Annotated in this window: 54 protein-coding genes and 2 riboswitches; of the genes, 33 read left to right on the plus strand and 21 right to left on the minus strand. The window is 71.1% G+C overall.

What is annotated here, in order from left to right:
* Positions 1-125: 125 nt before the first annotated feature.
* A complete protein-coding gene (locus IE246_RS18090) occupies positions 126-629 on the minus strand; it encodes a DUF2165 family protein (protein ID WP_189992263.1) in 504 nt (167 codons plus the stop codon).
* Between the two features lie 8 nt (positions 630-637).
* Positions 638-1,483, minus strand: a complete 846-nt coding sequence (locus tag IE246_RS18095) for a cytochrome c (RefSeq protein WP_189992265.1) — start codon at positions 1,481-1,483, stop codon at positions 638-640.
* Between the two features lie 476 nt (positions 1,484-1,959).
* On the opposite strand from IE246_RS18095, the gene IE246_RS18100 reads away from it, so the two are divergent.
* The 3 genes from IE246_RS18100 to IE246_RS18110 all read left to right on the plus strand — a co-directional run bounded on the left by IE246_RS18100 (position 1,960) and on the right by IE246_RS18110 (position 5,628).
* The gene (locus IE246_RS18100; RefSeq protein ID WP_189992267.1) at positions 1,960-2,373 is read left to right on the plus strand and encodes a universal stress protein; all 414 of its coding nucleotides are present in this window, start codon (positions 1,960-1,962) and stop codon (positions 2,371-2,373) included.
* Positions 2,374-2,464: 91 nt separating this feature from the next.
* Positions 2,465-4,078, plus strand: a complete 1,614-nt coding sequence (locus IE246_RS18105; protein WP_189992270.1) for a BCCT family transporter — start codon at positions 2,465-2,467, stop codon at positions 4,076-4,078.
* A 122-nt stretch (positions 4,079-4,200) separates the two neighbouring features.
* Entirely contained in the window at positions 4,201-5,628 is a 1,428-nt protein-coding gene (locus IE246_RS18110; RefSeq protein WP_189992271.1) for an amidase, read from the plus strand.
* Positions 5,629-5,641: 13 nt separating this feature from the next.
* Here IE246_RS18110 and IE246_RS18115 read toward each other — a convergent pair whose 3' ends face one another.
* The 3 genes from IE246_RS18115 to IE246_RS18125 are packed head-to-tail and all read right to left on the minus strand — an operon-like array spanning position 5,642 to position 8,066.
* The gene (locus tag IE246_RS18115; protein WP_189992273.1) at positions 5,642-6,442 is read right to left on the minus strand and encodes a sulfotransferase family protein; all 801 of its coding nucleotides are present in this window, start codon (positions 6,440-6,442) and stop codon (positions 5,642-5,644) included.
* Positions 6,443-6,497: 55 nt separating this feature from the next.
* On the minus strand, positions 6,498-7,229 hold the full coding sequence (locus IE246_RS18120; RefSeq protein WP_189992275.1) for a 2OG-Fe(II) oxygenase: 732 nt from the start codon (positions 7,227-7,229) through the stop codon (positions 6,498-6,500).
* Positions 7,230-7,265: 36 nt separating this feature from the next.
* On the minus strand, positions 7,266-8,066 hold the full coding sequence (locus IE246_RS18125; protein WP_189992277.1) for a 2-keto-4-pentenoate hydratase: 801 nt from the start codon (positions 8,064-8,066) through the stop codon (positions 7,266-7,268).
* Between the two features lie 170 nt (positions 8,067-8,236).
* Between IE246_RS18125 and IE246_RS18130 the strand changes: the two genes are divergently transcribed.
* The 13 genes from IE246_RS18130 (at position 8,237) to IE246_RS18190 (ending at position 22,989) form a co-directional block, all read left to right on the plus strand.
* Positions 8,237-8,767 carry a hypothetical protein gene (locus IE246_RS18130; protein WP_189992279.1) on the plus strand — a complete coding sequence of 177 codons (531 nt, stop codon included), beginning with the start codon at positions 8,237-8,239 and terminating at the stop codon, positions 8,765-8,767.
* Between the two features lie 97 nt (positions 8,768-8,864).
* Positions 8,865-9,308 carry a MaoC family dehydratase gene (locus IE246_RS18135; protein WP_189992281.1) on the plus strand — a complete coding sequence of 148 codons (444 nt, stop codon included), beginning with the start codon at positions 8,865-8,867 and terminating at the stop codon, positions 9,306-9,308.
* Positions 9,309-9,318: 10 nt separating this feature from the next.
* Positions 9,319-10,263, plus strand: coding sequence for a bifunctional riboflavin kinase/FAD synthetase (locus IE246_RS18140; RefSeq protein WP_189992283.1), 945 nt, complete (start codon positions 9,319-9,321; stop codon positions 10,261-10,263).
* Positions 10,264-10,562: 299 nt separating this feature from the next.
* The gene (gene ileS / locus IE246_RS18145; RefSeq protein WP_189992285.1) at positions 10,563-13,373 is read left to right on the plus strand and encodes an isoleucine--tRNA ligase; all 2,811 of its coding nucleotides are present in this window, start codon (positions 10,563-10,565) and stop codon (positions 13,371-13,373) included.
* A 10-nt stretch (positions 13,374-13,383) separates the two neighbouring features.
* Complete coding sequence (gene lspA, locus IE246_RS18150) at positions 13,384-13,893, plus strand: signal peptidase II (protein WP_189992287.1); 510 nt, start codon at positions 13,384-13,386, stop codon at positions 13,891-13,893.
* Complete coding sequence (locus tag IE246_RS18155; RefSeq protein WP_189992289.1) at positions 13,886-14,512, plus strand: DUF3035 domain-containing protein; 627 nt, start codon at positions 13,886-13,888, stop codon at positions 14,510-14,512. Before lspA ends, IE246_RS18155 begins: the two co-directional genes overlap by 8 nt.
* Before the next feature lie 105 nt (positions 14,513-14,617).
* Positions 14,618-15,979, plus strand: coding sequence for a M16 family metallopeptidase (locus tag IE246_RS18160; protein ID WP_229837369.1), 1,362 nt, complete (start codon positions 14,618-14,620; stop codon positions 15,977-15,979).
* 10 nt (positions 15,980-15,989) lie between these two features.
* Positions 15,990-17,348 (plus strand): M16 family metallopeptidase, encoded by a 1,359-nt coding sequence (locus tag IE246_RS18165; protein WP_189992291.1) that lies wholly within the window; start codon positions 15,990-15,992, stop codon positions 17,346-17,348.
* 45 nt (positions 17,349-17,393) lie between these two features.
* A complete protein-coding gene (locus IE246_RS18170; protein WP_189992293.1) occupies positions 17,394-18,716 on the plus strand; it encodes a phosphoglucose isomerase-related protein in 1,323 nt (440 codons plus the stop codon).
* Positions 18,713-20,593, plus strand: coding sequence for a DNA mismatch repair endonuclease MutL (mutL, locus tag IE246_RS18175; RefSeq protein WP_189992296.1), 1,881 nt, complete (start codon positions 18,713-18,715; stop codon positions 20,591-20,593). Before IE246_RS18170 ends, mutL begins: the two co-directional genes overlap by 4 nt.
* A gap of 206 nt (positions 20,594-20,799) precedes the next feature.
* Positions 20,800-21,708, plus strand: coding sequence for a 4-hydroxybenzoate octaprenyltransferase (ubiA, locus tag IE246_RS18180; protein ID WP_189992298.1), 909 nt, complete (start codon positions 20,800-20,802; stop codon positions 21,706-21,708).
* Entirely contained in the window at positions 21,708-22,406 is a 699-nt protein-coding gene (locus tag IE246_RS18185; RefSeq protein ID WP_189992301.1) for a class I SAM-dependent methyltransferase, read from the plus strand. The genes ubiA and IE246_RS18185 overlap by 1 nt, the downstream gene beginning before the upstream one ends.
* 82 nt (positions 22,407-22,488) lie before the next feature.
* Positions 22,489-22,989, plus strand: coding sequence for a cyclic nucleotide-binding domain-containing protein (locus tag IE246_RS18190; RefSeq protein WP_189992303.1), 501 nt, complete (start codon positions 22,489-22,491; stop codon positions 22,987-22,989).
* 628 nt (positions 22,990-23,617) lie between these two features.
* Here IE246_RS18190 and IE246_RS18195 read toward each other — a convergent pair.
* Positions 23,618-24,382 carry an SDR family NAD(P)-dependent oxidoreductase gene (locus IE246_RS18195; protein ID WP_229837370.1) on the minus strand — a complete coding sequence of 255 codons (765 nt, stop codon included), beginning with the start codon at positions 24,380-24,382 and terminating at the stop codon, positions 23,618-23,620.
* Positions 24,383-24,616: 234 nt separating this feature from the next.
* Between IE246_RS18195 and IE246_RS18200 the strand changes: the two genes are divergently transcribed.
* The 5 genes from IE246_RS18200 to IE246_RS18220 all read left to right on the plus strand — a co-directional run bounded on the left by IE246_RS18200 (position 24,617) and on the right by IE246_RS18220 (position 28,056).
* The gene (locus IE246_RS18200) at positions 24,617-25,120 is read left to right on the plus strand and encodes a PAS domain-containing protein (RefSeq protein ID WP_189992305.1); all 504 of its coding nucleotides are present in this window, start codon (positions 24,617-24,619) and stop codon (positions 25,118-25,120) included.
* 62 nt (positions 25,121-25,182) lie between these two features.
* On the plus strand, positions 25,183-26,061 hold the full coding sequence (locus tag IE246_RS18205) for an alpha/beta hydrolase (RefSeq protein WP_189992307.1): 879 nt from the start codon (positions 25,183-25,185) through the stop codon (positions 26,059-26,061).
* Positions 26,061-26,750 (plus strand): RraA family protein, encoded by a 690-nt coding sequence (locus tag IE246_RS18210; protein ID WP_189992308.1) that lies wholly within the window; start codon positions 26,061-26,063, stop codon positions 26,748-26,750. Before IE246_RS18205 ends, IE246_RS18210 begins: the two co-directional genes overlap by 1 nt.
* Positions 26,751-26,777: 27 nt before the next feature.
* Positions 26,778-27,431: a c-type cytochrome gene (locus tag IE246_RS18215; protein ID WP_189992310.1), complete on the plus strand. Its 654-nt coding sequence runs from the start codon at positions 26,778-26,780 to the stop codon at positions 27,429-27,431.
* A 133-nt stretch (positions 27,432-27,564) separates the two neighbouring features.
* Positions 27,565-28,056, plus strand: a complete 492-nt coding sequence (locus IE246_RS18220) for a DsrE family protein (RefSeq protein WP_229837371.1) — start codon at positions 27,565-27,567, stop codon at positions 28,054-28,056.
* A 190-nt stretch (positions 28,057-28,246) separates the two neighbouring features.
* On the opposite strand, the gene gcvP is transcribed toward IE246_RS18220, so the two are convergent.
* The 3 genes from gcvP to gcvT form a co-directional block, all read right to left on the minus strand.
* A complete protein-coding gene (gene gcvP / locus IE246_RS18225; RefSeq protein ID WP_189992312.1) occupies positions 28,247-31,126 on the minus strand; it encodes an aminomethyl-transferring glycine dehydrogenase in 2,880 nt (959 codons plus the stop codon).
* A gap of 140 nt (positions 31,127-31,266) precedes the next feature.
* On the minus strand, positions 31,267-31,635 hold the full coding sequence (gene gcvH / locus IE246_RS18230) for a glycine cleavage system protein GcvH (protein WP_189992314.1): 369 nt from the start codon (positions 31,633-31,635) through the stop codon (positions 31,267-31,269).
* 43 nt (positions 31,636-31,678) lie between these two features.
* A complete protein-coding gene (gene gcvT, locus IE246_RS18235; RefSeq protein ID WP_189992316.1) occupies positions 31,679-32,779 on the minus strand; it encodes a glycine cleavage system aminomethyltransferase GcvT in 1,101 nt (366 codons plus the stop codon).
* Between the two features lie 48 nt (positions 32,780-32,827).
* Positions 32,828-32,930, minus strand: a riboswitch (glycine riboswitch).
* Between the two features lie 3 nt (positions 32,931-32,933).
* Positions 32,934-33,046: riboswitch (glycine riboswitch) on the minus strand.
* A 202-nt stretch (positions 33,047-33,248) separates the two neighbouring features.
* Here gcvT and IE246_RS18240 point away from each other — a divergent pair.
* Complete coding sequence (locus IE246_RS18240) at positions 33,249-34,196, plus strand: homocysteine S-methyltransferase family protein (protein ID WP_189992318.1); 948 nt, start codon at positions 33,249-33,251, stop codon at positions 34,194-34,196.
* A gap of 65 nt (positions 34,197-34,261) precedes the next feature.
* Here the strand turns inward: IE246_RS18240 and IE246_RS18245 are convergent, their stop codons facing one another.
* Both IE246_RS18245 and IE246_RS18250 read right to left on the minus strand, forming a co-directional pair.
* Positions 34,262-34,807: a hypothetical protein gene (locus IE246_RS18245; RefSeq protein ID WP_189992320.1), complete on the minus strand. Its 546-nt coding sequence runs from the start codon at positions 34,805-34,807 to the stop codon at positions 34,262-34,264.
* An 18-nt stretch (positions 34,808-34,825) separates the two neighbouring features.
* Positions 34,826-35,065, minus strand: coding sequence for a CDGSH iron-sulfur domain-containing protein (locus IE246_RS18250; RefSeq protein WP_189992322.1), 240 nt, complete (start codon positions 35,063-35,065; stop codon positions 34,826-34,828).
* Between the two features lie 99 nt (positions 35,066-35,164).
* On the opposite strand from IE246_RS18250, the gene ispH reads away from it, so the two are divergent.
* Together ispH and IE246_RS18260 are read left to right on the plus strand one after the other, a co-directional pair.
* Positions 35,165-36,109, plus strand: a complete 945-nt coding sequence (ispH, locus tag IE246_RS18255; RefSeq protein WP_189992324.1) for a 4-hydroxy-3-methylbut-2-enyl diphosphate reductase — start codon at positions 35,165-35,167, stop codon at positions 36,107-36,109.
* 20 nt (positions 36,110-36,129) lie between these two features.
* Entirely contained in the window at positions 36,130-37,089 is a 960-nt protein-coding gene (locus IE246_RS18260; RefSeq protein WP_189992326.1) for a homoserine kinase, read from the plus strand.
* Here the strand turns inward: IE246_RS18260 and IE246_RS18265 are convergent.
* The 3 genes from IE246_RS18265 to IE246_RS18275 form a co-directional block, all read right to left on the minus strand.
* On the minus strand, positions 37,077-38,222 hold the full coding sequence (locus IE246_RS18265; protein WP_189992328.1) for a hybrid sensor histidine kinase/response regulator: 1,146 nt from the start codon (positions 38,220-38,222) through the stop codon (positions 37,077-37,079). The genes IE246_RS18260 and IE246_RS18265 overlap by 13 nt on opposite strands.
* Before the next feature lie 287 nt (positions 38,223-38,509).
* Positions 38,510-38,971, minus strand: coding sequence for a response regulator (locus IE246_RS18270; RefSeq protein WP_308434497.1), 462 nt, complete (start codon positions 38,969-38,971; stop codon positions 38,510-38,512).
* Complete coding sequence (locus IE246_RS18275) at positions 38,964-40,514, minus strand: sensor histidine kinase (protein WP_189992330.1); 1,551 nt, start codon at positions 40,512-40,514, stop codon at positions 38,964-38,966. The genes IE246_RS18270 and IE246_RS18275 overlap by 8 nt, the downstream gene beginning before the upstream one ends.
* Before the next feature lie 209 nt (positions 40,515-40,723).
* Here IE246_RS18275 and rnhA point away from each other — a divergent pair, with 209 nt between their 5' ends.
* Positions 40,724-41,173 (plus strand): ribonuclease HI, encoded by a 450-nt coding sequence (gene rnhA / locus IE246_RS18280; protein WP_189992332.1) that lies wholly within the window; start codon positions 40,724-40,726, stop codon positions 41,171-41,173.
* 52 nt (positions 41,174-41,225) lie between these two features.
* On the opposite strand, the gene IE246_RS18285 is transcribed toward rnhA, so the two are convergent.
* Together IE246_RS18285 and IE246_RS18290 are read right to left on the minus strand one after the other, a co-directional pair.
* Positions 41,226-41,708, minus strand: coding sequence for a peroxiredoxin (locus tag IE246_RS18285; RefSeq protein WP_189992334.1), 483 nt, complete (start codon positions 41,706-41,708; stop codon positions 41,226-41,228).
* 124 nt (positions 41,709-41,832) lie between these two features.
* A complete protein-coding gene (locus IE246_RS18290) occupies positions 41,833-43,995 on the minus strand; it encodes a protein-disulfide reductase DsbD family protein (protein WP_189992336.1) in 2,163 nt (720 codons plus the stop codon).
* A gap of 176 nt (positions 43,996-44,171) precedes the next feature.
* Between IE246_RS18290 and IE246_RS18295 the strand changes: the two genes are divergently transcribed.
* Complete coding sequence (locus tag IE246_RS18295) at positions 44,172-44,765, plus strand: YqgE/AlgH family protein (RefSeq protein ID WP_189992338.1); 594 nt, start codon at positions 44,172-44,174, stop codon at positions 44,763-44,765.
* A gap of 159 nt (positions 44,766-44,924) precedes the next feature.
* Here the strand turns inward: IE246_RS18295 and IE246_RS18300 are convergent, their stop codons facing one another.
* Entirely contained in the window at positions 44,925-45,713 is a 789-nt protein-coding gene (locus IE246_RS18300; protein ID WP_189992340.1) for a class II aldolase/adducin family protein, read from the minus strand.
* A 52-nt stretch (positions 45,714-45,765) separates the two neighbouring features.
* Entirely contained in the window at positions 45,766-46,200 is a 435-nt protein-coding gene (gene mscL, locus IE246_RS18305; RefSeq protein WP_189992343.1) for a large conductance mechanosensitive channel protein MscL, read from the minus strand.
* A gap of 147 nt (positions 46,201-46,347) precedes the next feature.
* Here mscL and IE246_RS18310 point away from each other — a divergent pair, with 147 nt between their 5' ends.
* Both IE246_RS18310 and IE246_RS18315 read left to right on the plus strand, forming a co-directional pair.
* Positions 46,348-47,100, plus strand: a complete 753-nt coding sequence (locus IE246_RS18310; RefSeq protein WP_189992344.1) for an SDR family NAD(P)-dependent oxidoreductase — start codon at positions 46,348-46,350, stop codon at positions 47,098-47,100.
* Between the two features lie 74 nt (positions 47,101-47,174).
* Positions 47,175-47,426 (plus strand): hypothetical protein, encoded by a 252-nt coding sequence (locus IE246_RS18315; protein ID WP_189992346.1) that lies wholly within the window; start codon positions 47,175-47,177, stop codon positions 47,424-47,426.
* Between the two features lie 20 nt (positions 47,427-47,446).
* On the opposite strand, the gene IE246_RS18320 is transcribed toward IE246_RS18315, so the two are convergent.
* Complete coding sequence (locus tag IE246_RS18320; RefSeq protein ID WP_189992348.1) at positions 47,447-47,719, minus strand: hypothetical protein; 273 nt, start codon at positions 47,717-47,719, stop codon at positions 47,447-47,449.
* A gap of 57 nt (positions 47,720-47,776) precedes the next feature.
* Complete coding sequence (locus IE246_RS18325; protein ID WP_189992350.1) at positions 47,777-48,961, minus strand: DNA recombination protein RmuC; 1,185 nt, start codon at positions 48,959-48,961, stop codon at positions 47,777-47,779.
* 131 nt (positions 48,962-49,092) lie between these two features.
* Here IE246_RS18325 and def point away from each other — a divergent pair, with 131 nt between their 5' ends.
* Genes def through truA form a run of 3 tightly spaced genes read left to right on the plus strand, consistent with a single transcriptional unit; the run spans position 49,093 to position 51,322 of the window.
* The gene (def, locus tag IE246_RS18330; protein ID WP_189992352.1) at positions 49,093-49,620 is read left to right on the plus strand and encodes a peptide deformylase; all 528 of its coding nucleotides are present in this window, start codon (positions 49,093-49,095) and stop codon (positions 49,618-49,620) included.
* On the plus strand, positions 49,617-50,564 hold the full coding sequence (fmt, locus tag IE246_RS18335) for a methionyl-tRNA formyltransferase (RefSeq protein ID WP_189992354.1): 948 nt from the start codon (positions 49,617-49,619) through the stop codon (positions 50,562-50,564). Before def ends, fmt begins: the two co-directional genes overlap by 4 nt.
* A gap of 11 nt (positions 50,565-50,575) precedes the next feature.
* Entirely contained in the window at positions 50,576-51,322 is a 747-nt protein-coding gene (gene truA, locus IE246_RS18340) for a tRNA pseudouridine(38-40) synthase TruA (protein ID WP_189992356.1), read from the plus strand.
* 28 nt (positions 51,323-51,350) lie between these two features.
* Here the strand turns inward: truA and IE246_RS18345 are convergent, their stop codons facing one another.
* Complete coding sequence (locus IE246_RS18345) at positions 51,351-52,796, minus strand: helix-turn-helix domain-containing protein (protein ID WP_189992358.1); 1,446 nt, start codon at positions 52,794-52,796, stop codon at positions 51,351-51,353.
* Positions 52,797-53,034: 238 nt separating this feature from the next.
* On the opposite strand from IE246_RS18345, the gene aceA reads away from it, so the two are divergent.
* Together aceA and IE246_RS18355 are read left to right on the plus strand one after the other, a co-directional pair.
* Positions 53,035-54,333, plus strand: coding sequence for an isocitrate lyase (gene aceA / locus IE246_RS18350; RefSeq protein ID WP_189992360.1), 1,299 nt, complete (start codon positions 53,035-53,037; stop codon positions 54,331-54,333).
* A gap of 42 nt (positions 54,334-54,375) precedes the next feature.
* Positions 54,376-54,576, plus strand: coding sequence for a DUF4170 domain-containing protein (locus IE246_RS18355; protein WP_189992362.1), 201 nt, complete (start codon positions 54,376-54,378; stop codon positions 54,574-54,576).
* The last annotated feature ends 200 nt before the right edge of the window (positions 54,577-54,776 follow it).

Below are 54,776 nucleotides of genomic sequence, written 5' to 3' on the forward strand. Positions count from 1 at the left end.
CATGGTCAAGGAACAAAGGCCATTCAGACCCGCAGACGCTTGACAACAACGCGTACAGTTGCTGGACGGACGCGCCGATGCGCGGACGAGCCGGAACCCAGCAACCGACCGACGCCTGTCGCCGGCTACTCCCGCATCGCCAGGAAGATCATCACGATGCCGGTCACCGTCGCGAACCGGGTGGCCGCCGCCTGACCGTTCCAGGTCGCCGACTGCCACATGGCGAACCACTCGCCGCCGACCGCGATGAAGCCGACCACCCAGATCGCGAAGCACCACATGAGCGCGAACAGGGCGAGGTCCTTGGCGGCGTGGAAACCGGCGGTATCGGCGGTGCGGGCCTGCCACAGCTTGGCCAGGCCCGCCCACAGCAGCCCCGCCCCGGCGGTCTCGGCGGCGATGATCGCCAGGTAGGCGAGGGTCTGCAGCGTCGGATCGGTCACCGCCCGCCACATCAGCGCCGGGCTCTGGAACGTCGTGTCCATCGCCAGCACGTGCTGCACGAACGTCCAGTTGGTACCGTAGTCGGTGATGTTGCCGAACGCCGCCAGCGACATGTGCAGGGCGATGCCGGCGACGCCGATCAGCTTCGCCCAGCGCACCGGCGCGACCTTGCCCGGCTTGCCCATCGGTGCCGCTACCGCCGCCCGGTCATGTGCCCGAGATAGCCGATCAGCGCATCCAGGTCGGCGTCGCCGATCGTCCCCGGCCCGAAGCCCGGCATCGCCTGGCCATCCCAGTCCCGCACCGCCTTCGGGTCGCGGATATACGTCCGCAGCGCCGCCGCCTGGAAGTACTCGGTCGGGTTCATCGGCAGGTTGAGGTCGGGGCCGATCGAGGCCTCGCCGCCGCCGTTCATGCGGTGGCACACGAAGCAGTTGTCGACGAACACCTCCTGGCCGCGGCGTGCCGGATGGTCGGCCGCCAGCGCCGGGTCGACCAGGATCTCGGGATAGCGGCTGGCGACCGAGCTCGTCAGCTCCAGCCGCGCGGTCTGGTACGGCCAGGCCTCCGGCCCGATGCCGGACCGCTTCGGGTGGGCCCAGACCACGTAGAACGGGCCGGCCGACACGTCCTTGCCCGGCAGCTTCGGCCACGGCCGGTCCGGGTCCTCGATCGCCAGGTAGGCGACCGCGCCGGCCGGGTCGGCGTTCAGTGCCTTGCCGGCCGGCAGCTGGGCCACGAAGCCGTCGAGCGCCACCGCCTTCAGGACGTCGGCGCCCGCGACCGGCAGGCCGGCCATGACCTTCGCCAGCGGAATCGCCCGATAGGCGGGCGAGGCGGCGCCGTAGGCCGGGTCGTCCGGCGCCCGAAGGGTCTCGACGTCGGGACGGGCCAGCAGCGCCGCTGCCGCGAAGCTGTGGGAGGTGCCGTCGGCGGCGACGACCGTCAGCGTGCCCGGGTCGGCGTTCGCCGCCGGGACGGACAGCGCCAGGGCCGCCAGGACGGTCAAGAGGCGGGTGGCGAGACGGAGGGCGGGCATGCGGTGCTCCCGACGATTGAGCGGCGATCGAAAGGCTACATCCTAGACGGTTGCCGGTCGGCGTCGACTGTCCGTTTGGGCAGGCTCGCCCGCCTGTTCGGGTTGGTGGGCGGGCGTTCGGCCGTCACGGTGCAGCATAGGCGGCCGGTCGCAATGATTAGGCCGATTCGAAATTTCAGATTCTGCTTAATGCTTCTGTATAGGCGCGCGAGTCTCGTGAATGCCAGGTGGGTTCGGCAAATGAACCGGCGACGGTTTCCGGCCGCTATGTTTTCCGCTAACATCCTCAAATCCCTGTGGAGGGGATGGGGGCGCGCGTATACTAGAATGCGCCGTGGCCGGACCGACGGACGGGGCCGCGATACTGATCCGGCAGCCGGGGTCCGGCGGCAATGCGGCGGAAGCCGCCTCCGGTGCGCGTCGTCGTCCGGCCGAACGGCGGCGGCGCACACGAACCGATCAAGAGGAGGCGCCTCGTGTACAAGAGCATCCTTGTCCCGGTCGACCTGGAGCACGCCGACCGGCTGGAAAAGGCTCTCGCCACCGCCGCGGACCTGTCGAAGCACTATCGGATTCCGGTGTGCTATGTCGGCGTCACGGCATCGACCCCGGGGCGGGTGGCGCACACGCCCCAGGAATACGCCGGCAAGCTCGAGGCGTTCGGCCAGGCGCAGGCCGACAAGCACGGGATCGCGGCGACCACCAAGACCTGCGTCAGCCACGACCCGGCGGTGGATCTCGACACCACCCTTATGCAGGCGATCGAGGATGTGGGGGCCGATCTGGTGGTCATGGCCTCGCACGTGCCCGGCCTGCCCGAGCACATCTTCGCGACCAATGCGGGCTACCTGGCGAACCACGCGAGCGTGTCGGTGTTCGTGATCCGCTAGCGCACGCCCCGCGCGGCCGTGCCGTACGGCCGTTTCGATCCGACGTTCCAATCACGCGGCACCAGACCGCGGCAGCAATCCGGGAGACGTCATGACTGATGCAGCGAACCCGATGCCCGAGGGCCCCGCCGACCTGATCGAGACCGAATACGAGATCGGTCAGGACAACATCCAGACCCGGATCGGCCCGTTCGGCGTGGACATCCACAATCCGGTGTTCATGGTCTCGGGCCTGACGATCATCGCCTTCGTCGTGTTCACGCTGGCCCTGCAGAGCGAGGCCGAGGCGATCTTCGGCTGGCTGCGGCCGGCGATCACCTCGACCTTCGACTGGTTCTTCCTGGGGGCGGCCAACCTGTTCGTCCTGCTCTGCCTGGTGCTGATCGTCACGCCGCTCGGCAGCGTCCGGCTCGGCGGGCGCGACGCCACGCCCGACTACTCGTACTCCGGCTGGTTCGCGATGCTGTTCGCCGCCGGCATGGGCATCGGGCTGATGTTCTTCGGGGTGTCGGAACCGATCTCGCACTACTCCTCGTCGGTCGCCGAGGGGGCCGGGTCGCCGGACAGCTGGGCGCCGCTCGCCGGCGCTCCCGGCGATCCGGCGGAAGCCCGGCGCCTCGGCATGGCCGCGACGATCTTCCACTGGGGCCTGCACCCGTGGGCGATCTACGCCGTGGTCGCGCTGGCGCTGGCGCTGTTCTCGTACAACAAGGGCCTGCCGCTCAGCTTCCGGTCGATCTTCTATCCGGTGTTCGGCGAGCGGGTGTGGGGCTGGACCGGCCACGTCATCGACGTGCTGGCGGTGTTCGCCACCCTGTTCGGCCTCGCCACCTCGCTCGGCTTCGGGGCCGAGCAGGCGAACGCCGGTCTGAACCATCTGTTCGGGCTGCCGGTCACCGACGCCTCGAAGGTGCTGCTGATCACCGGGATCACGGCGATCGCCCTGATATCCGTGGTGGCCGGCCTCGACGCCGGGGTCAAGCGGCTGTCCGAGATCAACATGATCCTGGCGGCCCTGCTGCTGCTGTTCATCGTCGCCGTCGGCCCGACCGTGGCGATCCTGACCGGCTTCGTGAACAACCTGATCGCCTATGCCGAGTACCTGCCGGCGCTGTCCAACCCGTTCGGGCGGGACGACGCCAACTTCAGCCAGGGCTGGACCTCGTTCTACTGGGCCTGGTGGATCTCCTGGTCGCCGTTCGTCGGCATGTTCATCGCGCGGGTCAGCCGCGGCCGCACGGTGCGCGAGTTCATGATCTGCGTGCTGCTGATCCCGTCGATCGTCTCGGTGTTCTGGATGACCGCGTTCGGCGGCACCGCGATCAGCCAGATCGTCAACGACGGCTACCAGGCGGTGGTCGACGCGTCGCTGGAGCTGAAGCTGTTCGTCATGCTGGAGGCGCTGCCGCTGGCCGCCATCACCTCGTTCATCGGCATCACCCTGGTGATCGTGTTCTTCGTCACCTCCTCGGATTCCGGGTCGCTGGTGATCGACACCATCACCGCCGGCGGCAAGGTCGACGCGCCGGTGCCGCAGCGGGTGTTCTGGGCGGTGTTCGAGGGGCTGGTCGCGATCGCGCTGCTGCTCGGCGGCGGGCTCGGGGCGCTGCAGGCGGCCGCCGTCTCGACCGGCCTGCCGTTCACCATCGTCCTGCTGCTCGGCTGCTACGCCCTGATCAAGGGGCTGCGGGCCGAGCCGCGCTGAGGAAGGTCTGTCGCCGGGCGGAGGGGGACGTACGTCTCCTGCCGCCCGGCGACGATGCGCCTTGCACGACGCCCGATGCGGCGGTTTGATGGCGGCCCCGCCATCTGACCCGGACCGCTCCCATGCCCGCCTCCGAACTGATCGCCAAGTCGGCGACCGACATCGTCGCGCTCCTGAAGGCCGGCGAGGTGACGACGCTCGACCTGCTGGACGCCCTGGAGGCCCGGATCGCGGAGGTCGAGCCGGCGGTCAACGCGCTGCCGACCCTGTGCTTCGAGCGGGCCCGCGACGCCGCCGGGGCGCTGGCTGCCAGGCCGGTGGCCGAGCGCGGCGTGCTGGCCGGCATGCCGGTCGCCATCAAGGACCTGCTGAACGTCGCCGGCGTGCGCTCGACCCAGGGCTCGCCGATCTTCGCCGACACCGTGCCCGAGACCTCGGACGTCGCGGTGACGACCCTGGAGGCGGCCGGCGGCGTGGTCTACGCCAAGGCCAACACCCCGGAGTTCGGGGCCGGCGCCAACACCTTCAACGAGGTGTTCGGCCGCACCCTCAACCCGTGGGACACCTCGAAGAGCTGCGCCGGCTCGTCCGGCGGCTCGGCGGTGGCGCTGGCCACCGGCACCGCCTGGCTGGCCTCCGGCTCCGATCTCGGCGGCAGCCTGCGCAACCCGGCCAGCTTCTGCGGCATCGTCGGCTTCCGGCCGACCCCGGGCCGGGTCGCGCACGGGCCGAGCGCGCTGCCGTTCAACTCGATGTCGGTCGAGGGGCCGATGGCCCGCACGGTCGCCGACTGCGCGCTGATGCTCGACGCCATGAGCGGCAGCACGCCGGTCGACCCGATCTCGCTGGAGAAGCCGGCGGTGTCGTTCGTCGATGCGGTCGCGGCCCGCAGGGCGCCGAAGCGCGTCGCGTTCAGCCGCGACCTCGGCGGCATCACCCCGGTCGACCCGGAAGTGGCGGCGATCGTCGAGAAGGCGGCCCGCCGGTTCGAGGACATGGGCTGCATCGTCGAGGAGGCCTGCCCGGACTTCAGCGACGTGCAGATGATCTTCCAGACCCTGCGGGCGATGGCGTTCGCGGCCTCCAAGAAGGAACTGCTGGCGAGCCACCGCGACAAGCTCAAGCCGGAGGTGATCTGGAACATCGAGAAGGGCCTGTCCCTGACCATGGAGGAGATCTCGGCCGCCGAGCTGGCGCGCGGTCGCTACTACCACCGGGTCCGGCAGTTCTACGAGACCTACGACCTGGTGCTTTGCCCGGCCACCGTGGTGCCGCCCTATCCGATCGAGCAGCGCTACGTCGAGGAGTGCTGCGGTCACAGCTTCTCGAACTACATCGAGTGGTGCACGGTGGCCTACGCCTTCACCTGCGCCTCGCTGCCGGCGATCTCGGTGCCGGCCGGGTTCACCGCCGGCGGCCTGCCGGTCGGCCTGCAGATCGCCGGCCCGCCGCGCGGCGAGGCGGCGGTGCTGGCGGCAGCGGCGCTGTTCGAGGATGCCGCCCCCTGGGCCCACACCCTGCCGGTCGACCCGCGCGGCCCGAAAGGATAGGGCCGAGCGCCGCTCACACCTCCCAGCCGGCCTCCCGGCAGAACGCGAGCTGCTCGGTCGAGAACGCCGACAGATCGCGCTCGCGCCAGCGGCCCATGCCGTCGGGGCGGATGACGCCGGCGCAGGCCGGCTCCAGGCGCTCGGCCGGCACCGGCAGGCGGAGGGTTTCCACCAGCCGGGTCAGCTCCGCGACCGGTCGCCCGGCGAAATCGTCGAAGCGCAGCGGGTACACCCGGCCGGGATAACGCTCCCTCAGGGCGTCCAGCCGCTTCTGGGTGCGGATCCAGTACTCGAGCTGGGCCGCCTCCGGCGACGGCCAGGCGGCGGGATCCAGGTCGAACAGCCAGGACCAGTTGCCGAGCTGGCCCTTGTTGTCGCTGAACGCCATGTCGAGCGGGTGGCGCGAGACGTAGACGAAGGCCGCGTCGGCCCAGGTGTCGAGGATCGCCTCCAGGAAGATGTGGCAGTTCGGCTCCTTGGTCATCCAGCCGATGCTGCCGGGCGCGCCGGCGAGGCCGGGTCCCTGGTCGCGGCGGTAGCGCCACAGCCGCGGCGCGCGCAGCAGGTGCGCCAGCCGGACGCCGCCGGTCATGACCGCCCCGAACAGCCGCAGGCGGGCCCGGATCTCGTCCGGCGACGGGCCGGCGCGCAGCCAGTCCGGGCGCTTGAACAGCTCGGTGAAGACCAGGTTGTCGTTGGAGACGTTCAGGCAGCCGCCCGGGTAATAGCCGAGGGCCGCCACGGCGCCGGCGACGGCGCGGGTCCCCGAGCCGCCCAGGCCGCCGATGAACACGATGGGGGCGCGGGTCGTCATGGCCGCCCGTGTAGCCCGCGCGCGCTTCCGGGGCAATCGGCGATCGGCCGTGATCTCAGTAGTCCTCGCCGGGCCGCTTCCGCCACAGGGTGCTGTGCAGCTTGCCGCGCGGATCGAACTCCGGGTCGATCGTGTAGTAGTAGAAGGCCAGCGACTTGCGGGTCCGGCCCGGCGGGCAGCGCAGCGGGTCGGGGTGGCCGTGGTAAGAGGTCGAGCTGGTGTTGAAGATCACGCAGGTGCCGGCGTTCGGCGCGACCCTGCGGACGCAGCGGCTCATCTCCGTATCCCACAGCTCGAGGTGGCCGCCCCACTCGTCCTGCCAGTCCTTGTTCAGGTAGACCAGCACGTTGATCCGGCGCAGCAGGCCGGTGAACTCGTGGATGTTGAAGTCGGCGTGGATCTTCAGCAGGCCGCCCGGCAGGATCTGGTGGATGCCGCCGCCGTACAGCCACGGATCGCCGGTCAGCCCGCGGATGCCGGTCAGGTGGTGCAGGAAGAACAGGAACAGGCTCGAGTTGAACTGCCACATCGCCTCGCGGATGGCCGGCGGCATCTTCAGCTCGGCCACGTAGTCGGGCGTGGTGTCCTGCTTCTTCGAATCGGGCTGGTCCTTGGTGCTCCAGTAAGGCGAATCCGGGGCCGGAAACGCCTCCAGGATGGCGTCGACCCGCTCGGGCGGCAGGAAATCCTCGAGCACGATGTGCGGGAACGGCTCCGCCGCATCGTAGCGCTCGTGCAATGCCAGGCCCGCGCGCAACAGGCGATCCGGGTCGAACCAGTACTGCAAGCTCCGCTCCCTCTCGGGCTGGGGCTGGACGCGCCGTCAGTCGAAGCCGACCTCGATCCGGCCGAGGGTGCCGAAATCGGCCAGCAGGGTCTGTCCGGCCGCCGCCGGTACCGGCTGCGTGGTGGTCCCGGTCGAGACGTACTCGCCGGCCCTGAGCCCGCGGCCGCGGGTGGCCAGCGCGGTGGCCAGCCAGGCGGTCGCCGCCAGCGGGCCGCCCTCGACGTTGCCGCCGCGGCCCTCGCGCACGAGGGCACCGTCGACGCTGAGCGTGACCCGGTGCTCGACCAGGTCCAGCGCGTGCCAGTCGGTCACCGGTGCCCCCTTGATCCAGCGGCCGTGCGAGCCGTCGTCGGCGATCAGCGACGGGCCGCCGGATTTCAGGCCGTCGGCCAGCGGCGTGTCGACGATCTCGATCGCCGACAGCACGGCTCGGACGACGCCGCGGATCGCGTCGGCGTCGAACGGGGCGTCGGCCGGATCGAGGTCGGCCCCGATCTCCAGCGCGATCTCCGGCTCTATCACCCGCTGGAACATCTCGGCCGCCACGAAGCGCGACGGCGCGTCGCTGGTCAGGGTCGACAGCAGGACGCCGAAGAACGGCTCGGCGACGCCGAGCAGCTCGCGGGCGCCGGGGTTGGTGGCGCCGATCTTCCAGCCGATCGGCCGCGCCGCCTCCTCGCGGATCCGCAGCCCGACCAGGGCCTCCTGGATCGCATAGCCGTCGTCGGTGGAGGTCGGGCGGCAGCCGTCCGGCAGGGCCGGCAGCGGAACCATCCGTCGGCGGTGGTCGAGCAGGATCCGGGCGGCGGTCTGGGCGGCGTCGGCGGTCATCGGCATCGGTCAGCATCCTTCGGGCGCGGTCCCCGCATTGTCGACGGAAGCCCCGGGGGGTGTCCAGCGCGGGCGGGTCCCCGGGCGGCATGCGCCGGGCTTTTCCGTGGAGCGGGCCGGCGTTCGGGCCTACTGTCGTACGAATCGGGGCCGAACGGGGACGACCGTCGATTGCCATGAACGGGGACGGCGACGCTGACCGCAAGCGGCAGGGACCGGAACCGGGACCGCACGCGCCGAAGCCGCGTCGCGGCCTGCCGGTCGAGCAGACGATCGCCGACGACCTCCCGTCGGTGCTGCCGCGCTGGCGGATCCGCCACCCCGACCGCGCGGCCGAGCCGGGCCGGGATCGGCGGGCCGCGACCGACGGACGGGAGTTCCAGGCCGACCGGCGGGCTGCCCGCTACGCGCCCGCGCGGGCCGTGTTCGTCGTGCGGGGACGGGGCCTGCCGGTTCTGACCGTGTCGATGTCCGGCCTGGCGGTGGAGTGGGACGATCTGGCGCTGCCGGCGATCGGAACCACCGTCGACGGCGAGCTTCAGACCGGCGCCCCGGACGGCGGCTTCCACGCGTCGATGCAGGTGGTCCGGCTGGAGCCGGCCCGACGCCTGGCGGCCGGCCGGTTCGTCGGGCTCGCCGGGTCGGCCATCGACCGGCTGCTGAACTGGCTGGTCGACCTCGAACGGTCCGCTGCCGGGCGGGACTGACGGCCGCGCGTCGGCGGTCCCGGCCCGTTCTTGTCGCGCCCCGGCCCCCCCTGTATAGTCCCGCGCCGTCTTGTTGCAGCGCACAAGGAAGGGTGGCATGCACCCGGTCAAGCAGTACTTCCTGGAAGACCTCGAGATCGGCATGCGCGCCGAATACGAGCGCATGGTGACCGAGGAAATGATCGAGTCGTTCGCGGAGGTGTCGGGCGACTACAACCCGCTGCACCTCGACGACGAGTACGCGCGGACCACCATGTTCAAGGGCCGGATCGCCCACGGCATGCTGTCGGCGGCGTTCATCTCGAAGATCTTCGGCACCGTGATGCCGGGCAAGGGATCGGTCTACATCTCGCAGACCCTGCGGTTCATGGCCCCGGTCCGGATCGGCGACACCGTGCTGACGACCGTCGAGGTGACCGCCATCGACCCGGTGAAGAAGCGCGTCTCGTTCAAGTCGCGCTGCAAGGTCGGCGCGACCGTGGTGATCGACGGCGACGCCCTGATCCTCGTGCCCTCGCGCGCGCAGGCGGCGGCGGCTTAGTATCGGCGTCATGGAGATCGTGCGCGCACTGGATGCGGTCGAGCCCCGGCATCGCGGGGCGGTGGCCGCCATCGGCAACTTCGACGGGGTGCATCTCGGCCACCGGGCGGTGATCGGCGAGGCCGCGCGCATCGCCGGCGACCTGCACGCCCCCCTGGCGGTGCTGACCTTCGAGCCGCACCCCCGGATGTTCTTCCAGCCCGACGCCGCGCCATTCCGGCTGAGCACCTCGGAAGGCCGGGCGTCGAAGTTGGAGGAGCTGGGCGTCGATCTGCTGTTCGAGCTGCCGTTCGACGACGCCTTCGCCCACGTGACCGCCGAGAGCTTCGTCGACGACGTCCTGCACGACGCCCTCGGGCTGCGCCACGTGGTGGTCGGCTACGACTTCAACTTCGGTCACCGCCGGCGCGGCACCCCGGACATGCTGATCGAGCGGGCCGGCCATCTCGGGTTCGGCGCCACCAAGGTGGCGGCGGTGCACGAGAGCGACGGTGCCGTATACTCGTCGTCGCGCATCCGCCAGTGCCTGACCGAAGGCGATCCGCGCGGCGCCGCTTCGCTGCTGGGCGCACCGTGGGAGATCGACGCGACCGTCGAGGAGGGCGACCGGCGCGGCCGCACCATCGGCTTCCCGACCGCCAACCTGCGGCTCGGCGACCTGATCTGCCCGCGGCTCGGCGTGTATGCGGTGCGGGCCGCGCTGGCCGACGGCGAAGGCGGCACCGGCGGCTGGATGGCCGGGGTGGCCAATCTGGGCGTGCGACCGACGGTCAACGACCGCGGCGTGCTGCTGGAGGTCCACCTGTTCGACCGCTCGATCGACCTGTACGGGCACCGGCTGCGCGTGCGTCTGGTTGACTTTATCCGGCCGGAACGGAAATTTGGCGGCCTCGACGAGCTGAAGGCGCAGATCGCCGCCGACGCGGCGCGGGCGCGGGAGATCCTGGGCACCTGAGCCCCGGCCCCCGAGCGTCCTGGAAGGACTAGTACCCACTATCGGGATTGTGTGCATCATGAGATCGCTTATGGCCAAGCAGACGGCAGGAGCCGCGCGCGGCGCGATGTGGGACATCGGGCAAGCGCGGCGACGCCCCGGATGCTTGGCCATAAGCGACCCTGTGGACGGCGTGTCACTGGCCGTGGACGTCGTCGCGCCGCCTTACCGATGTTCCGCATCGCCTGCGGCGGCGCTCCTGGCCACGGCCAGCGACGCGCCGTCTCATGGTGCACACAATCCCGATAGTGGGTACTGAGATGACGACCGACTACAAGAACACGGTGTTCCTGCCGAAGACCGACTTCCCGATGCGCGCGGGCCTGCCGCAGCGCGAGCCCGAGATCCTGGCCTGGTGGCAGGAGATCGGCCTCGACCGTCGGATCGTCGACGTCCGCAAGGGCCGCGAGAAGTTCATCCTGCACGACGGCCCGCCCTACGCGAACGGCCACCTGCACATCGGCCACGCGCTGAACAAGATCCTCAAGGACGTCATCAACCGGTCCCAGCACATGGCCGGCAAGCAGACCGCCTACGTGCCGGGCTGGGACTGCCACGGCCTGCCGATCGAGTGGAAGATCGAGGAGGACTACCGGGCCCGCGGCCAGAACAAGGACGACGTGCCGATCGTCGAGTTCCGCCAGGAGTGCCGGGCGTTCGCCGACAAGTGGATCGACGTCCAGCGCGCCGAGTTCAAGCGGCTCGGCGTGACCGGACTGTGGGACCGGCCGTACCTGACGATGACCTATCCGGCCGAGGCGCAGATCGCCCGCGAGCTCGGCAAGTTCCTGATGAACGGCGGCCTGTACAAGGGCGCCCGTCCGGTGATGTGGTCGGTGGTCGAGAAGACCGCGCTGGCCGACGCCGAGATCGAGTACCACGACCACGTCTCGACCACGATCCACGCCCGCTTCCCGGTGGTGAGAACCGCGGCCCCGGCGCTCGAGGGCGCAACGGTGGTGATCTGGACCACCACCCCCTGGACCATGCCGGGCAACCGGGCCGTCGCCTATGGCGACGAGATCGACTACGCGGTGGTCGAGGTGACCGCGGTCGCCGAGAACAGCCTCGCGAAGGTCGGCGAGAAGCTGGTCTGCGCGGCAGCATTGCTGGACGACTTCAAGGCCCAGGCGAAGATCGAGGCGGTCAGCGAGCTGGCCCGCCTCAAGGGCGCCGGGCTGGCCGGGACGGTCTGCGCGCACCCGCTGCGCGGCCACGGCTACGATTACGACGTGCCGATGCTGGCGGCCGACTTCGCGACCGACGAGACCGGTACCGGCTTCGTGCACATCGCGCCGGGCCACGGCGCCGACGACTTCGAACTCGGCCGCGAGCACGGCCTCGAGATCCCGCAGACGGTCGCCGACGACGGCAGCTTCTACGACCACGTGCCGCTGTTCGCGGGCATGAACGTGCTCGAGGACAACATGAAGATCGCCGCGATCCTGCGCGATCACGGCGGCATCGTCGCCCGCGGCAAGCTCAAGCACTCTTATCCGCACTCGTGGCGGTCGAAGGCGCCGCTGATCTTCCGCAACACCGCGCAGTGGTTCATCTCGATGGACACGAACGACCTGCGCAAGACCGCGCTGCAGGCGATCGACGACACCCGGTTCGTGCCGGCCAGCGGCCAGACCCGGCTGCGCGGCATGATCGAGGGCCGGCCGGACTGGTGCATCAGCCGGCAGCGCGCCTGGGGCGTGCCGATCCCGGTGTTCGTGAGCAAGAAGACCGGCGAGCCGCTGCGCGACCAGGCGGTGCTGGACCGCATCGCCGACGCCTTCGAGGAAGAGGGCGCCGACGCCTGGTTCGCGTCGCCGCCGTCGCGGTTCCTCGGCAACGACCACAACCCGGACGACTTCGAGCAGGTCCAGGACATCTGCGACGTCTGGTTCGACTCCGGCTCGACCCACGCCTTCGTGCTGGAGAACGACCCCGAGCTGCAGTGGCCGGCCTCGCTGTACCTGGAGGGCTCGGACCAGCACCGCGGCTGGTTCCATTCGTCCCTGCTGGAGTCCTGCGGCACCCGCGGGCGGGCGCCGTACGATGCGGTGCTGACCCACGGCTTCGTGCTCGACCAGGACGGTCGCAAGATGTCGAAGTCGCTCGGCAACGTGACCGCCCCGCAGGAGGTGATGGACCAGTACGGCGCCGACATCCTGCGGCTCTGGGTGGTCAGCTCCGACTACTCCGAGGACCTGCGGATCGGCCCGGACATCATCAAGCACCAGGTCGACCACTACCGGCGCCTGCGCAACACCCTGCGTTACCTGCTGGGGGCGCTCGACGGCTACACCGACGCCGAGACGCTGCCGGTCGAGCGCATGCCGGAGCTGGAGCGCTGGGTGCTGCACCGGATCGCCGAACTCGACGAGATCGTTCGGCGCTGCACCGACGACTTCGACTTCCACACCCTGTTCACGCAGATCCACCAGTTCTGTGCCGTCGACCTGTCGGCGTTCTACTTCGACGTCCGCAAGGACTCGCTGTACTGCGACCGGCCGGACTCCGAGCGCCGGCGGGCCGCCCGCACCGTGATGGCTCAGCTGTTCGACTGCCTGACCGCGTGGCTGGCACCGATCCTGTGCTTCACCGCCGAGGAGGCGTGGCGCACCCGCAACACCGGCCCGGCCGACTCCGTGCACCTGCGCGAGTACCCGGCGGTGCCGGCCGGCTGGCGCGACGAGGCGCTGGCCGCCAAGTGGGCGAAGATCCGCCAGCTCCGCCGCGTGGTGACCGGCGCGCTGGAGCTGGAGCGCGCCGAGAAGCGCATCGGCGCCTCGCTGCAGGCGCATCCGGCGGTGTACGCCGGCGCCGACCTGCTGGCCGGCATGCAGGGGGTGGATCCGGCCGAGGTGTTCATCACGTCGGGTGCGACGCTGGTCGAGGGTGACGGCCCGGCCGACGCCTACCGGCTGGCGGAGGTTCCCGGCGTCGCGGTGGTGTCGGCCTTGGCCGACGGCGCCAAGTGCGAGCGCTGCTGGCGGGTGCTGCCGGAAGTCGCGGTCGGCGAGCCGGTGTGCGATCGCTGCGACGACGCCGTGGCCGCCGGCCGGGATGCCGCCGAGTGACGTCGTCGCGATGATCCGTCGTATCGCCGTCCTCGGGTTCGGGCTGGCCGCGCTCACCGTGGTGCTCGACCGGGCCACCAAGCTCTGGGCGCTCGACGCCCTGTTCGAGCCGCCGGCCCGCATCACGGTCACCGGTGTCCTGAACCTGGTGCCGGTCTGGAACCGCGGCGTCAGCTTCGGCCTGCTGTCGAACGATTCGGCCTGGGGGCCCTGGCTGCTCGGCGGATTTGCCGTCGCGGTCGCGGTCGCGTTGGTGGTATGGCTGCTGCGCGCCGAGAACCCGGTGCTGGGCGCCGGTCTCGGGCTGGTGATCGGCGGGGCGGTCGGCAACGCCATCGACCGGGCCCTGTACGGCGCGGTCGTCGACTTCATCGACGCCCACTGGGGTGATCTGCACTGGCCGGCCTTCAATATCGCCGACGCTGCGATTACCTTGGGGGTCGGATTGTTGCTGCTCGACGCCTTCGGAATCGGAACCGGGGCGCGGGCGTCCGAGAGAGGACGGACCGGCGATGGGTAACTGGAAGGCACGACGTCGTTCCGCGGCGATCGCCGGCATGGTGGCGGTCGCGGCCCTGCTCGGCGGTTGCAGCCAGTTCCGCGGCGCGCTGGGCTACGACAAGGATCCGCCGGACGAGTTCCAGGTGGTGGCGCGGGCACCGCTGGCGCTGCCTCCGAACTACGACCTCCGGCCGCCGGAGCCCGGCGCCGACCGGCCGCAGGAACTGTCGCCGAGCGAGTCGGCGGCGGAGCGGATTCTCGGGCGCCGGTCGGCGACCTCGTCGGTCCCGGCCGCCGGTTCCCAGACCGGGCCGGCCGTGCGGGCCGCGCCCCGGGCCCCGGTCGGGATCCAGTCGAGCGGCGAGACGGCCCTGCGCGAGCAGCTCCAACTCGACCGGGCGGAGCCCAACATCCGCCAGATCGTGAACCGCGAGACCGCCGACTTCGTGTACGAGACCGAGTACCCGATCGACAAGCTGCTGTTCTGGAAGGAGAAGCCGCCGCCGGGCGTGCTGCTCGACGCCGAGAAGGAGAGCAAGCGGTTGCGCGAGAACTCGGCGCTCGGGCGTCCGGTCGACACCGGCGAAACCCCGTCCATCCAGCGGCGGCGCGGCGGCATCCTCGAAGGCCTGTTCTGAGGTCCGGAGCATCGTTCGGCCAGTCGCCTTGCCTCGGTTTGCCATACCGGTGCCGTGATTCGGCTCTTGTGTAACCGAGCGCCCTCGCCGACCGGGAGAGTCCTCGTGCCGACACGCTCGACCCTGCGTTCCGTCCTGCTCGCCCTGCTTGCCGCGGCCGCCCTGCTGGCGGCGCCGCCGCCGTCGACCGCCGCGGTCTTCGAGCCCGAGACCTTCGTGCTCGGCAACGGGATGGAGGTCGTGGTGATCCCGAACCACCGGGTCCCGGTGGTCAGCCACATGGTCTGGTACAAGGTCGGGGCCGCCGACGAGCCGGACGGCAAGTCGGGGATCGCGCACTTCCTCGAGCACCTGATGTTCAAGGGCACCGAGAACCGTGCGCCGGGCGAGTTCTCGCGGATCGTGAACCGGGTCGGCGGCAGCGAGAACGCGTTTACCAGCTACGACTACACCGCCTACTACCAGAACGTGGCGAAGGATCAGCTCGGCCTGATGATGGCGCTGGAGGCGGACCGCATGGCCAACCTGTCGCTGACCCAGGCGGCGGTCGACTCCGAGCGCGAGGTCATCCTGGAGGAGCGCCGCTCGCGCACCGACAACAGCCCGAGCGCCCTGTTCGGCGAGCAGATCTCCGCCGCCACCTACCTCGCCTACCCGTACCGGATCCCGGTGATCGGCTGGGAGAACGAGATGCGCCGGCTGTCGCGCCAGGACGCGATCGACTTCTACCGGACCTGGTACGCGCCGAACAACGCCGTGCTCGTGGTCGCCGGCGACGTCACCGCCGACGAGGTCCGGACGCTCGCCGCGCCGACCTACGGCGCGATTCCGGCGCGCGAGGTGCCGGACCGGGTCGCGCGCCGCGGCCAGGAGCCGAGGCAGCTGGCCGCAAGGCGGCTGGAGATGGACAGCCCGCGGGTCGACCAGCCGAGCTGGTCGCGGCGCTGGCTGGCCGCCGGCTCGCTGTGGGGCGACCCCGCGCAGACCGCGCCGCTGCAGGTGCTCTCCGAGATCCTCGGCGGCGGCACCACCAGCCGGCTGTACCGCAGCCTGGTGGTCGAGCGGAAGCTCGCGGTGTCGGCCGGCTCCGGCTACTCGCCGGACGGCCTCGGCCCGCAGACCTTCACGGTGTATGCCAGCCCGCGCGACGGCGTCGGGCTGGATGCGCTGGAGGCGGCGGTGGCCGGCGAGATCGCCCGGCTGCTGCGCGACGGCGTGACCGAGGAAGAGGTGGCGTCGGCGGTCACCCGGATGAAGCGGCAGGCGATCTTCGCGCGCGACGACATGCTGGCGCCGGCCCGCCTGTTCGGCCAGGCGATGGTCGCCGGCCGCGGCATCGCCGAGGTCGAGGAATGGCCCGACCGGATCGGCGCGGTGACCGCGGCGCAGATCGTCGAGGCGGCCGGGGCGGTGTTCGTGCCGGAACGGTCGGTCACCGCGATCCTGCGCCCCAAGCCGTCGAGCTGAGAGCCCGAGAATGCGTCGAACCTTCGTTCTCCTGGTCCTGGCGGTCGGGCTGCTGGTCCGGGTCGCCCCGGCGAGCGCCCTGGACATCCAGGAGGTGGTCAGCCCGGGCGGCGTCCGGGCCTGGCTGGTCGAGGACCACAGTAACCCGATCCTGACCCTGTCGTTCTCCTTCGTCGGCGGCGAATCCTCGGACCCGGCCGGCAAGGAGGGGCGCGCCCGGCTGGTGTCCGGCCTGCTCGACGAGGGCGCCGGCGACCTGGATTCGGCGACCTTCCAACAGGCGCTGACCGACAACTCGATCACCCTGCGTTTCAACTCCCGGATCGACCGGTTCTCGGGCCGGCTGGTCACCCTGACCGAAACCCGCGACACGGCGGTCGAGCTGCTGCGCCTCGCGCTCGTCGAACCGCGGTTCGATCCGGAGCCGGTGGAGCGCATCCGGGCCCAGATCCAGGCCTCGATCCGCAGCGACCTGCAGAACCCGCGCAGCATCGCCAGCCGGGCCTGGTGGGGGGCGAGCTTCGCGGGCCATCCCTACGGCCGGTCCGGCGACGGCACCCTGGAGAGCGTCGCGGCGGTCACCGCCGACGACCTCGAGGGGTTCGTCGACGCGACCTTCGCCCGCGACGGGCTGGTGGTCTCGGCGGTCGGCGACATCGACGCGGCGACCCTGGCCGGCCTGCTCGACACGGTGTTCGGCGGGCTGCCGGAAGCCGGGACGGTGGCGGCGGCGCCGGACACTTCGCCGCAGGCGGTCGGCGAGACCGTGGTCGTCCCGGTCCCGGTGCCGCAGTCGGTGGTGGTGTTCGGCCATGCCGGGATCGGGCGCGACGATCCGGACTGGTACGCCGCCTCGCTGCTGAACGAGATCATGGCCGGCGGCTTCGGGTCGCGGCTGACCGAGGAGATCCGCGAGAAGCGCGGGCTGGTGTACGGCGTCTACGCCTACCTGCTGCCGCTCGACCATGCGGCGCTGGTGATGGGCGGGCTCGCCACCCAGAACGCCCGGGTCGCCGAATCGATCGGGATCCTGCGCCAGGAATGGCAGCGCATGGCCGAAGAGGGGCCGACCGCCGAGGAGCTGGCGGATGCCCGCACCTATCTGCTGGGCTCGTTCCCGCTGCGGCTGGTCGACTCCGACGGCACCGCCGGCACCCTGATGGCACTGCAGGAAGCCGGCCTGCCGATCGACTATCTCGACCGGCGCGCGGCGCTCTTCCAGGCGGTCACCCTGGACGACCTGCGGCGGGTGGCCCGCCGGCTGTACCGGCCGGAGCAGCTCACGGTGGTGGTGGTCGGCATGCCGGACGGCGTGGCCGCGACGGTCCCGGTGCCACCGGTGCCGGGAGTCCCCTCCGGGGGCGGATGACGGCGGCGCGGCGGATCGGGTAGTCTCGGAATCGGAGGCCGCCGGATGCTGATGGAAAGCCCGTTCACGCACGAGATCGCCGGGACGTTCACCGACAGGGTCGGGGCGGCCGGGCTGGATCATGCCGCGTTTCACGACCTGATGCCGCGGGCGGCCGCGGCGCTGGGCCGGCTGCGCGCGCAGCGGAGCTCCGGCGAACTGCCGCTGCTGTCGCTGCCCGGGCGGCGCGACGATCTGGCGGCCTGGCGCCCGATCGTGGATCGCTACCGCTCGCAGTTCGACGACGTGATCGTGCTCGGCATCGGCGGTTCCTCGCTGGGCGGCGCCACGCTGTGCCGGCTGACCGACTCCGGCTTCGGGCCGAGCGCCGGTGCGCCGCGGGTCCGGTTCCTCGACAACATCGATCCGTGGACCTTCGACGACCTGATGGCACGCCTCGACCTCGGGCGCACCGGGGTGCTGGCGATCTCAAAGTCCGGCGGCACCGCCGAGACCGTGGCCCAGACCCTGGCGATGCTGGACCGGCTGCGGCAGCGGATCGGCAAGGACGACCTAGCGACCCGGGTGACCTGCATCGCCGAGCACACCGACAACCCGCTGCGGGCGATCGCCGGGCATTACGGCCTGTTCTGCCTGGATCACGATCCGAAGATCGGCGGGCGATATTCGGCGCTGTCGGTGACCGGCCTGCTGCCGGCGGCGATCGCCGGGGTCGACGTGGAGGCGGTGCGGCGCGGCGCCGGCATGGTGCTGGACGCGGCACTGGGGGCCGAGAAGGCCGAGGATGCGGCGCCGGCGGCCGGCGCGGTCATCAACGTCGGGCTCGCCTCCGCCCGCAACGTCAGCCAGGCTGTCATCATGCCCTATGTCGACCGGCTGGAGCGGTTCGGGGCGTGGTTCCGCCAGCTCTGGGCCGAGAGCCTGGGCAAGGAGGGCCACGGCACCACCCCGATCGACGCCATGGGCGCGGTCGACCAGCACAGCCAGCTCCAGCTCTACCTTGCCGGCCCGCGCGACAAGCTGTTCACGCTGATCCTGGCTGACCCGGCCGGGCACGGGCCGGTGGCCAAGCCGGAGGTCGCCGGTCCGGCGGCCGGGCCGCTCGACTACCTGATGGGGCGCAGCCTCGGCGACCTGCTGGCGGCCGAGCAGCGGGCGACCGTCGAGACCCTGATCCGCAACGGCTGCCCGACCCGGGTGATGCGGTTCCCGTCGCTGAACGAGGAGGTGATGGGCGGGCTGATGATGCACTTCATCCTGGAGACCATCATCGCGGCCGACCTGCTGGGCATCGACCCGTTCGACCAGCCGGCGGTCGAGGAGAGCAAGGTGCTGGCGCGCAGGTATCTGCGCGAAGGCATGGAATGAGCGCGGAGCCCGCTTCCGCCCGCGGGTCGGCGCGTCCGGCCGTCCGCCGCCTGCCCGAGACCCTGGTCAACCGGATCGCCGCCGGCGAGGTGGTCGAGCGTCCGGCGAGCGCGCTCAAGGAACTGGTGGAGAACGCCCTGGACGCCGGCGCCCGGCGGATCGACGTGGTGCTGCGCGATGGCGGCCGAACCCTGATCCAGGTCAGCGACGACGGCTGGGGGATGGACCCCGACACCCTGGCCCTGGCGGTCGAGCGCCACGTCACCTCCAAGCTGCCGGACGACGACCTGACCCACATCGCCACCCTCGGCTTCCGCGGCGAGGCGCTGCCGTCGATCGGCGCGGTCAGCCGTCTGACCATCACCAGCCGGGCCGCCGGGAGCCCGGCCGCCTGGCGGATCCGGGTCGAGGGCGGCGCGGTCGGCGCGCCCGAACCGGCGGCGCTGTCGGCCGGCACCCGGGTCGAGGTGCGCGACCTGTTCTACGCCACCCCGGCGCGCCTCAAATTCCTGAAGATTCCGCGCACCGAGCAGATGCACGCGGTCGAGATCCTGCAGCGCCTCGCGATGGCGGCGCCGACCGTCGGCTTCTCGTTGTCGGACGGCAGCCGCACGGTGCTGAGCCTGGAAGCCGCGCAGGGGGAACTGTTCGAGGCCCGGCTGACCCGGCTGGGGGCGGTGCTCGGCCGCGATTTCGCCGCCGACGCCCTGCCGATCGACGCCGAGCGCCAGGGCTACCGGCTGACCGGCTATGCCGGGCTGCCGACCCTGCACCGCCGGACCAGCGCCCACCAGTACCTGTTCGTCAACGGCCGGCCGGTCCGCGACAAGCTGCTGCTCGGCGCGGTGCGCGGCGCCTACATGGACTTCGTCGCATCCGACCGGCACCCGATGCTGGCGCTGTTCCTGGAGCTGCCGGCCGAGGAGGTCGACGTCAACGTGCACCCGGCCAAGACCGAGGTGCGGTTCCGCGACGCCGGGCTGGTGCGAGGCCTGATCGTCGGGGCCCTCAAGCACGCGCTGGCGGAGGCCGGCCACCGCGCCTCCGCCTCGGTCGGCACCGCGACCCTCGGGGCGTTCCGGCAGGAAGGGCTGGCGCCGCATTCCGGGGCGGCACATTCAGGGGCTGCCCGCCCGGCCTGGGGGACGCCGCAGTGGACGCCGTTGCCGTCGCGCGGCCTCGCGGAATCGCAGGCGGCCTGGCAGGCGCCGGTGCCGGCGGCGGGCGGAACCCTCGACCTCGGCGCGGCACCGGCGGCCCGGTACGAGGACGCGCCCGCCGATCCGGTCGCCGAGCGGCACCCGCTGGGCGCGGCGCGGGCCCAGATCCACGCCACCTACATCGTCGCCCAGACCGAGGACGGGCTGGTGATCGTCGACCAGCACGCCGCCCACGAGCGGCTGGTCTACGAGCGCATGAAGGAGGCGCTGGCGGCCGGCGGCGTCGCCCGCCAGGCGCTGCTGCTGCCGGAGGTGGTGGAACTCGAGGAGGCGGCGGTCGACCGGCTGGTGGCGCGCGCCCCGGAGCTGGCCGAGCTCGGCCTGGTGCTCGAGGGATTCGGGCAGGGCGCGGTGGTGGTGCGCGAGGTGCCGGCGCTGCTCGGCCGGACCGACACCGTCGCCCTGGTGCGCGACCTCGCCGACGATTTGGCCGAGGTCGGCGACGCCCAGTCGCTGCAGGACCGCCTGGCAGACGTCTGCGGCACCATGGCCTGCCACGGCTCGGTGCGGGCCGGCCGGCGGCTCGGGGCCGAGGAGATGAACGCCCTGCTGCGGCAGATGGAAGTGACCCCGCATGCCGGCCAGTGCAACCACGGCCGCCCGACCTATGTCGAACTGAAGCTGGCCGACATCGAGCGGCTGTTCGGCCGGCGGTAGGGGTGAGAAGACGCTTCCCACTCCCTCGTCATTCCGGCCGGAGCGACGGAGGCGCGGAGAGCCGGAACCTACCCGCCGCCGCGATGCCTGTCTTGGCTGGTGGCTGTCGTCGCATGGGTTCCGGATGCGTTCCGCCGGAGGCGGCCCGCTCCGGAATGACGATGGAAGTGGAAGACGCCCGCTTTCCGAAGGCGTAGAACCACCGCATGACCGACGCCAGCGACATCCGACGGGGCGACTGGGTCGACCGGCTGCTGCCGGGCGGCTGGCAGCCTTACGCCCGGCTGGCCCGCCTCGACCGGCCGATCGGAACCTGGCTGCTCTACCTGCCCTGCCTGTGGGGCCTGGCGCTCGGCTGGCAGGCGGCCGGATCGCCGCTCGTCGAGATGGCCCGGCTGGTCGCGCTGTTCGGCCTCGGTGCGCTGGTGATGCGCGGCGCCGGCTGCACCGTGAACGACCTGTGGGACCGCGACCTCGACCGCCGGGTCGCCCGGACCGCCACCCGGCCGATCGCCAGCGGCGCGGTGACGCCGCGCCAGGCGCTGGTGTTCCTGGCGGCGCAGATGGCGATCGGCCTGGTGATCCTGCTGCAGCTCAACCGGTTCTCCTGGGCGCTCGGCGTGGCGGTGCTGCTGCTGGTGTTCAGCTATCCGCTGGCCAAGCGGGTGACCGACTGGCCGCAGGCGGTGCTCGGACTGACCTTCAACTGGGGCGCGCTGCTCGGCTACGCGGCGGCGACCGGGACGCTGGCGGCGCCGGCCGTGGTCGCCTACGCCGCCGGGTTCTTCTGGACCCTCGGCTACGACACCGTCTACGCCCACCAGGACAAGGAGGACGACGCCATCGTCGGCGTCCGGTCCTCGGCGCTGGCACTGGGCGAGCGGACCCGGCCCGCCCTGGTCGGCTTCTACGCCCTGACCGTGGCGCTGCTCGGCGGCGCGGCCTGGCTGGCCGGGCTGGGGCCCTGGACCTATGCCGGGCTGGCCGCGCTGGCCCTGCACTTCGCCTGGCAGGTCCGCACCGTCGACATCGACGACCCCAAGGGCTGCCTCGCGATCTTCAAGGCGAACCGCGATGCCGGGCTGATAGTGGCCATCGCGTTCGTGCTCGGCTGATGACGGACCCAGCGAACCGCGATCCCGGCGCCTTCATCCGGGGCAACACCGCACTGAAGGCGCCTTCGCTGGTTCCGGAGCTCCGCCTGCACCTGGCGGACGCCGCGCTGCCGCTGTGGGAGAAGACCGAGGAGGAGCTGGAGGCGGTCGGCCTGCCGCCGCCGTACTGGGCGTTCGCCTGGGCCGGCGGGCAGGCGCTGGCCCGCCACATCGTCGACCGTCCCGACCTGGTCGCCGGCAAGCGGGTCCTGGACGTGGCGTCCGGCAGCGGGATCGTGGCGCTGGCCTGCCTGTGGGCGTCGGCGGCGCACGTGGTCGCCAACGAGATCGACGCCTTCGCGCTCACCGCCATCCGGATCAATGCCGAGGCGAACGACCTGGAACGCGCGCTGGAGCTGGTCGGCCGCGACATGCTGGACGAGCCGGTGCTGGCCGACGACGGCGGACCGCTGTGGGATGTCGTGCTGGCCGGCGACGTCTGCTACGAGAAGCCGATGGCCGAGCGCATGACCGCCTGGCTGCGCCGTCACGCCGCCGCCGGCGCGCTGGTGCTGATGGGCGACCCCGGTCGCAGCTACCGGCCGGCCGACGGCCTGGAGCGGCTGGCCGAGTACCTGGTGCCGACGCCGCGCGACCTCGAGGACAGCGACCTGCGCCGCACGGTCGTCTGGCGGGTGCTGCCGCTCACGGACGAGTGACGGGACGCGAGCATCCGGATCCCTTCCGGCTGCGTATCCTGGATACCACCTCCGGAATTGAGGAGGCGGGCAGGAGGACGGCATGCGCAAGGCCAAGGTGTTGGATCGTCGGGTGTTCCGCGAGGGTCAGGTGATTTTCCGGGAGGGCGAGCAGTCCTGGGCCGCGTTCCTGGTCGAATCCGGCTCGGTCGACATCATCAAGCAGGCCGAGGGCACGGTGCCGCGGCTGCTGGCGACCATCGGCGCCGGCGACCTGTTCGGCGAGATGGGGCTGATCGACGGCTCGCCGCGCAGCGCCACCGCGAGGGCCGCCGAGGTGACCGTCGTGCAGGTCATCAACGAGCGCGAGTTCCATCGCCTGCTGACCACCGCCGAGCCCGGGCTGGTGGCCCTGCTGAAGGTGCTGCTGCGGCGGCTGCGGGCGACCAATCAGGCGCTGGTCGAGGAACGCGGCGACGAGGTCATGCCGTCCGAGGCGGTACCCTGCCCGGCGACCATACCGGGACCGGGAACGATGCCGGGGCACGGTGTCCGGTCGGCGCCGCTCGTCAGCCACTCGGTCAGCGCGCTTCGCCCGGCCTGACCCTCGGGGCCGATCAGCCCCGCCAGCCAATCCTCGAATCCCCCCGTCCCGCGCACGGCGTGCAGCCGGCGCAGGATCTCCTCTTGGTGCATCGCCGGGAGCCGGCGGCCGGTCGCCGGGATCGAGGCGAGGGCCACCGGCGAGCCGCCCAGGCGCATCAGCCCGCGGCGCGCCGTGTACAGCAGCGCTCGCCCGGGGGCACGCGGCCCGCCCTCGACCCAGTCCAACGCGACGGTCACCCGGTCGTAGTTCACGCCGACCGCCTCGGTGGCGTCCATGCGCTCCAGGCCGGCCCGGTCGAGCCAGGTGATCCACAGCTCGGTCACCGTCCCCGGCGAGGCGGCGAGGGTGGCCGGAACCGAGCCGTAGCCGGCGAGGTGGGCGGCGTGCACCACGTCGACGTCGCGGGCCTGCAGGCGGGTCACCGGCACCGCCACTTCCATGCCGGCGAACTTGCGCGTGAGCTGCGCCGGCGCGCGGTTCGAGCCGACCGCGATCACCGGGGTGAGGTCGTCCAGGGGGTGGTCCGGCGCCAGCGGCAGGGCCTCGCCGGCGCGGAACAGGAAGTCGTCGTGGTGCGCGGCGTAGGGATAGCCGAGCGCGCGCGCCAGATGGTCGCTCGCGCCGCTCATCCCATCCACATGCCGCCGTTGACCTCCACCGTCTCGCCGGTGACGTAGCCGGACAGCGCCCGGGAGGCGAGATAGAGGATGGTGCCGGCGACCTCGTCGGCGCCGCCGAGCCGCTTCATCGGTACCGTGGCGGCGAGCTGCGACATCACCGCCGGCGGGGTGAAGCGGTCGTGGATCGGGGTGGTGATCACGCCTGGGGCGACGGCGTTCACGCGGATGCCTTCGGCGGCGTACTCCCGGGCCATCGAACGGGTGATCGACGCCACGTAGGCCTTGCTGGCAGCGTAGAACATGGTGCCCGACGACCCGCCGGTCCGTGCGGCGACCGAGGACAGGTTCACGATCGCGCCGCCGCCGCGGGCCCGCATGGCCGGCACCGCCGCCCGGCAGGCGGCGACCACCGACAGCGCGTTGACCCGGAACACGTCGAGCACGAAGTCGTCCACGACATCCTCGACCGTGTGCCGGCCGAGCAGGTCGCCGGCGTTGTTCACCAGCACGTCGATGCCGCCGAACGCCTGGACCGTCGCCTCGACGAGCCCCTCGACCGCGCCGGTGTCGCGCACGTCGGCCTGCAGGACGATGGCCTCGCCGCCGGCCGCGCGAACGGTCGCGGCGGTGGTCTCGGCACCCGCGACCGAGCGGTTGTAGTGCACGGCCACATGCGCGCCGTGGCGCCCGAATGCCATCGCCGCCGCGGCCCCGAGCCCGCTGGAGGCCCCGGTGACCAGCACCGCCTTGCCGCTCAGATCATCGATCACCCGAACCTCCCACCGCCCACTGGCGCCGTGTCGGAATGCCGTGGCGACAGTAGACCCCAGCACCGGGAGGCTCGGAACCGTCGCCCCGCGGGACCCTGCAATGCCGAAATCGGGTGGCTCGAGAAGAAAGATGCACGGCCCTGCACTTTCGGATTATCAGTTCGTACACATCGGCAATCTAGACTGTTCTCGGATGGCTTGCGGGTTGCACGGATGACGACGGAACATCCCAGCGTGGCACGGGCTATGGAACTCCTGGCGGAGGCCCAGACCGACGGGGTTCGCGATCTCGTGCGCAACTGGCTTTCGATCCATCCGAAGCACTGCCTGCCGGGCCGGCAGCACTTCGACCCGCTCGGCATTCCCCGCCTGCTCAAGAGCGTCGTCCTGACCGATGTCGAGCGCGACCCCTACCGGTTCCGGGTCCGGGTGCTCGGCACCGCCGTGGCCGATGCCTTCGGACGGGACTTCACCGGCAAGTACATGGACGAGGTGTTCGAAGGCCACCGGGAGTCGCTCAGCCACTCGATGCGGGTGCAGGTCGTGGAGACCGGGCTGCCGTGCCTGCGACCGGCGGTCGCCGGCACCTTCCGCGGCATGGACATCGCGCCGCAGGAAGGCATCCACCTGCCGCTGGCGACCGACGGCGAGACCGTGGACAACGTGCTCAGCATGTTCGTCTACGTGCCCGGCACGACCGACGACGCCAACGGGGTCTGGTTCCTCGCCAACCGGTGAGATCCGGTCGCCGTGCCGGCCCGAGCCGCTACAATGCGGCCGGAGACCGACGGAGGACGGCGATGTTCGAGGGGTTCGAGACGCGACGGATCACGGTCCGGGGGGCCGAGCTGAACCTGCGGGTCGGCGGCGACGGACCCCCGGTCCTGCTGCTGCACGGCTTTCCGCAGACCCACCTGGCGTGGCACCGGGTGGCGCCGGTCCTGGCCGAGCGGTTCACCCTGGTGGTGCCCGATCTGCCCGGCTACGGCGCCTCGCGCGGCCTCGCCCCGACGCCGGAAGCGTACTCCAAGCGCAACCTTGCCGCCGTCATGGTCGAGCTGATGGACGGTCTGGGCCACCGGCAGTTCGCGCTGGCCGGCCACGACCGCGGCGGGCGGATCGGGTATCGCCTCGCGCTCGACCACCCGGGCGTGCTGACCCGGTTCGCGCCGGTCGACATCTTGCCGACCCTCGAGGTCTGGGAGGCGATGGACTGGCAGGCGGCGCTCGGTGGCTACCACTGGCTGCTGCTGGCACAGCCGGCGCCGCTGCCCGAGACCCTGGTCGGCGCCGACGGTCCCGGCTACGTCCGCCACCTGGTCGATCGCTGGGCCGGGCACCGCGACCGCCTCGACCCGGCTGCAGTCGACGCCTACGCGGCGGCCTATGCGGATCCCGAGGTGGTCGCGGCGGCCTGCGCCGACTACCGCGCCGGCGCCACCCTGGACGCCGACTTCGACCGGGCCGACCGGACGGCCGGCCGCCGCATCGACTGCCCGGTGCTGCTGGTGTGGGCGCGCCGCTACCTGAAGGAGCGCGGGCGCCGGCATCTGGACGTGTGGCGCCGCTGGGCGGAGGATGTGCGCGAGGTGTCGCTCGACTGCGGGCACTTCGTCGCCGAGGAGGCGGCGGAGGACTGTGCGGCCGCGCTTCTAGGCTTTTTCTCGGGAGACCAGTGATGCTCGAAGACCCGCCGCTGCTGACCGTCCGCCGCAACTTCGCCCGCCCGAGCGCCAAGCAGATCGAGGCGTTCCGGGGTGCGCCGACGGCCCAGATCGTCGACGCCATGGACGGGCGCGGCGCCCTCGACCGGGCGATCAAGCCGCAGGTCCGGCCGGCGGCACCGGTGGTCGGCCCGGCGCTCACCGCCTTCGCCTATCCGGCCGACAACCTCGCGTTGCTCGGCTGTCTCGACGTGCTGGAGCCGGGTGACGTGGTGGTCTGCGCGACCGACGGCTATCGCGAGACCGCGCTGACCGGCGACCTGCTGGCCGGCATGCTGCGCAACGCCGGGGCGGTGGCGCTGGTGACCGACGGCGCGATCCGCGACCAGGACGGGGTCGAGGGCATGGGGCTGCCGGTCTGGCACGGCGGCGTCACCCCGAACTCGCCGGCGCGCTTCGGGCCCGGGACCATCGGGCTGCCGGTGACCTGCGGCGGCGTGCCGGTGGCGTCGGGCGACCTCATTGTCGCTGACCGCGACGGTGTCGTTGTCGTGCCGTTCGACCGGATCGACACGGTCGCCGAGCGGGTCGCGGCGATCCGCGAGGCCGAGGCCGAGACCGAGGCCAAGGTGAAGGCCGGCATGGTGCGGCCGCCCTGGCTCGATCACGTGTTCGGGACCGACCGGGTGCGCGAGGTCGAGTAGGGCGGAGACGGGGGCTATACTGCGGCCATGACCGAACGTCGTTTCGACCGGCAACGCCGGCTCAGCCGGATGGCCGGCATGAACCCCCGGGTCCCGCGCGAGCCCGGGCGCACCCTCGATCCGGAGCGGCGGCTGCGCGGCCTGGTCCAGCTCGAGGACGACGAGCCGGCGGAAGCCGGGGCGCCGCTCGGCCGGCTCGGCCGCCGCCTGGGCCCCAAGGGCCGGTTCCTGGTGGTGGCGGTCTTCATCGGCGTGGCCATCACCATGGGCAGCATCTACTGGGACCGGTGGAGCAACGAGAGCGCGACCGCCGCCGACCACGCCAACCCGGCCCAGGTCGCGCTCGGCCATACCCTGTACGACCAGCACTGTGCGTTCTGCCACGGCCCGGACCTGGCCGGGAAGCCGGGCTGGGACGGCGACTACCCGAGCGGCGGGCGTCCGCCGCTGCCGCTCGACGGCACCGGGGCGATCGCCCGTCTCGGTGACCGCGACCTGTTCGACGTCACCAAGTTCGGCGGCCAGCCGTTCTCGCCGCCGACCTACAAGAACGACATGCCGGGCTTCGAGGGGCGGCTCGCCGATGCCGACATCTGGGCGATCCTCGCCTTCGTGAAGTCGCGCTGGCCGGAAGAGGTCCGGGAGCGCCAGAAGGAAGCCGCCAAGGAGCGCGAAGGATAGGGGCGACCGTGTCGCTGACGCCGTCGTGAGGGCCGGTCGCGACGACGCGCATTTACATTCAAACATTTCCATTTTTGAATGGTTGGAACGAGCCGGCGGCGAAGCCGGCCGTCATCGGTTGGGAGGAAATGTCATGACCCGTCTGCCGTCCGTCTTCCGGACGCTCGTCATCCTGTTGTCCGTCGCCCTGGTTACGGCCGTCGTGCCGGCCGGCGCGGCGTTCGCCGGCCAGGCCAAGGCCGCGATTCCCGGGAACCACCGGCTGGCGCTGCAGATCAGCGACCAGGACCCGCAGAAGATGAACACCGTCCTGAACGTCGCGGCCAACGTCTCGCGGCTGTACGCCGAGCGCGGCGAAGAGGTCGAGATCAGGATCGTCGCGTTCAACGCCGGCCTGCACATGCTGCGCGAGGACACCGCCCCGGAGGGCGTCAAGAAGCGCGTCCAAGGGTTCGCCAAGAGCATGCCGAACGTCAGGTTCGCCGCCTGCAACAACACGATCCAGGGCATGGCCAAGAAGGAGGGCAAGACCCCGCCGCTGGTCGGCAATGCCGAGATCGTTCCGGCCGGCGTGGTGACCCTGATCGAGCTGGACGAGGCCGGCTGGACGATCGTGCGGCCGTAGGGGGTCGGGGCGTCCTGCGGCTTGGCAGGCCGTGGGTTCCGGCTCGGCCGCACCAGGGGTGGCGCGGCCGTCCGGAATGACGACGGGGGGAGAAGGCGGGACGAACCGCTCCCTCCTCCCGCCGTCATTCCGGACCGGGCCGCCGCCGGCGGCCCGGAGCCGGAAGCCACGGTGCGACGATGTCGACCGCCTACTCCGCCGCGTCCTGGTAGGCCTCGATCGGCGGGCAGCTGCAGACCAGGTTGCGGTCGCCGTAGACGTTGTCGATCCGCGACACCGGCGGCCAGTATTTGCTGGCCTCCATGCCCGGCGCCGGGAACGCTCCGGCGCGCCGCGGATACGGCCGGTCCCAGGCCGAGCCCAGCAGGTCGTCGGCGGTGTGCGGGGCGTTGCGCAGGGCCGAATGCTCGACCGGCACGTCGCCGTTCTCGATCGCCCGGATCTCCTCGCGGATCGCGATCATGGCGTCGCAGAACCGGTCGAGCTCGACCTTGCTCTCGCTCTCGGTCGGCTCGATCATCAGCGTGCCGGCCACCGGGAAGCTCATGGTCGGGGCGTGGAAGCCGAAGTCGATCAGGCGCTTGGCGACGTCGTCGACGGTGACGCCGCTGCTGTCCTTGATCGGCCGCAGGTCGATGATGCACTCGTGGGCGACCAGCCCGTTCGGCCCGGTGTAGAGCACCGGGTAGTGGTCCTCCAGCCGCTTGGCGACGTAGTTGGCGTTGAGGATCGCCATGCGGGTCGCCCGGGTCAGGCCCTCGGCGCCCATCATCCGGATGTAGGTCCAGCTGATCGGCAGGATCCCGGCCGAGCCGTAGGGGGCGGCCGACACCGCGCCGATGGCGGTCTCCAGGTTGTCGAGCTCGGAGTGGCCCGGCAGGTACGGCACCAGGTGCTCGGCCACGCCGATCGGGCCGACGCCCGGGCCGCCGCCGCCGTGCGGGATGCAGAAGGTCTTGTGCAGGTTCATGTGGCTGACGTCGGAGCCGAGCTCCTGCAGCGACACCAGGCCGACCAGCGCATTCAGGTTGGCGCCGTCGGTGTACACCTGCCCGCCGTGCTCGTGGACGATCGAGCAGATCTCCTTGACCCGCTCCTCGAACACGCCGTGGGTCGACGGGTAGGTGATCATCAGCGCCGCCAGGCTGTCGGCGTGCTGCGCCGCCTTGGCCCGCAGGTCGTCGACGTCGACGTTGCCGTGCGAGTCGCAGGCCACCACCACCACCCGCATGCCGGCCATGGCGGCCGAGGCCGGGTTGGTGCCGTGCGCCGAGGACGGGATCAGGCAGACGTCGCGATGGCCCTCGCCGCGGGCACGGTGGTAGGCGCGGATCACCAGCAGGCCGGCATACTCGCCCTGCGAGCCGGCGTTCGGTTGCACCGACACCGCGGCATAGCCGGTGGCGGCCGCCAGCATGCGCTCCAGCTCGGTGATCAGGCGGTGGTAGCCGATGGTCTGGTCGGCCGGCGCGAACGGATGGATGTTCGCGAACTCCGGCCAGGTGATCGGGATCATCTCGGCGGTGGCGTTCAGCTTCATGGTGCAGGAGCCGAGCGGGATCATCGCGCGGTCGAGCGCGATGTCCTTGTCCGAGAGCCGGCGCAGGTAGCGCAGCATCTCGGTCTCCGAGCGGTGCTGGTGGAACACCGGATGGGTCAGGAAGGCGGAGGTCCGGACCAGGTCCTCGGGCAGCGCGTCGGCGACCTCGGCCTCGATCGCGTCGAAGTCGAGCTCCGCCTCCGAGCCCTGGCGGAAACAGGTCCAGAGCTTCTCGACGGTGGCGCGGTCGCAGGTCTCGTCGAGCGACACCGCGACCCCGTCGTCCTCGAGCCGCAGGTTCAGGCCCTCGACCCGGGCGGTCTCCCAGATCGTCGCCCCCCAGTCCCTGGTCTTGACGGTGACGGTGTCGAAGAAGCGGTCGCTGTCGAGCTCGTAGCCGAGCCGGCGCACGCCCTCGGCCAGCACCGCGGCCAGGCGGTGCACCCGGCGGGCGATCCGGGTCAGGCCCTCGGGGCCGTGGTACACGGCGTACATCGAGGCGATCACCGCCAGCAGCACCTGCGCGGTGCAGATGTTGGAGGTCGCCTTCTCGCGGCGGATGTGCTGCTCGCGGGTCTGCAGGGCCAGGCGATAGGCCGGGCGCCCGGCGGCGTCGACCGACACCCCGACCAGCCGGCCGGGCATCGAGCGCTTGTGGGCGTCCTTGGTCGCCATGTAGGCGGCGTGCGGCCCGCCGAACCCGAACGGCACGCCGAACCGCTGGGTCGAGCCGATCACCACGTCGGCCCCCCATTCGCCCGGCGGCGTCAGCAGGGTGAGGGCCAGCGGGTCGGCCGCCACCACCACCAGGGCGTCGTTGCCGTGCGCGCGCTCGACGATGTCGGCGTAGTGATGCACGCCGCCGCGGGTCGCCGGGTACTGCAGCAGGAAGCCGAAGGCCTCGGCCGGCAGGCCGGCGAACTCGTCGCCGACCACCACTTCGATGCCCATCGGCTCGGCCCGGGTCCGCATCACCTCGATGGTCTGCGAGTGGCAGCGCTCGGAGACGAAGAACTGGTCGCCCTTGTTCCGGGCGAGCTTGCGCACCAGCATCATCGCCTCGGCCGCCGCCGTGCCCTCGTCGAGCAGCGAGGCGTTGGCGATGTCCATCCCGGTCAGCTCGGCCACCATGGTCTGGAAGTTCAGCAGCGCCTCCAGCCGGCCCTGGCTGATCTCCGGCTGGTACGGCGTGTAGGCCGTGTACCAGGCCGGGTTCTCGAGGATGTTCCGCAGGATCACGCCCGGCGTCACGGTGCCGTAGTAGCCCTGACCGATGAGCGACTTCACGACCTTGTTCTGGCCGGCGATCTCGGCCAGCTCGGCCAGGGTCTCGGCCTCGCCGCGCGGGGCGTCCAGGGTCATCGGCCGTTCCCGGCGGATGCCCCTGGGCACGGCGGCGTCGGTCAAGTCGGACAGCGAGTCGTAGCCGAGGGCGTCGAGCATCGCCGCCGTCTCGTCGTCGCTCGGGCCGATATGGCGCTGCACGAAGGCGTCGTGCGCGGTCAGCTCGTTCAGGGTGGGCCGGGTCATGCTGTCCTGTCCTCCTGCCCCCCTGCGTGGTCCCCGCCGCCGCGGGGACACCTCAGGGTGAGGGCGGCTTCAACGATCGGGTCTCTCGGCGGTCTCTGGCATCCTGAGGAGCCCGCCGCCCAGCGGCGGGCCTCGACGGATCAGTCGCCGGCGTGGGCCTTGTAGGCGTCCTCGTCCATCAGGCCGTCGAGCTCGCCCGGATCGGACAGCCGGATCTTGAAGAACCAGCCGGCACCGGTCGGCTCGGCGTTGACGGTCTGCGGCGCGTCGACCAGGGCGGCGTTGACCTCGACGATCTCGCCGGACACCGGGGCGTAGATCTCGCTGGCGGCCTTGACCGACTCGACGACGCCGGCGGCGTCGCCCTTGGCGACGGTGCTGCCGGTCTCCGGCAGTTCGACGAACACCACGTCGCCGAGCTGTTCCTGGGCGTGGTCGGTGATCCCGACGGTGCCGATCGCGCCATCGACGCGGATCCACTCATGGTCCTCGGTGTACTTCACGGTCATCGCACGCTCCTGCGCAGGTCCACGTCAAACTGGTGAAAGGTCGTCAACGCTTGTAGCCCGGGGCCACGAACGGCAGCTTGGCTACCCGCGCGGGAAGCGGCTTGCCGCGCACCACCAGGCGCACCTCGGTGCCCTCGGCCGCGAACGCGGTCTCGACGTAGCCCATGGCCACCGGGCCGTCGACGGTCGGCCCGAAGCCGCCGCTGGTCACCTTGCCGATCGGCCGGCCGTCCAGGTCGGTGATCTCGGTGCCCTCGCGCGCCGGTGCCCGGCCCTCCGGCTTCAGGCCGACGCGACGCCGGCTGGTGCCGTTGGCGATCTCGTCCTGGATGCGGGCGGCGCCGGGGAAGCCGCCCTGCTCGCGCCGGCGCTTGCCGATGCTCCAGGTCAGGGCCGCCTCGATCGGCGAGGTGGTGGTGTCGATGTCGTGGCCATACAGGCACAGCCCGGCCTCGAGACGCAGGGAATCGCGGGCGCCGAGGCCGATCGGCTCGACCTCGGGATGCGCCAGCAGCTTCTCGGCCAGGGCCTCGGCCCGGTCGGCCGGCACCGAGATCTCGTAGCCGTCCTCGCCGGTGTAGCCGGAGCGGGTGACGAAGCAGGGGATGCCGGCGACGTCCATGGTCCGGAAGGTCATGAAGGTCATCTCGGCGGCTTCCGGCGCAAGCGTGGCCAGCACCGCCGCGGCTGACGGGCCCTGCAGGGCCAGCAGCGCCCGGTCGGCCAGCTCGGTCAGCTCGGCGCCGAAGGTCGCCCGCAGCAGCGCGGTGTCGGCCTCCTTGCAGGCGGCGTTGACCACCACGAACAGGTGGTCGCCGGCATTGGTGACCATCAGGTCGTCCAGGATGCCGCCGTCGGCGTTGGTGAACTGGGTGTAGCGGGTGCGGCCTTCGCCGAGCCCGGCGATGTCGCCCGGCACCAGGGTCTCGAACCGGGCCGCCGCGTCGGCGCCGTCGACCCGAAGCTGGCCCATGTGCGAAACGTCGAACAGCCCGGCCTTGGCGCGGGTATGGCGGTGCTCGCCGAGGACGCCGAGCGGGAACTGCACCGGCATCAGGTAGCCGGCGAACGGCACCATCTTGGCGCCGAGGCGCTGGTGCAGCGCGGTGAGCGGGGTGGTCTTCAGGTCCTGCGACTCGGTCATCGGTCCTCCGGCGACGGCTCCGCAACGGCGGAATGCCGTGCGTGCCCCCTCTGTCCGAAAGACCTGAGAGATTGGCCGGGCGGATAGGCGTCCCGGCTTTCCCCGTCGGTGAGGCGGGCGGCGATGGTCTGCCGGCGCCTGCTCTCCAGAGTCACCTCGCCTCGGGGTACCTTCGCCTGAGAGTTTCCGGGGCGGTTGCTCCTTCGGCGTCGACCGCAGTCACCGGCTCGTCACCGGAGGCCCGTCGCTCTCTCCCCCGAGAGTCGTGGGTTATGAGGCCGCCAGAATACCCAGCTCGGGCCGGCTTGCAAGAGTCGGCTTGCAGGAGTCTGCCGGCCGTCTCGCCCGCCGCCGCCGGAATCTGTCGGGCTGAAACAAATGAAACAGCCGAGTCGTCACCCCGATACACGCGATGGTTAAGACCGCTGCCGCATTCCTGGGACGGTGGGGATTTCGCGAGGTGACGGACATGACGAGATACAGAGACGCGCTGCCGCAGCTGGGCGACCGGCTGTTCCTGACGGATGGCGGGATCGAGACCACGCTGATCTTCCACGAAGGACTGGATCTGCCCTACTTCGCCGCCTTCCACCTGCTGAAGGACGCCGGCGGGACGGGTGCGCTGAAGGACTACTACCGTCGTCACGCGGCGATCGCCCGCGACAGCGGCACCGGCTTCATCCTGGAGAGCGCGACCTGGCGTGCCAGTGCCGACTGGGGCGACAAGCTCGGCTACTCGCGCAACGCCCTCGACGATGCGAATCGCAAGGCGATCGAGATGCTGCACGAGCTGCGCGACGAGCTCGAGACCGGGGCCACGCCGATGGTGGTCAGCGGCTGCGTCGGCCCGCGCGGCGACGGCTACGACCCGGGCAGCGTCATGACCGCGGCCGAGGCCGAGGCCTATCACGCCCGCCAGATCGGGGTGTTCGCCGAGGCCGGGGCCGACATGGTCACCGCGATCACCATGACCAACGTGCCGGAGGCGATCGGGGTGACCCGGGCGGCACGGGCGAGGGGAATGCCGGTGGCGATCTCATTCACCGTCGAGACCGACGGCCGGCTGCCGACCGGCGAGCCGCTGTGGGATGCGGTCTCGGCGGTCGATTCGGCGACCGGCAGCGGTCCGGCCTACTACATGATCAACTGCGCGCATCCGAGCCATTTCGCCGGCCAGCTCGAGGCCGGCGAGGCCTGGGTCGACCGCATCCGCGGGCTGCGCGCCAACGCCTCGCGGTGCAGCCATGCCGAGCTCGACCAGGCGACCGAGCTCGACACCGGCGACCCGGTGGAACTCGGCCGGCTGTACCGCGAACTGCGTGGCCGGTTCGGGCACATCAACGTGCTGGGCGGCTGCTGCGGCACCGATCATCGGCACATCGAGCAGATCTGCGATCACTGTCGGCAGGCGGCATGATGCGCGGGCGCGGGGGACGTGACGGTCGCCCGCGTCGGGTTTCGCCGGTACGGTCGGACGGCGTCCTACGGCCGCTGGCGGCGGTTGAACTCGAGCTGCTCCGGGCTGAGCTGGAAGCCGACCAGCACCCGGGTCTGCCGGAAGCCGCGATCGGCCGGCGTCGGAATCCGCAGCGACAGCTCCTCGCGCCGGGCCAGCCGCCGGCTGTTGCCTTCGAACGGGACGGCGACGTCGAACACCTGCTTGGCGGTGATGTTGCCGGGCCCGTCCTCGACCGCGACGAAGTACTGCAGGTCGGCCTGCCGGCTCTTGTCGGCCGGCCCGCGCTCGACCCGGATGTCGACGGCCAGATCGATGTCGACACCCTTCTCGTCGTACTCGCAGATCGTCTGGACGGAGGAGATCCGACCTGAGAACCGGACCTCCGTCAGGTCACGGCCGCCACCCGGCGCGAACTGCGTGAAGCTGTCCAGCGGCGCCGGGGTCCCGGCCGGCGGGCACGGCGGCGGCGGTGCGTCCGAGGCGCAGCCGGCCAGCGACAGGGCAAGCGGCACGAGAGCGGCCGACAGGGTGGCCAGGGCGAATCGACGCATCGCGGGGGCAGCCGTCATCGTGATTTCGGGGCCGGTCTAGAGGCTGAGATGGGTATCGTCGCACAGCGGCTTGGTCTTGGTCGCCTTGCAGCCGCAGAAATACACGGTCTCGGCCTGTTCCGCCTTGTAGCGGACCGGGACGATCCCGGTGCCGGCGTGCGAGGCGTCGCAGAACGGCTGCCGCTTGCTGAGGCCGCAGGCGCACCACAGATACGTCCGGCCGGCCTCGACGTCGACCGCGAAGGGTTCCTTCTGTGCGCAGACCGGATCCGTCATCGGCTGTCTCCCTGGCGGCAGCAACGCGGCGGACGATAGCCCGGCGGCCCGGTCGGCGCAATTGACGGCGCCTGCCATTCGCGAGAAAACCGCCCGGCCATGACCGAACCGCTCACCATCGTCCTCGCCGCGCCGCGGGGGTTCTGCGCCGGGGTCGACCGGGCCATCCAGATCGTCGAGCGGGCGCTCGAGAAATGGGGGGCGCCGGTCTACGTCCGGCACGAGATCGTGCACAACCGGCACGTCGTGCAGTCGCTCGAGGCGCTGGGCGCGGTGTTTGTCGAGGAGCTCGACGAGTGCCCGGTCGACCGGCCGGTGGTATTCAGCGCGCACGGCGTGCCGAAGTCGGTGCCGGCCGACGCCGAGCGCCGCAACATGGTATACGTCGACGCCACCTGCCCGCTGGTCAGCAAGGTCCATCTGGAGGCCGAGCGCCACCACAGGCGCGGCCGCCACGTGGTGCTGATCGGCCATGCCGGCCACCCGGAGGTGATCGGCACCATGGGGCAGTTGCCCGAAGGCGCGATGTCGCTGGTCGAGGACGAGGCCCAGGCCGAGGCGTTCGAGCCGCCGGCCCCGGGGACGCCGCTGGCGTTCGCGACCCAGACCACCCTGTCGGTCGACGACACCGCCCGCATCGTCGAGATCTTGCGTCGGCGGTTCCCGGACGTGGCGGCGCCGAACAAGGAAGACATCTGCTACGCCACCACCAACCGGCAGGAAGCGGTCAAGGCGATCGCCGCCGCGGTCGACGCGTTCGTGGTGATCGGCTCGCCGAACTCCTCCAACTCCAAGCGCCTGGTCGAGGTCGCCAAGGCGGCCGGCTGCGCCGACGCCCGGCTGATCGCCGGCGCGGCCGAGGTCGATGGCGGCTGGCTCGCGGGCGTGCGGCGCCTCGGCATCAGCGCCGGCGCCTCGGCGCCGGAGAGCCTGGTCGAGGACGTCGTCGCGGCCTGCCGCGCGCTGCGCCCGGTGACGGTCGAGGAAGTCGCGGTCGCCCGCGAGGACGTGCGCTTCAAACTGCCTCGCGAGCTCGCCTCCTAGGCCTCACCCCCGAGTATTCCATGGCGGTCTACACCCCGGTTTCCGACGACGAACTGCAGACCTTCCTCGCCGACTACGACATCGGCGAGGTAACGTCCTTCGCGGGCATCGCCGAAGGCGTCGAGAACTCCAACTTCCTGGTCCGCACCACGCGCTCGACCTACATCCTGACGCTCTACGAGAAGCGGGTGAAGTCGGACGACCTGCCGTTCTTCGTCGGCCTGATGGAGCATCTCGCCGACAAGGGCCTGAGCTGCCCGCGGCCGGTGCCGTCGCGCGACGGGGCTACGCTGCGTACCCTGAACGGCCGGCCGGCGGCGGTCGTCACCTTCCTTGAGGGCATGTGGCACCGGCGCATCCAGCCGGCCTACTGCCGCTCGCTCGGCGCCGCGATGGCCGAGATGCACGTGGCCGGCGCCGACTTCCCGATGACCCGGGCCAACGACCTGTCGGTGGCCGGCTGGCGGCCGCTGCTCGAGGCCTGCGGGATGCAGTCGAACCAGATCTACCACGGGCTGTACAACGCCCTGAACCAGGAGCTCGGCTTCCTGGAGCGGGTCTGGCCGACCGGCCTGCCGACCGGCACCATCCACGCCGACCTGTTCCCGGACAACGTGTTCTTCCTGGGCGGCGAGGTGTCGGGGATCATCGACTTCTACTTCGCCTGCACCGACGCGCTGGCCTACGACCTGGCGATCTGCCTGAACGCCTGGTGCTTCGAGCCGGACGGCAGCTTCAACGTGACCAAGGCCCGCCAGCTGGTGACCGGCTACCAGACGGTGCGGACGCTGTCGGCGGCCGAGCGCGAGGCGATGCCGATCCTGGCCCGCGGCTCGGCCCTGCGGTTCCTGCTGACCCGCCTGTACGACTGGCTGAACCACCCCGAGGGCGCGTTCGTGAAGCCCAAGGACCCGATGGAGTACCACCAGAAGCTGCGGTTCCACCAATCGGCGTCGGGCTCGGCCGCCTACGGGCTGTGAGTTTCCGGCGGCGGAGACAGGCGTTCGGCCGGGATCGTCACCGTCGCGGTGGTACCCGAGCCGGGCTTGCTGTCGAACGAAAGAAGCAGCCCCAGCTGCTCGGTCAGTGACCTGACGATGGCCAGTCCCAGCCCGCTGCCCGCCGTCGACCGGACATAGGCGTTGTTCCGTACCCGGACGAACGGGCGCAGGGCCGATTCGATCTCCTCCTCGGTCATGCCGATTCCGCTGTCCCGGATCTCGATCCGGATGCCGCCGTCGTCGAGTTCGGCGGTCAGCACCACCTCGCCGCCGGGCAGCGTGTACTTCGTCGCGTTGGACAGCAGGTTGAGGACGATCTGGTGCAGGCCGGCCCGGTCGGACCGCACCTCCGGCAGGTCGGCCGGGCAGAGCAGCCGGACCGTCACGTCGTGCTGCCCGGCCAGCGGCTCGTTGGCTTGCACGACCTCTTCGAACAGCCGGGGGAGATCCAGGGCATCGTCGCCGAGCAGGAACTGCCCGGCCTCGATCCGGGCGATGTCGAGCAGATTGTCGACCAGATGCAGAAGCTGCTGGCCGCCCTCCAGAATGCAGCGGGCGTATTCCAGGACCCGGGTCGGCCTGCGGGCGAGCTTGCCGGTGAGCAGCATCGTCGAGAAGCCGATGATGGCGTTCAGCGGGGTCCGCAGCTCGTGGCTCATGGCGGCCAGGAACACGGACTTGGCCCGGTTCGCCTGGGCCGCTTCGTTCCATGCCGCTTGCAGCTGCTCGCTCTGGCGGCGCAGTTCCAACTGGTCGCTGTGTCCCTTGATGACGTAGCGGATCGTCCGCTCGAGGACCCGGTCCGACAGGTCCGCCTTGTTCAGGTGCTCGGCCGCGCCGGCGAGCATCGCGAGGTCGTCGATGCTGGCGTCGTCGGAGCCGGTGAGCAGGATCGACGGCGCGACCGCCCGGTTGCCGCCGATCTGGCGGATCACGTCGGTGCCGTACCGCTGCCCCAGCCGTTGATCCATCAGAATGACGTCGACCGGAGCCTCGTCCAGGATCTCCCGAAGCGCGTCGGGATCGTCGCATTCCCGGACCGAGAAACGGCAGGAGCGGGCACGCGTCAGGTATCGGCGGATGATCAGGCGGTCGCCGGGATCGTCGTCCACGACCACCACGCGCACCGGAGTGACGGGAATCCGCTTGCCCCAGCGCCCTCCTCTCGGCGTCGACAGCGGAGGCGTTCTACCAGTATCGGCCGATGCGGCTGCGTACGCGCTCATTGGGGACTCCCGGCCGTGGGCAGGACTTCATTCGCGCAGGGTGGATTTCCACCTATAAGAGAACAGGAACTCTTCGGCTAATTTATTGTTTGCGTGAACCGGTTAAGAGGAGGTTAGCGTCACCCGCAACGGAGAACGGCGGAACCGGCGCCCCGGTTCCTTGGCGGGCAGCGTCAGTCCGCCCGCGACACCAGGCCGAACCAGTAGTTCTGAATGATGATGGCGGCCCGTACCATGCCGGCCATGCCGACAGGCTTGGTGATGTAGGAATTGGCGCCGCGGTCATAGCTGTCGGCCACGTCGGCCACGTCGCTGGACGTGGTGAACACCACCAGCGGGATGCGGCGCAGGGTCGGGTCGTCCTTGATCCGGGTCAGCGCTTCGCGTCCGTCCATGCCGGGCATGTTGAGGTCGAGCAGGATCAGTCCGGGCCGGGGCGCGGTCGCGGGGTCGGCGTACTCGCCGCGACGGTGGAGGAAGTCGAGCAGCTCGCCACCGTCGGAGACCCGAAAGAACGGATTGGCGATCTCCGCTTTCGCGAAGGCGCGGCGCGCGACGTACACGTCGTCGTCGTCATCGTCGGCCATGAGGATGGCTTGGCGGGGCAGCGGGTCGGTGAGCGCGGATCTAGCCATGCCGTACCTCCTGTCGAAGCGGGAGTACGACTCGGAATGTGGCGCCCCCGTCCGGCCGTCCTTCCGCTTCGATGGTGCCAGTATGAAGCCGAACGATCCGGTGGCACAAGGCGAGGCCCAGACCGACCCCGTCGACCCCCTTGCGACCCTGCAGGCGCTTGAACGGCTCGAAGATCGCCTCGGCGAACGCCTGTTCGAAGCCGATACCGTTGTCGGCGATCGAGATCACGCACTCGTCTCTGCCGGGAACCGCTGCCCGGCGCTCGGCGGTGATCGAGATCCGCAACGGCCGGTGCGGCGACCGGTACTTGAGGGCGTTGCTGAGCAGGTTCTGGAAGACCTGATGGAGGCGGGCGGCGTCGCCCTCGACGACCGGAAGCTCCTCGGCCGAGATCACGGCACCGGCCTCCTCGACCTGGATATCGAGGTCGCAGCAGACCGCGTGCCAGAGTTCCGCCAGGTCGACCTCGCCGATCTCGAGTTCGGCCAGCCCGGCCCGCGAGTACGCGAGGATGCCGTCGATCATGCGGCCCATGCGGGTGGCCCCGTCGACCATGACCTCGACGTAGCGCTGCCCGTCCTCGTCGAGCCGGTCGCCGTACTCGGACAGCAGGAAATCCCCGAAGGTGCGGATCTTGCGCAGTGGTTCCTTGAGGTCATGCGAGGCCGCGCTGGCGAACAGCCGCAGCTCCGAGTTCGAGCGTTCCAGGTCTTCGGATTGCCGCTTCAGGGTCCGGTTCAGGCGTTCCAGTTCGCGCGTATGCAGGAGCAGGGCGGTCTCGGCCTCCTTCCGGGCGGTGATGTCGCGGATGATGCCGACGAAGCTGCGGTCGTCGCCCTGCTGCGCCTCGCCGACCGACAGCTCGATCGGGAACACGCTGCCGTCCTTGCGGCGGGCGGCGACTTCGCGGCCGATGCCGATGATCCTGCGTTCGCCGGTGTCCAGATAGCGCCGGAGATACTCGTCGTGCTGGCCGTGATACGGCTCCGGCATCAGCATGCGGACGTTGCGGCCGACCACCTCGTCGGCGGGGTAGCCGAACAGGGTCTCGCAGGCCTTGTTGAAGGTCCGTACGGTGCCGTCGGCGTCGATCAGGATAACACCGTCGACTGCGGTGTCGATCACCGCGCGCAGCCGTTCCAGGCTGTCGGACAGCTCCTGCTCGGCCTGCTTGCGGGCGGTGATGTCGCGGATGATGCCGACGAAGCTGCGGTCGTCGCCCTGCTGCGCCTCGCCGACCGACAGCTCGATCGGGAACACGCTGCCGTCCTTGCGGCGGGCGGCGACTTCGCGGCCGATGCCGATGATCCTGCGTTCGCCGGTGTCGAGATAGCGCCGGAGATAGCCGTCGTGCTGGCCGTGATACGGCTCCGGCATCAGCATGCGGACGTTGCGGCCGACCACCTCCGCGGCGGCGTAGCCGAACAGGGTCTCGCAGGCCTTGTTGAAGGTCTGCACGGTGCCGTCGGCGTCGATCAGGATGACGCCGTCGACCGCGGTCTCGATCACCGCGCGCAGCCGTTGGCCGTCGTCCGACGTCATGGTGCGGTCCTCCGGTCGATCGCCGCATTATCGGATCGCCAGGACGACCCGTCGACAACCCTTTCGTGCGGCGGGGGCCGAACCCTGTCCGGCAGGCTGGACGCAGGGAGGCGGTATCCGCATAGTCCGACGCCCCGCGACCTGCGAACGGACGACAAGCCCATGCCTGCACCCGGCCGCCAGCCGACCCCGTTCAGGACAACGGCGCGATGACCGAGCGGGTCGAGATCTTCACCGACGGGGCGTGCAGCGGCAATCCGGGGCCGGGCGGCTGGGGCGCGGTGATGCGCTGGCGCGGCACCGAGAAGGAGCTGTCGGGCGGCGAGCCGGAGACCACCAACAACCGCATGGAACTGATGGCGGCGATCTCGGCGCTGGAGGCCCTGACCCGGCCGGTGCCGGTCGACCTGACCACCGACAGCACATACGTGCGCGACGGCATCACCAAGTGGCTGAGGGCCTGGAAGGCGCGCGGCTGGAAGACCGCCGACAAGAAGCCGGTCAAGAACCAGGACCTGTGGGAGCGCCTGGACGCCGCCGCCCGGCGCCACGACGTGAAGTGGCACTGGGTCAAGGGCCATGCCGGGCACCCGGAGAACGAGCGCTGCGACGAACTGGCCCGCCAGGCGATCGCGGCGATCCGGGCGGCGGGACGCTGAATCGAAAGGGGCGCCCGAAGGCGCCCCTGCCGCAGTCGCGGTGAGCGTCGGCTCAGAGCTTGCCGAGCACGTAGTCGGCGCTCGAAACCTCGAACTGGCCCGGCTCCTCGACGAGCAGCTCCTTCACCACGCCGTCCTTGACGACCATGGCGTAGCGCTTGGAGCGGGTGCCCATGCCGTAGCCGCTGCCGTCCATCTCCAGGCCGACCGCCTTGGTGAAGTCGGCGTTGCCGTCGGCCAGCATCAGCACGCTGTCGCCGACCTTCTGGTCCTTGCCCCAGGCGTCCATGACGAAGGCGTCGTTGACCGACAGGCAGGCGATGGCGTCGACGCCCTTGGCCTTCAGGTCGGCCGCCTTCTCGACGTAGCCCGGCAGGTGCTTGGCCGAGCAGGTCGGGGTGAACGCGCCCGGCAGTGCGAACAGCACGACGGTCTTGCCGCCGAACAGCTCGTCGGTCTTGACGTCCTGGATGCCCTCCGCGGTCTTGGTCTTCACCGCGAGCGCCGGAACCTTGTCGCCAACCTTGATGGTCATCGTGTGCCTCCGTTGCCGAGGGCCGACCGGTGCCGCCCCCTGGCGGCCGGCGACCTCCTCGAAACTCCCGCTGCTTACATAGACCGTCGGGCGGGCCAATCCAACAGGGCCGATCCAACAGGCGTCAATCCAGCCTCGCGGTCGCCGGGCCCGCACCGGCCTGTCGCAGGGCCGCCAGCACCGCTTCCTCGGTCAGCAGCTCGGGCAGGGCGATGCCGCGGGGCGCGGCCGGCCCGTACACCGCGTTGAACGGGATGCCGTAGCGCCCGAAGCTCGCCAGATACTCGGTGATCGCCGGGTTCGGGCTGGTCCAGTCGGCGCGCATGGCCAGCACGCTGCCGTCGGCCAGGCGCGCGGCGACCGGCCCGCGGTCCAGCACCGCCGCCTTGTTGACCTTGCAGGTCAGGCACCAGTCGGCGGTCACGTCGACCAGCACCACGCGGCCGTCGGCGACCAGCCGGTCGACCTCGGCGCGGTCGAACGGCCGCCAGGCGACGGCGGCGGCGTCCCCGGCGCCGGCCGTGACGGTCTCGCGGTCCGGCACCGGCCGGTCGGCGACGCCGGCGACCGCCACCGCGACGATCGCCGCCAGCGCGCCCAGCGGCAACGCCAGCCCGCGCCGATGCACCACGGCCATGGCGGCGAGCACGGCCGCGAACACCCCGGCGATCGCCAATGCCGGCACCGCCCCGGTCTGCGCCGCCAGCACCGTCAGCAGCCAGATCGCGGTCGCCGCCAGGGCCAGCGACAGCACCCGCTTGAGCACCGTCATCCAGCGCCCCGGGCGCGGCAGCATCCGCGCCAGGTCGGGCACCGCCGCCACCGCCAGGTAGGGCAGGGCGAGGCCGAGGCCCATGGCGGCGAACACCGAGACGATCTCGGCCGGGCCGCCGGCCAGCGCGAACCCGATCGCGGTCCCCAGGAACGGCGCCGAGCACGGGGTCGCCAGCAGGGTCGCGAACGCCCCGGTCAGGAAGTGACCGGTCAGCGAGGTCTCGTGGTGGTGCCGGTTGCGGGTCGGGTCCTCGGCCGGCATCCGCGCCGCCAGATCGGCGAAGCTGCGCGGCAGCGGCACCTCGAACAGCCCCCACAGATTGGCCGCGAACAGCACCACCAGGGTCGCCATCGCCGCCAGGAACACCGGTTGCTGGAACTGGATGCCCCAGCCGATCGCCACGCCGGCCGACTTCAGGGCCACCGCCCCCGCGGCCAGCACCAGGAACGACGCCAGGATGCCGGCGGCCGAGGCCAGGAACCCGCGCCGCACCGCGCCGCGCCCGGCGCCGCCGTAGCCGACCGCCGCCAGCAGCTTGAGCGACAGCACCGGCAGCACGCAGGGCATCAGGTTCAGGATCAGCCCGCCCAGCACGGCGGCGCCCAGCATGGCCAGCCAGGTCGCCGGGCTCCGCGCCGGTCCAGCCGGCGACCCGGCGCCGACCACGACCGGGCGCTCGGCGAACCGCTCGCCGTCGACCAGGGTCAGGGTGAGCGAGGCGCCGGACAGCCGGGCGTCGCCGCCGGCCCCGACCGGAACCCGCAGCTCTGCGGTTCGGCGGTCGGCTCCGAACGTCGCCTCGGGCTTGCCGAAGGTCAGCCCGGCCGGGCCTTCCGGGAACACGTCGGGGGCCTGCAGCGGCACGTCCGACGCCAGCTCCAGCACCAGGGTCGGGCTCGCCGGGTCGCCGGTCGCCCGGGCCGACCGGACGTCGAGGCCGAGCCCCGGCAGGTCGGCCGGCACCCGGGCCGACCAGCGGTCCAGCATCTGGGTGAACGGGGTCGGCTTCGCCGGCGCCGCCGGCAGGTCGAGCGCCAGGGTGGCATCGAGCGGCACGCAGATCTCGCTGCATACCAGGGCGTTGACCGCGGCCCGCAGCACCAGCGGCTTGCCCGGCTCCGCCGGCCGGGCCTCGATCGGGTACACCACGTGGCCGGAATAGCCGTACTGCTCGATCCCGAAGGCCGAGAACCGGTGCGGCACCGGGAACAGCATCGCCGTCTGCCCGAGGTTGTCCGAGCCGGTCCAGTCGACCTGCGGCGGGTAGCCGACGTCGCCGGCCGAGCGCCAGTAGACCTTCCAGCCGTCGGACAGGCGGAACTCCAGGCCCAACAGGACGGACTCGCGGCCGGCGGTTCCGGCGACCGCCGACACCAGGCGTATGTCCGCGGTCTCGGTCCGGACCCAGTCGGTGCCGCCCTCGCCGGCGCGTCCGGCGGCCGGCCCCGCGACCAAGGCGACGAACAGCAGCAACGCGATCCCGAGTGCCCGCTTCGATGCGAAAAAAGCCATAATCATCGGCCAGGTTTGAAACTTGCTCGCCGACCAATATAGTAACGGGGGACGGGAATGTTGGTCACGAAGACGGGATGGCGGGGCGCTCGGCCCCGGCAAATCGTCGCGGCCCACCGGTTCCGGACGCCAGGATCCCGGAGGGCTGCAGGGGCATTCTCCGAGGAGGACCGGGCATGACGATGGACGACGTTTCCAGCGATTCCGGCGACGGCTATCTCGCCGGCCAGATCCTGATCGCCATGCCGAGCATGAGCGACCCCCGTTTCGCGCGCACCGTGATCTACGTCTGCGCCCACAACGCCGACGGGGCGATGGGGCTGGTCCTGAACCGGCTGATCAGCTCGATCACCTTCAAGGACCTGCTGGAGGAGCTGAAGGTCGAGGACCTGCCGTCCGGCGAGGCCGCGTCGCCGGCGATCCATTTCGGCGGCCCGGTCGAGACCGGCCGCGGCTTCGTGCTGCACTCCGCGGACTATGTCGGCCCGGACTCGATGCCGCTGGCCGGCGCGTTCGCGCTGACCGCGACCGTCGACATCCTCAAGGCGATCGCCGTCGGCGAGGGACCGCAGCAGCACCTGCTGGCGCTCGGTTACGCCGGCTGGGGGCCGGGCCAGCTCGACGGCGAACTGCAGGAGAACGCCTGGCTGTCGGTCGAGGCCGATCCCGAGCTGGTGTTCGACGGCGGGGCCGAGGACAAGTGGGAGCGTGCGCTGGCCAAGCTCGGCATCAGCGCCTCGCTGCTGTCCAGCGATGCCGGGCACGCGTAAAGGGCGGTTCCGTAGTCGGAAGCGAAGCCTAGGTCCCGGCTCTCCGCTTCGCTGCGGCCGGAGGGCGAAGGCAGGGACACCCCCGGTCCTCATCCCGGCCGCAGCGGCGATGCCGCGAAGAGCCGGGACCCACGGAATGACGGGCGCCGCCTCCCCTCCTCAGCTCGCGAAGCCGGGGTCCTGCTTTTCCATCAGGCGGACCAGGGCCGGCCACTCGATGGCGTCGACCGTGCCGTTGCCGGCGGTGCCCTCCTCCCACTGCCGGGCGGTGTGCTCGGCGACTTTCTCCGACGGTATCGACATCGCCGCGCCGGTCGCCATCACGTCGAGCTGCAACCGGCAGGCACGCTCCAGGTAGTACATCCGGCGGAACGCCTCGGCGACCGAGCGGCCGCACGTCAGCAGGCCGTGGTTGCGCAGGATCATGACGTTCATGGCGCCGAGGTCGGTGATCAGCCGCTCACGCTCCGAGACGTCGGTCGCGATGCCCTCCAGTTCGTGATAGGCGACCCGCCTGTGGAACTGCATGGACTGCTGGTCGAGCGGCACCAGCCCGTCCTTCAGCGCCGCCACCGCGCAGCCGGCCCGGCTGTGGGTGTGGATGATGCACGTGACCTCGTGGCGGGCGTGGTGGATCGCCGAGTGGATGACGTAGCCGGGGCCGTTGACCGGGTACTCGTCTTCGTCCAGCGACCTGCCTTCGATGTCGACGCGCAGCAGGTTGGAGGCGGTGATCTCCGTGTAGTGGCGGCCGAAGCCGTTGATCAGAAAGACCTCCTTGCCGTCGACCTTATAGGGCAGGCGCGCCGTGATGTGGTTGTAGACCAGGTCGGTCATGCCGAAGTGGTCGATCAGCCGGTAGCAGGCGGCGAGCTCGACCCGGAGCTTCCACTCCTCTTCGCTGTACCTGGTCGGGCGGCGGGCGCCGGCGAGCGCGGTCGCGGACATCGAATTCCTCCCTCGTTCGGCTTGCCCGACCGTACCACCGGGAGGAGCCGGCTCAACCTCCGGAACGGTCCTTCAGCAGGTCGCGGATCTCCTCCAGCAGCACCTCCTGGCGCGGCGGGGCGGCCGGCGCCTTGGGGGCCGGGGCCTCCTCGAACCGCCGGCGCAGCGCGTTCATCTGCCGCACCACGAAGAACAGCGCCCAGGCGACGATCGCGAAGTTGATCAGGGCGTTGACGAACTTGCCGTAGGCCAGCACCGGGATACCGGCGTCCTTGGCGGCGGACAGCGAGGCCGGCGCCTCGCCCGACTTCAGCACCAGGAAGTAGTTTGAGAAGTCGATCCCGCCCATCAGCACGCCGATCGGCGGCATGATCACGTCGTTCACCAGCGACTGCACGATGCCGGTGAAGGCGGCGCCGATGATGATGCCGACCGCGAGGTCGACCACGTTGCCCTTGAGGGCGAATTCCCGGAACTCCTTGAGCATGCCGTCCTCGCGTCGGTGTTGAGCGCACGCGTCATTAGATCGCGGATTCGCACGACTGCACAGCCGTCAGCGGGGTCGACCCCGCGGCCGCGTCGGCGCATCGTGGCCGGCGCATCGGGATTGGCGACGAACCGGAGGAGGCGAGGCATGGCGGGCGCGCTGGCGGGCAAGGTCGCCCTGGTGACCGGGGCCGGCAAGAACATCGGGCGGACGATCGCGGCGACGCTGGCGCGCGACGGCGCCACTGTCGTGGTGAACGGGCGCAGCGACCGGGCGGCGGTCGACGCGGTGGTGGCCGAGATCGAGGCGGTCGGCGGGAAGGCCGTCGGCTGGATGGCCGACGTCTCCGAGGAGCCGGCGGTCGCCCGGATGATGGAGGGCGTGGCCGCCGAGCTCGGCGGCATCGACATCCTGGTCTCGAACGCCGGCTTGCGGCGCCAGACCCCGTTCCTGGAGATGGGTTACGCCGAGTGGCGGGAGATCCTGTCGGTGGCGCTCGACGGCGCCTTCCTGATGGCACGGGCGGTGGCCCCCAGCATGGTGGCGCGCGGCGGCGGGGCGATCGTCGCGCTGTCCGGCGTGTCGACCCATGTCGGCACCCCGAACCGCTGCCACGTCTCGGCCTCCAAGGCCGGGCTCGAAGGGCTGATGCGGGCGCTGGCGGTCGAGCTGGCACCGCACGGGATCCGCTGCAACTGCGTGGCGCCGGGGGCGGTCGACACCCAGCGCGGCGCCTCGGCCGGCGCCCTGCCGCCGAGCCTGACCGGCAGTGCGATCCCGCTCGGCCGCAAGGCCTCGGTCGACGACATCGCCGGCGCCGTCCGCTACCTGGTCGGCCCCGAGGGCGCCTACGTCACCGGCCAGACCCTGCACGTCAACGGCGGGACGTTCCTGACCTGAGCAGGTGGAAGTCGGAAACCCGGCTTGAGCCGTCCATAGGGTGGGCTTACCGTTCACCCATGGAAGACACGCCGATGGTCGATCCCAGCCACGAGTTGATGCTCGAACAGCTTCGCCAGATTCGAGCGACGCTGGCTGTGCACAGTCAGAAGTTCGACGAGGTGCTGTTCCGTCTGTCCAGCCTGGAGATCGGCTTTGCCGGCATGCGCCGGGAGCAGGCCGGCGATGCCGAGACCGTGGCGCATCTGCAGGCCCGGGTCGACCGCATGGAAGGCCAGATCGACCGGATCAACCAGCGGCTCGAGCTGACCGACAGCCCGGCCTGAGAGGTCTGCCGTTGCCGGGGTCAGTCGCGCCGGCTGCGCGGCGGCGCCAGCAGCGCCAGCCAGGGCGTCCACGCCGCCTGCGCCATCCGCATCCAGAACAGGGCGGGGTTGGCCATCTCGAACAGCCGTGCGGATGTTTCGATCGGCGGCACCGTGGTCAGCGTGACCTGCACCTGCTCGGCATCGCCGTCCCAGGCCCGCCGGTGCAGCACGTCGACGTCCAGGTTCGGCAGGCGGGCGTTGATCCGGGTCTCGTCCCACTCGGGTGGCTTGTGGCTGTCCGCGCTCGGCATTCTGGGCTCCGTGGTCGCCTGGGCCGGATGCTAGCACGCCGGTCTCGGGACGACGGACTACTCGCTGCCGACCAGCCGGGGCCGGTCCGGTGCCGCGCTCACCCGCTCGGGCTCCTCGACCTCGACCTCGCGGATGCGCTCGGCGCGCTTGTCGATCTTCTCGGTCGAGATCCGGATCTGCCGCATGTCCTCGTCGGCCTGCCGGAAGTGGTTCTGCAGCTTGCCGACCCGGTCGTCGAGCCGGCGCACGTCGTCCAGCAGCCGGCCGACCTCGGCCTGCAGCAGCCCGGCCTGCTCGCTGATCCTGGCGTCCTTCAGCACCGCCCGGACGGTGTTCAGGGTCGCCATCAGGGTGGTCGGCGACACGATCCAGACCCGGCGGCGGAACGCGTCCTGCACGACCGCGGCCAAGTTGGCGTGCAGCTCGGCGTAGACCGCCTCCGACGGCAGGAACATCAGCGCCGAATCGGCGGTCTCGCCCGGCACGATGTAGCGCTCGGCGATGTCCTTGACGTGCTTGCCGATCGCCTGGGCCAGCAGCCGGCGGGCCGCATCGCGCTCGGCGTCGGTGCCGGCCTCGCGCAGCGCCTGGTACGGCTCCAGCGGGAACTTGGCGTCGATCGCGATGGCGCCCGGCGGGTTCGGCAGGGTCAGCAGGCAGTCGACCCGGCGGCCGGAGGTGAGGGTCGCCTGGAAGGCGTAGGCGCTGGGCGGCAGCGCCTGCATCACCAGGTCGTTGAGCTGGATCTCGCCGAACGCGCCGCGAGCCTGCTTGTTGGCCAGGATGTCCTGTAGCCCGACCACCTGGGTCGACAATGCGGTGATGTTCTGCTGGGCGGAGTCGATCACCGCCAGCCGCTCCTTCAGGTCGGTGATCGTCGTCTGCGTCGTCTGGCTCGACTTCTCCAGGCTGTCGCCGACCCGCTTGGTCACGTCGGCCAGCCGCTCCTCGAGCTTCCTGGCCAGTTCGCGTTCCTGGGCCTGCAGCTGCTCGGCCATGCGGGCCTGCGCGGCGGCCTGGCTCTCGGCGATCTGGGCCATCCGGCCGGCCAGCTCGGCCTGGCTGCGGGCCAGGCGCTCGGCGGTGTCGGCCTGGCGCCGGTCGGCCTCGGCGAGCGCGTCCTCGACGCCGGAGCTGCCGGTCCACAGCCGCCAGGCGATCAGCAACAGCGCGGCGAGCACGCAGGCGCCGACGATCAGCAGCAGCAGTTCGGGCGGCAGGGGCAGGTCGAGGTCGGCCATGGCGGCACCCTAGCACGTTCGCTCGGCCGGCCGGCGCCCGGCCGCCAGGGCGCGGAATTCTTGACGTTTCCGGCCGGTTCGCCTACCTGAAGGGGCTTCCGAGCCGAACGAATCGCCCGCAACGAGCCGCAATGTCCATCCTGCCGATTGTCTGGGCGCCCGACCCGGTCCTGAAAACCAAGTGCAAGCCGGTCGAGACCATCGACGACGACGTCCGGCGGCTGGTCGACGACATGTTTTCGACCATGTACCACGCCCCCGGCGTCGGGCTGGCGGCGCCGCAGGTCGGCGTGACCAGGCGGATCATCGTGGTCGATGTCGCCGGCAAGGACGAGAAGCCGCAGCCGATCGCCCTGATCAATCCGGAGATCGTCTGGCAGTCCGAGGAGACCCAGGTGTACGAGGAGGGCTGCCTGTCGCTGCCCGAGATGTACGCCGACGTCGAGCGCCCGGCGAAGGTCAGGGTCCGGTACTTGGACCGCGACGGGGCGAAGCAGGAGATCGAGGGCGAGGGCTTGCTGGCGGTCTGCCTGCAGCACGAGATCGACCACATCGACGGCGTGCTTTTCGTCGACCACATCTCGGCGCTGAAGCGCAACATGATCATGAAGAAGATGGTCAAGGCGAAGAAGCTGCGCTCGCGCGAGAACGCGGCGTGACCGAGGCTCCGGGCCAGCGTCTCCGTCTCGCCTTCCTCGGCAGTCCCGACTTCGCGGTCCCGGTCCTGCGGGCGCTGATCGACGCCGGCCACGACGTGGTCTGCGTGTACGCCCAGCCGCCGCGCCCGGCCGGCCGCGGGAAGAAGGAGCGGCCGACCGCCGTGCACGCCGCCGCCGAGGCGGCTGGGATCGAGGTCCGCACGCCGCGCACCCTGCGCGATCCCGACGCCCAGGCGGCGTTCGCGGCGCTGAACCTGGACGCCGCGGTGGTGGTCGCCTACGGGCTGATCCTGCCGCAGCCGATTCTCGACGCGCCGCGCCTCGGCTGCGTCAACGTGCATGCCTCGCTGCTGCCGCGCTGGCGCGGCGCCGCCCCGATCCAGCGGGCGATCGAGGCCGGCGACGCCGAGACCGGGGTGACCATCATGCAGATGGATGCCGGCCTCGACACCGGGCCGATGCTGCTGCGCAAGGCCGTGCCGATCGGGCCGGAGACCACGGCGGCGGACCTGCACGACGCGCTGTCGGCGCTCGGCGCCGAGCTGATCGTGCCGGCGCTGGCCGGGCTGGCCGCCGGCACCCTGACGGCCGAGCCGCAGCCGGCGGACGGCGTGACCTACGCGAAGAAGCTGGAGCGCGACGAGGGCCGGCTGGACTTCGCCAGGCCGGCCGGCGAGCTGGAGCGGCTGGTCCGGGCGTTCGACCCGTGGCCGGGCGCGTATTTCGACCTCGGGGCCGAGCGCATCAAGGTGCTGTCGGCCCGGGTCCTGAAGATCGGCCGGCTGGCCAACGAGCCCGGCACCGTGCTCGACCACGAGCTGACCATCGCCTGCGGCGAGGACGCGTTGCGGCCGGTCCGGGTGCAGCGTGCCGGCAAGGGGCCGATGGACACGGACGCCTTCCTGCGCGGCTTCGCGGTGGCGCCCGGCACCATCGTCGGCTGAGGGACACCGCCATGCCGCGGTTTCGACTCACCATCGAGTACGACGGCGCCCCGTTCGTCGGCTGGCAGCGCCAGGATAACGGCCCGAGCGTGCAGGCCTCCCTCGAGGACGCGGTGCTCGCGTTCTCCGGCGAGCGGGTCGAGGTGGTCGGGGCCGGGCGCACCGACACCGGGGTGCACGCCGAGGCCCAGGTCGCCCACCTCGACCTCGCGTCCGAGCGGTTCGAGGCCCGCACCGTGATGAACGCGGTCAACGCCCACCTGCGGCCGCTGCCGGTCGCGGTGCTGGCGGCCGAGGCGGTCGGCGAGGACTTCCACGCCCGGTTCTCGGCGGTCTGGCGGGCCTATCGCTACGTCATCGTCAACCGCCGCGCACCGCTGGCGCTGGATCTCGGCCGGGCCTGGCACGTGATGGCGCCGCTCGACGTCGCGGCCATGCAGGCCGGGGCCGACCGGCTGCTCGGCCACCACGACTTCACCAGCTTCCGCGCCGTGCAGTGCCAGGCCAAGTCGCCGCTGAAGACCCTGGACCTGGTGCGGGTGTCGCGCCACGGCGAGCGGGTCGTGGTCGAGGCGAAAGCGCGGTCGTTCCTGCACCACCAGGTGCGCAACATCGTCGGCACCCTGAAGCTGGTCGGCGAGGGCAAGTGGCGGCCGGACGACGTGACCCGGGCGCTCGAGGCTCGCGACCGCACCGCCGCCGGCCCGACCGCACCGGCCGACGGCCTGACCCTGGTGGCGGTCGGCTACCCGGACTGACGGCCGTACTGGCGGCCGGCCCGCGACCCTACCGCACGAAATCGAACGGCTGGGCGCGGCGCAGCGCCTGGTCGACCCGGATCCGGTGGTTGACCGGCGGGTGGGCGCGTTGGGTGCAGTCCAGCCGCTCGCAGACCCGGCAACTGACGCCGGCCGGGGTGAACACCTCCGGCTTCTTCGGGTCGATGCCGTCGCCGTACACGAGGTGGCGGGCGTCCTTCAGCTCGCAACCGAGCGCGATCGAGTAGCGCGGCTGCAGCCGGTCGCGGCCGCCGCCGATCGGGTCGAGGGTGCGGGCCAGGATCAGGAAGGTGGTGTCGTCCGGCAGCCGCGCCACCTGCGTGAGCAGCTGGCCCGGGCTGCGGAACACGTCGTGCACCACCAGCCGCGGGCAGGTGCCGCCGAACCGGGCGAACTGGAAGCCGCCGCCGGACAGCCGCTTGGAGATGTTGCCGGCGTTGTCGACCCGCAGGAAGAAGAACGGCACGCCGCGGGCGCCCGAGCGCTGCATGGTGGTCAGCCGGTGGCAGACCTGCTCGACGCTGGCGCCGAACCGCCGGCGCAGCAGCTCGATGTCGTAGCGCAGGTCCCTGGCGGCCTGCAGGAACGGCGCGTACGGCATCATCACCGCGCCGGCGAAGTAGTTGGCGAGCGTCATGCGGAACAGGCCGCGGGCCTCGTCGTTCGGCAGCTCGACCCGCTCGACGATGCGGTCCAGCCGCTCGCGGTGACCGATCAGCGCCAGCTGCACCGCCAGGTGGAAGATCCGGGCCGACGGCAGCAGGGTCTCGGAGATCAGGATGCGGCGGCGGTGATAGTCCCAGCGCCGCAGCGTGTCGGCCATCACCTCGACCGGCATCACCCGGACGTCGATGCCGTGGGCCGCCCTGACGTGGGCGCGCAGGCCGGCGAACAGGGCGTCGCGGTCGAGCCCGGCCTCGTCCCACAGCTCCTCGGCGGCGCGCTCCAGGTCGTCGAAGTGGTTCGACGCCGCCTCCAGCACGTCGCGCACCGCCTCGACCGGGCTGTCGGGCGGCAGCGGCCCGTCGCCGGTGCCGTCGCCGCCGGCCTCGTGCGCCAGCACCTGGGCGCTCTCCCAGATCCGGCGGTAGGCCCGGTACAGGGTCAGCACGCCCTGGGCGGCGGCCGGCGCGGCCGCCACCAGCTCGCGCAGCTCGCGGTCGGACACGCCCTGGCCCTCGAACAGCGGATCGCCGAACACTTCCGACAGGCCGGCGGCCAGCCGCTGGTCGTCGTCCTCGGCGAACTCCTTGAGGTCGATCTCGAAGGCGTTGCCGAGCTTGAACAGCAGCGGGACGGTGACCGGGCGCTGGTTGTGCTCGATCAGATTCAGGTAGCTCGGCGAGATGCCGATCTGTGCCGCCATCTCGGTCTGGCTGAGGCCCTGGTCCAGCCGGAACCGGCGGATCTTGTGGCCGAGCATGGCCTTGCGGTCCAAGCGTTCGTTCGCCATGCGCCGGACGATCCTCTCTCGCTCGCGCCCGCGAACAGTCTAGCGAGTCGCGGTTGCGAACGCGAAGAAAATTACAAAATTTACAAATTACAGACTGTTATTTTCACGAAAGCGACACTGTTACTCGTTTTCATACAATGGGTTATGGCCAATCCCGGAGGACGGTGAATATATGGCGGTCATGTTGCGGCGCGATATGGAGAAGCGTCGCCGAACCGACCCCGAGGAGGACCACCCGATGACCCAGGAGTTCGAAGACCGCGCGCGAACCAAGCCGGGCCGCTTTGCCGATGTCCGCCGCGACTACACCATGGAGGATGTCCGGCGGCTGTCCGGCTCGCTCCGCATCGAGCACACGCTGGCCCGCCGCGGCGCCGAGCGGCTCTGGGAACTCCTGACCACCGAGCCCTACGTCAACACCCTGGGCGCGCTGACCGGCAACCAGGCCATGCAGCAGGTGCGGGCCGGCCTGAAGGCGATCTACCTGTCGGGCTGGCAGGTCGCGGCCGACGCCAACGTCGCAGGCGCCATGTACCCGGACCAGAGCCTGTACCCGGCCAATTCCGGCCCGGAGCTGGTGCGCCGCATCAACAACACCCTGATGCGCGCCGACCAGATCCAGACCATGGAGGGGAAGGGCGACACCGACTGGTTCGCCCCGATCGTGGCCGACTGCGAGGCCGGTTTCGGCGGCGCCCTGAACGCCTTCGAGCTCGCCAAGGCCTACATCGAGGCCGGTGCCGCCGGCATCCACTACGAGGACCAGCTGGCGTCCGAGAAGAAGTGCGGCCACATGGGCGGCAAGGTGCTGATCCCGGTGCAGCAGCACATCACCAACCTGAACGCCGCGCGCCTGGCGGCCGACGTCATGGGCGTGCCGACCCTGGTGATCGCCCGCACCGACGCCGAGAGCGCCAAGCTGATCACCACCGACGTCGACGAGCGCGACCGGCCGTTCCTGACCGGCGAGCGCACCGCCGAGGGCTTCTACCGCCTGAAGGACGGCACCAGCTTCGAGCGCTGCGTCGCCCGCGGCCTGGCCTACGCGCCGTACTCCGACCTGCTGTGGATGGAGACCTCGACCCCGAACCTGGAGCAGGCCAGGCGCTTCGCCGAGGCGATCCGCAAGGAGTTCCCGAACCAGATGCTGGCGTACAACTGCTCGCCGTCGTTCAACTGGTCCGCCAACCTGGACAAGGACGACATCGCCCGGTTCCAGCGCGAGATCGGCGCCATGGGCTACAAGTTCCAGTTCGTCACCCTGGCCGGCTTCCACAGCCTGAACCACGGCATGTTCGAGCTGGCCCGCGGCTACAAGGACCGCGGCATGGCCGCCTATTCGGAGCTGCAGAACGCCGAGTTCGCGTCCGAGGCCGACGGCTACACCGCCACGCGCCACCAGCGCGAGGTCGGCACCGGCTACTTCGACGCGGTGTCGGTGGCGGTCAAGGGTGGTGCGTCGTCGACCACCGCCCTGCACGAATCCACCGAAGAGGCGCAGTTCCAGCCGGCGGCCCTGCACGCCGCGGCTGAGTGACACGGCCCCCCAAGAGACGGCCCGAGTAGAGAGGAGGAAGCCATGCCTGAGCGTTACTGGGTGATCGGCGGCGAGTACGAATCGACCGCCTTCGACAAGCTGGTGGACGGCACCGAGCGGATCCTCGGCCCGTACCGCAACCAGGATGCCGCCAAGCAGGCCTGGGAGGACATCGCGGTCGCGACCCGCAGCATCTGCACCGCCCGCTTCACGATCGTCCGGGAGGGGTCGGCTTTCGCCTGACCCCGTCCCTCCCCGGGACGATCGAAGGGCCGGGTCCCCCTCCTCACGCTCGGGGGGCCCGGCCCTTTCTTTTTTTCACCCGCTGCCGGGTGCTCTGCCCCAGTCCTCATCCCGGCCGAAACGGAGTTGAGAGCCGGGACCCGAGACCGGCACATAGGTCCCGGATCGTCCGCGCCTTGGCGCTGCCGTCCGGGATGAGG

The organism is Thalassobaculum fulvum (genome assembly GCF_014652915.1).
GTDB classification, from domain to species: domain Bacteria; phylum Pseudomonadota; class Alphaproteobacteria; order Thalassobaculales; family Thalassobaculaceae; genus Thalassobaculum_A; species Thalassobaculum_A fulvum.

What these genes read in the sequence shown, in the direction of transcription:
- IE246_RS18135 (WP_189992281.1), top strand. Translation starts at nt 8,865, where the DNA reads ATGCACCCGGTCAAGCAGTACTTCCTGGAAGACCTCGAGATCGGCATG.
- IE246_RS18140 (WP_189992283.1), top strand. Translation starts at nt 9,319, where the DNA reads ATGGAGATCGTGCGCGCACTGGATGCGGTCGAGCCCCGGCATCGCGGG.
- ubiA (WP_189992298.1), top strand. Translation starts at nt 20,800, where the DNA reads ATGACCGACGCCAGCGACATCCGACGGGGCGACTGGGTCGACCGGCTG.
- IE246_RS18090 (WP_189992263.1), bottom strand. Translation starts at nt 629, where the DNA reads ATGGGCAAGCCGGGCAAGGTCGCGCCGGTGCGCTGGGCGAAGCTGATC.
- IE246_RS18355 (WP_189992362.1), top strand. Translation starts at nt 54,376, where the DNA reads ATGCCTGAGCGTTACTGGGTGATCGGCGGCGAGTACGAATCGACCGCC.
- IE246_RS18320 (WP_189992348.1), bottom strand. Translation starts at nt 47,719, where the DNA reads ATGCCGAGCGCGGACAGCCACAAGCCACCCGAGTGGGACGAGACCCGG.
- IE246_RS18155 (WP_189992289.1), top strand. Translation starts at nt 13,886, where the DNA reads ATGGGTAACTGGAAGGCACGACGTCGTTCCGCGGCGATCGCCGGCATG.
- truA (WP_189992356.1), top strand. Translation starts at nt 50,576, where the DNA reads ATGCCGCGGTTTCGACTCACCATCGAGTACGACGGCGCCCCGTTCGTC.
- aceA (WP_189992360.1), top strand. Translation starts at nt 53,035, where the DNA reads ATGACCCAGGAGTTCGAAGACCGCGCGCGAACCAAGCCGGGCCGCTTT.
- IE246_RS18205 (WP_189992307.1), top strand. Translation starts at nt 25,183, where the DNA reads ATGTTCGAGGGGTTCGAGACGCGACGGATCACGGTCCGGGGGGCCGAG.
- IE246_RS18215 (WP_189992310.1), top strand. Translation starts at nt 26,778, where the DNA reads ATGACCGAACGTCGTTTCGACCGGCAACGCCGGCTCAGCCGGATGGCC.
- IE246_RS18300 (WP_189992340.1), bottom strand. Translation starts at nt 45,713, where the DNA reads ATGTCCGCGACCGCGCTCGCCGGCGCCCGCCGCCCGACCAGGTACAGC.
- rnhA (WP_189992332.1), top strand. Translation starts at nt 40,724, where the DNA reads ATGACCGAGCGGGTCGAGATCTTCACCGACGGGGCGTGCAGCGGCAAT.
- IE246_RS18185 (WP_189992301.1), top strand. Translation starts at nt 21,708, where the DNA reads ATGACGGACCCAGCGAACCGCGATCCCGGCGCCTTCATCCGGGGCAAC.
- IE246_RS18115 (WP_189992273.1), bottom strand. Translation starts at nt 6,442, where the DNA reads ATGACGACCCGCGCCCCCATCGTGTTCATCGGCGGCCTGGGCGGCTCG.
- IE246_RS18170 (WP_189992293.1), top strand. Translation starts at nt 17,394, where the DNA reads ATGCTGATGGAAAGCCCGTTCACGCACGAGATCGCCGGGACGTTCACC.
- IE246_RS18130 (WP_189992279.1), top strand. Translation starts at nt 8,237, where the DNA reads ATGAACGGGGACGGCGACGCTGACCGCAAGCGGCAGGGACCGGAACCG.
- gcvH (WP_189992314.1), bottom strand. Translation starts at nt 31,635, where the DNA reads ATGACCGTGAAGTACACCGAGGACCATGAGTGGATCCGCGTCGATGGC.
- IE246_RS18285 (WP_189992334.1), bottom strand. Translation starts at nt 41,708, where the DNA reads ATGACCATCAAGGTTGGCGACAAGGTTCCGGCGCTCGCGGTGAAGACC.
- IE246_RS18190 (WP_189992303.1), top strand. Translation starts at nt 22,489, where the DNA reads ATGCGCAAGGCCAAGGTGTTGGATCGTCGGGTGTTCCGCGAGGGTCAG.
- IE246_RS18125 (WP_189992277.1), bottom strand. Translation starts at nt 8,066, where the DNA reads ATGCCGATGACCGCCGACGCCGCCCAGACCGCCGCCCGGATCCTGCTC.
- IE246_RS18345 (WP_189992358.1), bottom strand. Translation starts at nt 52,796, where the DNA reads ATGGCGAACGAACGCTTGGACCGCAAGGCCATGCTCGGCCACAAGATC.
- IE246_RS18240 (WP_189992318.1), top strand. Translation starts at nt 33,249, where the DNA reads ATGACGAGATACAGAGACGCGCTGCCGCAGCTGGGCGACCGGCTGTTC.
- def (WP_189992352.1), top strand. Translation starts at nt 49,093, where the DNA reads ATGTCCATCCTGCCGATTGTCTGGGCGCCCGACCCGGTCCTGAAAACC.
- IE246_RS18110 (WP_189992271.1), top strand. Translation starts at nt 4,201, where the DNA reads ATGCCCGCCTCCGAACTGATCGCCAAGTCGGCGACCGACATCGTCGCG.
- IE246_RS18220 (WP_229837371.1), top strand. Translation starts at nt 27,565, where the DNA reads ATGACCCGTCTGCCGTCCGTCTTCCGGACGCTCGTCATCCTGTTGTCC.
- IE246_RS18290 (WP_189992336.1), bottom strand. Translation starts at nt 43,995, where the DNA reads ATGGCTTTTTTCGCATCGAAGCGGGCACTCGGGATCGCGTTGCTGCTG.
- mscL (WP_189992343.1), bottom strand. Translation starts at nt 46,200, where the DNA reads ATGCTCAAGGAGTTCCGGGAATTCGCCCTCAAGGGCAACGTGGTCGAC.
- IE246_RS18270 (WP_308434497.1), bottom strand. Translation starts at nt 38,971, where the DNA reads ATGGCTAGATCCGCGCTCACCGACCCGCTGCCCCGCCAAGCCATCCTC.
- lspA (WP_189992287.1), top strand. Translation starts at nt 13,384, where the DNA reads ATGATCCGTCGTATCGCCGTCCTCGGGTTCGGGCTGGCCGCGCTCACC.
- IE246_RS18210 (WP_189992308.1), top strand. Translation starts at nt 26,061, where the DNA reads ATGCTCGAAGACCCGCCGCTGCTGACCGTCCGCCGCAACTTCGCCCGC.
- IE246_RS18250 (WP_189992322.1), bottom strand. Translation starts at nt 35,065, where the DNA reads ATGACGGATCCGGTCTGCGCACAGAAGGAACCCTTCGCGGTCGACGTC.
- IE246_RS18295 (WP_189992338.1), top strand. Translation starts at nt 44,172, where the DNA reads ATGACGATGGACGACGTTTCCAGCGATTCCGGCGACGGCTATCTCGCC.
- ileS (WP_189992285.1), top strand. Translation starts at nt 10,563, where the DNA reads ATGACGACCGACTACAAGAACACGGTGTTCCTGCCGAAGACCGACTTC.
- IE246_RS18310 (WP_189992344.1), top strand. Translation starts at nt 46,348, where the DNA reads ATGGCGGGCGCGCTGGCGGGCAAGGTCGCCCTGGTGACCGGGGCCGGC.
- gcvT (WP_189992316.1), bottom strand. Translation starts at nt 32,779, where the DNA reads ATGACCGAGTCGCAGGACCTGAAGACCACCCCGCTCACCGCGCTGCAC.
- ispH (WP_189992324.1), top strand. Translation starts at nt 35,165, where the DNA reads ATGACCGAACCGCTCACCATCGTCCTCGCCGCGCCGCGGGGGTTCTGC.
- IE246_RS18275 (WP_189992330.1), bottom strand. Translation starts at nt 40,514, where the DNA reads ATGACGTCGGACGACGGCCAACGGCTGCGCGCGGTGATCGAGACCGCG.
- IE246_RS18325 (WP_189992350.1), bottom strand. Translation starts at nt 48,961, where the DNA reads ATGGCCGACCTCGACCTGCCCCTGCCGCCCGAACTGCTGCTGCTGATC.
- IE246_RS18095 (WP_189992265.1), bottom strand. Translation starts at nt 1,483, where the DNA reads ATGCCCGCCCTCCGTCTCGCCACCCGCCTCTTGACCGTCCTGGCGGCC.
- IE246_RS18165 (WP_189992291.1), top strand. Translation starts at nt 15,990, where the DNA reads ATGCGTCGAACCTTCGTTCTCCTGGTCCTGGCGGTCGGGCTGCTGGTC.
- mutL (WP_189992296.1), top strand. Translation starts at nt 18,713, where the DNA reads ATGAGCGCGGAGCCCGCTTCCGCCCGCGGGTCGGCGCGTCCGGCCGTC.
- gcvP (WP_189992312.1), bottom strand. Translation starts at nt 31,126, where the DNA reads ATGACCCGGCCCACCCTGAACGAGCTGACCGCGCACGACGCCTTCGTG.
- IE246_RS18260 (WP_189992326.1), top strand. Translation starts at nt 36,130, where the DNA reads ATGGCGGTCTACACCCCGGTTTCCGACGACGAACTGCAGACCTTCCTC.
- IE246_RS18245 (WP_189992320.1), bottom strand. Translation starts at nt 34,807, where the DNA reads ATGACGGCTGCCCCCGCGATGCGTCGATTCGCCCTGGCCACCCTGTCG.
- IE246_RS18315 (WP_189992346.1), top strand. Translation starts at nt 47,175, where the DNA reads ATGGTCGATCCCAGCCACGAGTTGATGCTCGAACAGCTTCGCCAGATT.
- IE246_RS18105 (WP_189992270.1), top strand. Translation starts at nt 2,465, where the DNA reads ATGACTGATGCAGCGAACCCGATGCCCGAGGGCCCCGCCGACCTGATC.